The following is a 57,671-nucleotide window of genomic DNA, read 5'->3' as shown; positions in this document are numbered from 1 at the left end:
CTAACAGAAAGCGATGATTCGGAGATGGATATCAAAGAACTTCGAATCAGGGCTCTGCGCCAAACGATGGGCGACCTGACTCAAAAAGATTTCGCCAACAGCCATGGCTTGGACGCGTCTTATCTATCTCAATTGCTGAACGGTCACCGGGCTCTCGGAGAAAAAGCCGCAGCAAATCTTGAGCAAAAGATTGGACTCTCCCCAGGCAGCCTTGTGGCGCCTGCGGCAAACGTCTCACCAGAAACTGAAAGACCCGCAGCGAAGCCAGTCCTCGACAAAAAGCGCCTGATGGAAACACTCGGCTTCATTACCATTCCACACTTGAATGTGGCCGCCTCCATGGGTCCAGGGAATGTCCCCGAGCATCATGTGGAGGTCATCCGCGACATCACTGTGAATTTCGATTGGCTAAAGACACAAGGCCTCGCATTTTCCAACCTCGACAATTTAGCAATCATCACCGGAGACGGGGATAGCATGGAGGGTACCTTTCGAAATGGTGACTCCCTGTTGGTGGATCGAGGCATTACCGAAATCAAGACAGATGCAATTTATGTCTTCACCCTTGACGGTGAGCTGTTCATCAAGCGCCTGCAAAGGATGACCAAAGGCTCGTTACTGATGATCTCTGACAACAAAGCGTACGAATCCATAACGCTAGAAGGCGCCGACCTGGAAAAGGTTCACATCCAGGCACGAGTGCTTTTGGTATGGAATGCCAGAAAGCTGTAACCCCGTGAAACTGTCTCGAAGACCCGCCAAACATGCGGGTCTTTTTGTATCCGCTCCCTATGTCTACTGCAGAAACATCTTCGGATAGATCGTGCACATTTCCCGTAAAACTCTTGCCACAGCCCTGACTTGACAATACTGTATATACATACAGCAAACCAAGGAAGTGCATCATGGCTAAATCCAAAACCCAATCCTCTCCTGCCCCTACCTCAATCGATCACCTGGGTGCTCGTTTACAAAAGGTAATCAACTCCCCCTCAGCACAGAAAAATCGAGAGGCGGTTATCTATAAAGCGCCTGACGAGTTACAAGACGATTGGAATCAAATTATGGAGGCGATCATCGAGACAGAGGGTGTCCATGTGACTCCTCTCGATGACGGAGGGGTACGCGTACATTGGGACGTGCCCAGCACAAACTGAAAGAGAAAAATCAAATAATTTAGCAAATGCTATTGTGGATACATTTAGCTTTTGCTAATTTTGCATTGCACCCCTCACCAAGGTACTTGCAATGCAAACTCCAAAACGTTCCACAGGCTGCCAGGTGTACCTGCACCCGGCAGCAACCAACCCCCGCGCCATTGAAGCGATCCAGCGCACTACTGGCCTGATCGTCATCGTAAGCACCAAGCGCCGCGCCGCGTTGACTGTGCCCACCTCTCCATTCGGGGGTGACGCAGCATGAAACAGATCCTTATCGGCCTCACAGGCCACGCACGCACCGGCAAAACCACCTCTGCCGATCACCTGGCCAGCGAACATGGTTTCCAGACCTATGCCTTCGCCACTCCGCTCAAGGAAGGCATCGCCGCGATGTTCGGTCTGAACGTCGAAGATCTTGAAGGCGAAGACAAAGAGCAGCTGATCCCGTGGGTGGGCCGCTCACCACGCCAACTGATGCAACTGCTCGGTACCGAGTGGGGGCGCGACATGATCAGCGCGAGTATTTGGGTCGACATCGCCGAGCAGAATCTGGATGCGCTGGCCGAGCTGGAGCCCTATGCACCTGGCTTTGTGATCAGCGATGTTCGGTTCGAGAACGAAGCGGACTTCATTCGCAAGCGCGGTGGCCTGATCGTCCACATGACGCGCAACGACGCCCCTGACGTGAACGCTCACATCAGCGAGCTGGGTGTGGCCGTTCACCCACATGACTTGGTGATCAACAACGATGGCGAGCTGACCGACCTGTACGGCCAGCTCGATCAACTGGTCATTGCCCAGCACGCTGCCATCGCATCCAAAGCCGCTTGAGGTCCGCATGAACAGGAACCTCGACTCAACCGCAGCAGTCCTGGGCCTCGGCTCCAGGGCTCTGCGCCAACGGCTTCGTGAACTGGGCATCTTGACCCAGACCGGCGATCTGGCGAGCAAGCACGTCGGCCAGGGATACCTATTTGCCGACCCGCGCAGCCGCTGGAACCAGGCGATCCACACCTATACCCACTACTCCGTCGTGATGGTCACTGAACGCGGTGTGGCTTGGCTGGCAAAGCAACTGGGTATTTCGATCAGCACGCAGGGCAAGGACGGCACCGCATGAGCACAGCACAAAACGCAATCACCCAGGCCGTAGGGGCACTGAAGCTGATCCCTATGTACCTCAACCACCCGACGATCATCAGCCGAGCCACGCTCATCGGGGCCAGTGCAGAAGCACTGACCCTGCTCGACGCGCTTCCAGCGGCTGCTACGGAACTGGCAGAAGTGTTTCGCCGCGTCGATGCGGTCGTGCAACCAGGGCAAGTCGCGTACGTGACACCAACCAAATGCCCTGAAAAGCCCTTCGGCGCGGTCGTTGCGGACTCTCACGGGCGCTTGCTGGCGATAGCCGTTGGCAAATCCAAGGAGGAGCTCGCAGAGCTGATCCGCATGCAGCTGCAAGCTCTGCCCATCCCGGCGGGGTCCGGGGAGGATCGAGTGTGAGCCAAACGCTTGATCTGTTGCGCAAGGAGTTCGCGACTCCTTGCCCAACGTTAACCGCAGTTCGCAGCCGCTACTTCACGCACATATCCAGCGACCGCTACCTGCTCCGAAAAATTGCTGCAAAGCAGATCGTCCTGAAAGTCACTCGCTTGGGCGGCTCCAGCAAGGGCCAGCCAGTTGTGTATCTGCATGACTTAGCGGACTACCTCGACAGCATCGGCGCACAAGTCGCGTGACACCGCCCATGGCGGCGACCAACTACTGAGAGACACAGCACATGCAAACAGAACACATCATTGCTTTGGGCGGCCTGATCCTAGGCTTCGCCGCTCTGACCTACGCGTTCTTCCGCGCAATCACCACGGCTCATCGACGTGGCCGTGAGGCAGGAAGCAACGAGACAACTGCCAACCTTGAGCCACTGATAAAGTCCCAAAAGAATGCCATCGCCACAGCTTGGCAGCAGACAAGCCGATTGGATGAACAGCTGGCACTGGCTCAGACCGAGCTTGAACAGTTGCGCACGGCAAAGCGACTGGCCGTAGCCCTAACACCAGGCGACATCGGCCTACTGATTCAGGCGGCCAATACCATTGACCTTGCACAGCGGACCTGGGCACCCATCAAGGGTGCCGAACCGATGGCACGCAAGGCGGGCACGTTGCACGCAAAACTGGAGACCCTGAATAGCCGTCTCTCAGCAGCAGCCACCCAAGCAGCACGGGAGCAGGCCGCATGACAGCCATGGCCCCTCCTTTCAAGCGTGTCTTCGGGCACTTCCACTTCTGCTGCGGTCTGGGCGGCGGCGGGAAAGGCTTCAATAACGCCAAGCCCATCGTCGGGAATGTCCAGGCCGAATGGCGGTGCCTGGGTGGCATCGATGTCGACGCAGCCGGCCTGCGCGACTTCCAGCAACTCACTGGCGTTCCCGGCACATTGCTGGATCTATTCACCCGCGACCAGTACACCCGCTTCCACGGCGCCGAACCACCTGCAGGTTGGCAAGAAGCGACCCCTGAAGACATCCGCCGCGCGGCGCAGAACGAGCGGCCCGATGCGGTGTTCATCAGCAGCCCCTGCAAAGGCGCCTCAGGGTTGCTGTCCGAGACGATGAGTCTGACGCCCAAGTACCAGGCGCTGAACGAGCTGACGCTGCGCTGCGTCTGGCTGATGTGCGAGGCATGGAAAGACGATCCTGTTTCGCTGATCGTGTTCGAGAACGTGCCCCGTCTTGCAAGTCGTGGCCGGCATCTGCTCGACCAGATCAACCAGTTGCTTGGGTTCTATGGGTATGCCGTGGCCGAAACCACTCACGATTGCGGTCGGATCGGTGGGCTGGCCCAATCCCGCAAGCGCTTCCTGCTCGTGGCCCGCCACATTGCGAAAGTCCCGCCGTTCCTTTATGAGCCCGAACAGAAGACCCTGAAGTCTGTCGGCAGCATCCTCGGCCGCATGCCAATGCCTGGCGATATCGACGCTGCAGGACCGATGCACCGAATCCCTTCACTGCAGTGGAAGACTTGGGTGCGACTCGCCCTTGTCGAAGCCGGCAAGGACTGGCGGTGCCTGAATGATCTGGAAATTGAAGACGGTCACCTGCGCGACCTGGTCATCGTACCGGAGGCCTATGCCGGCTATCTGTGCGTCAACCAATGGGGAGACTCAATGGGCACCGTTGCCGGCCGAAGCAGCCCCACCAACGGTGCGTTCTCGGTGGCGGATCCTCGCGCCCGGGCCGGCGCCTTGCAGTACCAGCAGTACGGTGTTCGCCGCTGGGACGAAACCAGCGGGGCGGTTATTGGCGTCAAGTCTCCAGGACAAGGGACATTCAGCGTTGCCGACCCGAGACAACCGCAAGGCACGTTCGGCAAGTACCTGGTAACGCCTTGGGATCGGGCAAGTGGCACAGTAATCGCCGGCAGCACCACAGGACAAAGCGCTTTCGCCGTACAGGATCCACGCCCAGGCATGAAGCGCGTCAAAGGCGATGCCTATATGACCGGCGGACATTACGGGGTGATCGACTGGCAAGGCCAGGCCGGGGCCGTATCGGCGAGTGCCAGGCAGGACAACGGACGATGGTCGGTCGCCGATCCGCGCATGCCAGCACCCACCGACCGCCTCACCTGCGTGATCGAATCGCTCGACAGCACATGGCATCGACCATTTACGACGTTGGAGCTGGCCGCCCTGCAATCGCTGGTCGACCCGGAAGAGCAACTGATTCTGGACGGCCTGAGCGATCAGGCATGGCGCGAGCGCATCGGCAACGCGGTTCCACCAGCAGCTGCAGAAGCGATTGCCCATGTGATGGGCACCACGCTACTGCTGGCCGAGGCCGGCGAGACCTTCATGCTCAGCAGTATGCCCGTGTGGGTTCGCCCCGTAGCAGTGGGCCTGAGCGTGTCGCACCAGGAGGCCGCATGAAAGCACACGAAGAGCTTCACGCCGATTACATCCAGTCGACCTATCGCCGCGAGGTTGTTCGCGTCTTGATCAAGGACATCAGCCACTTCAAGGCCGAACTGAAGTATGTGGTCGTCTATCACGACGGCGGCGAGCTGCTGCTGAGCGCATCGACTCTCAAGCTGGAGCAGGCGTATAGCGAACAGTTCATTCGCGTTCACAAGAATTCTCTGGTCGCCCGCAACCGCCTGCTGAGCTTTCAAAGAGAGCACGGGCTCAGCAGGAATCCAGCGAGCGTACGCCTGCTGGGTGTGACAGAGCCGGTGGCAGTTGCTCGCGGTCGCATTAAGACAGTCCGCACTGCAGTAGCCAAAACCATCAATCAGCAGCACCAGGCCGGAGAGACAGCATGACCGACATTGAACAAAGCGAGGATCTACTGGCCACCTTGCGCGCCCTGGTAACCGAGCTGCGCGCTCCCAAGGTGTCTATCGAAGACGAGCTATGGACTACCGACGATATCGCCCAATACCTGAAGCTCGCCCAGTACACGGTAGAACGGCGCGTTGTCATGCAGCCAGGCTTCCCGGCCGCGTTTCAACCATGCGCCACCGGCACCAAAGCTGTTAAGCGCTGGTTTGCCGGCGAGGTGATCAAGTGGGCTCGGCAGAACCGGGCAAAGCTGCCGAGTCCGCGAACCCCACGCAAAGCCGCATGAGCTATCAATCAAGCCTTGCCGCCATCTCGGCGGCAGTGGCGTTGTAATAGACCATCAGAGAGCGCGGATCCTTGTGACCCGTGATCCGGGCCAAATCAAGCACATCCACCTTGCGCGCAAGCCGCGTAGTTGCCTCATGCCTTGTGTCATGGAAGTGCAGATCCACAATCTTCAACTCGTCCCTCACCCTCCTGAACATTGCATCCGCAGATCCAGACTCAAGCCTGAACACAGCACCCTCCCCTGTGCGGCCACGCAACAATACTTCCAGCAGATCACCTGCCCGCTTCGTCAACGGCACGTTACGGCTGTCGCCATTCTTTGTCTTGGCCAGGTGCACGTACCGATCCTTCAGGCGAACAGACTTTAACGTCAGCCCCAGAATTTCCCCCTGACGCATGCCAGTCTCCAAAGCCAACAAGAAGACATAAGCCAGCTCTTGCTGCAGCGTGATTGGTGCAGCGCCTTCAACGTACCCGAAGCGATCTATTAGGTCCTTCTCTTCAGCAACGGTGATTCGTCGATCACGCGGCCGGCCATTAGAAGGACGCTTCACCTCCCGTACCGGGTTAATGGTGCAACACTTCCACTCACGCCTGGCAATTTCAAACACTGAAGAAAGCAATGTCATCTCCCGCCGCACCGAGGGGCTCGCAACCTGCTTCAAGCGCAGGTCACGCCACTCAGCGATCTGGTCTGCTGATATGTCATTGATCAGCAATCCGACGAAACTTAACTCGTTGTCCATCTTGTCTAGGCGCAACTCTTCCCAGCGCTGCCCAGCTTTCGTAGGGGATACGTCTCGCTTGTAGCGCATCAAAGCATCTGATAGCGTCATTTGATTACTAACTTTCGCCTTGCCGCTACCGCCCAGGATCTCTGCTTCCCGATGCGTAGCCCAAGCAACTGCTGCCGCTTTTGTAGGAAAGGTTTGGGAATCCCTCACCCCCAGCTTAGCGACCTCAGCTCTCCAGCCACCACTCCGCTTCCTGTAAGACGCCACAGCCAAACCCCTATTGGCGTAAAAATGGCGTAAAGACTATCACGCCATTGCAACCGGGCGCCTTGAACTGTCGCACTCTTTAAGTCCGAAACCCTTGCAGAACAAGACTTTGCGACGAATAGCACCGATCTGAAACTATTAGTCAAAAGTATTAAGATTCCCCCTCGGGGCACCAGCACAATGAAGAAAGGCCTTGATTATCAAGGCCTTTTTTTCGTCTGGCGTAAAGTTTCAGTGGGCATCGGCCTGCAACCTTGACCCTGCCAACAAGCCGGTATGCTGAGCCCTCCCCACGGCCTCAAGCTTTGAAAACCCCTTCTACGAATTGCAAACCGCCTACCTGATGAGCGTCACAGAGCGCCTTTATCCGGGCCACGGCCAGCATGCTTGTAAAGTCTTCCTCAGCCCTGAACATATCGACACGCGTATCAACGTTTTCCTTTAATACAATTTCGGTATAGAGCGCAGGCCCTTCGGGCAAATAGCTCAAGAGCGGCTCACTCTTTGACTTGCTTTCATCGAATGCCTTTGACTTCGAGGTAAAATTCACCACCTTGTAACCATGGTATTCAGCTTCCCCCATATAGACGTCAGCGTCAAAAAACTGAAGGCCCTGCACGTCATGGTCCAGTAACAGCCGATGAAACCTGGGGCTTATGAAGTTAGGCCCATCACTGAACAGAAAGTCATAGTTCAACAGGCGCCCGGCATCAGGCTTCGAGCCGACCCTGAATTCAATCGACACCTCCTCTTCCAGCGGTATGCCTTGTTTAAAAACACCAGGATCCTGACCGCTCAACACCGTGCAGCGAAACCAATAGCGTTCCGGATAATCATCAGAAATTTTTATTAAAAACAGTTTAGTCATCTGCAGCCCCTTGTCCCGATGCCGACTTTAATTCTGTGATACCCGAACGCTGGGAGGACCTGAAAGCAGGGCGCCAAGTGCGTGAACAAAACTGCCTTACGGCCTCGCGCCGCCTCAGCCAACCTGCATTGCATCTTTATTGAGGACGCGCAGATCCACCAGCCGTAACCGGTCGCGACCGGCGCGCTTGGACTCGTAAAGCGCGGCATCGCCCTGTTCGATCAAGCCTGCCAAAGTGGCAGGCGCCTGGTCGAACAGGCTGGCGCCGATGCTCAGGGTCACAGGCTTGGGCGTGACAAAGGTCTCGGCCGCGACCTTGTGAAACTGCTCGCGCAGCATGCTGCCCAGGGCCCCGACCTGTTCGCATGAGGCATCGCTGAGCAGAATCACGAATTCGTCACCGCCCAGGCGGGCAGCCAGTGAGCCCCGGGGCAATTCGGCGCGTATCAGTTCGCTGAGGGTGATCAGCAAACGGTCGCCGGCAGTGTGGCCGTGCAGGTCGTTGATCAATTTGAAATTGTCGATATCGATCAGCAGCAAGGCCCCCGGCCGGGCGGTGCAGACGTCTTCAAGCAGACGGGCGGCTCGCACTTCGAAGGCGCGGCGGTTATACAGCGCGGTCAATGGATCGCGTGCGGCCAGCCGGGCAATGCGCCGCTCGCGGCGGTGGCGTTCGGTGCCGGTCATCGACAGCGCGATGAGCATTACGGCCATAACGCCCTCGACCAGGGAAATCTGGATGATCTGGCCGCGCAACGAGGCGAGGTCGATCAGGGTGCCCGGCACCACAGCCGTGGCGGCCTTGACCACGTAGAACAGCCCGTGCAGCAACAGCACATAGCGCAACTGCACCGCCCCGACGGTCAACGACTGGCCATGCGGGCGCAACAGGAAGCTGGCACGCAGGCTCAGCAGCGCCACCAGCAGCGAATTGACCAGCAGCATGACCTTGGACCACGACGGATCGGCGGGCAGTAACAGCAAGGCACACCAGACCACCGCAATCAGGTACCAGGCGCGCGACAGGCGCACTTCGGTAAAGCGCGCAACGCCCAGCAGAAACAGCCCGTGCGCCACCACCAACAAACCATTGGCAAACCAGATGCCGATCACCAGCAACCCGCTGCTGCGCATCACCGCCAGGATGCAGCCCACGCTGATCGAGGCAAAGCCGGCACTCCAGAACAGCAAGGATGACTCGCGCACGCTGCGCCACTCGATGGCCAGGTACAGCGCCGCAGAAGCGGCCAGGGCAACGGTGATAACCAGCAGGGTAAGGGGATCGAGCGCCATGAATGGACCGACCTGAATGAGTGCCGTAGAGAAGGTGGATTGTAGGCGGTTGAGCGATTTTAGCAGAACCTGCCAAGCCTTAATGTTTAACCGCCATGACGTCTTGCGAAACATGCTTTTGTACCCAGTTCACAGAACCACCACGTGCTCATCCAAAACGCCAACACGCTCGCAAACCTAGTCCACTTTCTGCGGTCTACTGCTGCCACAGACCAGCGCCCTGCTGGAAACACCCCCTTCTAAGCGCAGGCATTCCATGAACAGCAAACTTGACGACACCACCCGCGACGCCATCGACTTCATCAACACGCTGTGCGAAGACGGCCTGATCGACTGGCCTATCGATTTCGAGCCTGCAGCCTTCAGCGATGCGGAGCTGGCGGAAACCTTCGGCCACTGGTTTGGCGGCCAGCGCTGGTCCGAGGCGGGCGACACGTTTGTGCAGTTTGGCCAGGACGGCACCGGGTCGATGTTTCTGCTGTGGTATTACCCCGGCTTGAGCACACGGCCACCGGTGGTGTTCATGGGCTCGGAAGGCGCAACCAGCCTGGTGGCGAATGACATTGAGGACTTTATCCGCCAACTGGCCAGCGGCAAGCAGTTCTTTGACGGCGACTGGCTGGAGCCGGATGAAGACGAAGACCGCGAACTGGACTGGCAAGCGCTGGCACAGGCTGTCGATGCCCGTTATGGGATGGGTGATGAAACGCCTGAGCAGTTGTCGGACAAGGCCCGGCGCGAACATCCGGACTTCGATCAGTGGGTAGCCCTGAAAGTCGAATAATCCGCGTGGCCCGTTATCAGGCGGGCTCGACGCGGGTCCAGTAGCGGGTCAGGTAACGCACCTTGACCGGCAGGGTCTTGCCCAGGTTTTCCAGCACCGTGTCGATGTCATCGAGCGCAAAGGTGCCGGAAATCCTCAGGTGCCTGATTGACTCGTCGCAGCGCAGTACGCCTGGGCGATAGCGGCTCAGCTCATCGAGAAACGTCCCCAGGGGCCAGTCATTGACGCTCAGCAGCCCCTGCACCCAGGCGGTCGAGCCTTCGGGCAGGTGTTCAGGCGGACTGACCCGGTTGCAATCAAAGGTCACCTGCTGACCGGCGACCAGGCGGTCGGCATGATGGATGCTTTGCAACGGCCGCACTTGCACGGCGGCGTCCAGCACCCCGACGCGGGTTTTGCCGAGCAATTGGCGAACACTGAACCGTGTGCCCAGCGCCAGGATGCTGCCCTCCTCGCTCTGGACGATAAAAGGTCGTCGGGCGGCATCCTGAGCGGTCTGCACCAGGACCTCGCCCTGATGCAACTGGATCAGCCGCTGCAGGGCACTGAAGCGGATGTCCACGGCGGTGTCGGCATTGAGCACCAGGCGTGAACCATCCTGCAGCTCCAGCGTGCGCCGTTGGTTGCCACGGGTGTGCTGCTGGGCAAGCAGTGCGCGGTACGGCACATGCTCGACGGCCAGCCAGCCGGCACCGCCCATGGCCAGCAGGATCGACAGTACCTTGAGCACCTCACGCCTTGGCCTCTGTGCAGCGCTCAGTCTGGATGACGCCGTCTGCTGCGGCACACGCGCCCACTGCTGGTGCAGTCTCTCGACCCGCTCCCATGCTGCTGCGTGCTGCGGCGATGCCTGGAGCCATTGTTGCCAGGCCAGGATACGCGCTTCATCGATCTCCCCATCGTTAAGCTGCACATACCAGGCGGCAGCCGCTTCAAGGGTCTGGAAATCCGGCACGCGACTCATGCGTTGTCGACCAGCAGCGAACACGCCACGGCGCTCAGGTAGCCACGGGGCTGGCGGATCGGCCAGGCATTACGGGCGTCCATGACCTTGAGGAAAGTGTCCCGGGCAAGGTCCGCCGCATCGGCCGGATTGCCCGACCGTACCCGCAGCCAGCCTTTCAGCCAGCGGTGGTGCTCACTGTAAAGCGGGAAAATGGCTGAAATATCAAGGCTCGACATGAGAGGACCTTGCAAGCGCTAATAATAATTGCTCGCATTGTCAGCAGGCCGTCGATTTTATGCAAGTGCCGGCCCGCGCTCATGCAGTCGCCGATGCGATTTCACACCCTGTCCAACATCCGGGATCAAACCCGCTACCCTAGGCGCTTCCATTCTTCAGCAGCGAGTCGCGCCCCTATGAATGTTCAATCCAGCAGTCTGGCCGTTTTGGTACTCGGGTTCTGCAGTGCAGTTCACGCCCAGGAGCCGCTTTCGCACCTGGATAAAGTGCAGCAGGCCGGTCAACTGACTGTGTGCACCACAGGCGATTACAAGCCCTACACGTTTCTGCGTGAAGACGGCGAGTACGAAGGCATTGATATCAGCATGGCGCGTACGCTGGCCAAGAGCCTGAACGTGCCGGTCAAATGGGTGCCGACCACCTGGAAGACGCTGATGCCGGACCTGCAGGCGGGCAAGTGCGACATCGGCATGGGCGGTATTTCGGTCACTCTGGAGCGGCAGAAGAAGGCTTTTTTCAGCAACGTTCTGGACGTGGACGGCAAGATCCCGCTGGTGCGCTGTGAAGACCAGGCGCTGTACCAGAGCATCGAGCAGATCAACCAGCCTTCGGTACGCCTGATTGAACCGGCCGGCGGCACCAACGAAGCCTTCGCCCGCACCTTTCTGCCCAAGGCGCAGTTGGGCTTTCATGACAACAACACCATCTTCCAGCAACTGCTGAACAAGCAGGCCGATGTGATGATCACCGATGCCTCCGAAGCGCTTTACCAGCAAAAACGCTTGCCGGGGCTGTGTGCGGTCAACCCGACACACTTCATGCAATACGGTGAAAAAGCCTACCTGTTGCCCCGTGATGACATGACCTGGAAAAGCTATGTCGATCAATGGCTGCACTTGAGCAAGGCCACGGGCGCCTATCAGGCCATTCTCGGTGAGTGGCTGGCCGTGCCGGCCCAGTAAAAGCCTGGATCGGACACGTCTACGACCACAGCTGAAGCGACCACCGGTCGCGAAAAGACCTGCATGATTGGCGACGGCATTCGCGACCGTTGGTCGCCCCTACGGTCTGTTCATGTCGGTCATGCGCAGCGTCCGATAAAAGCCCTCCGCCTTGAGGCCGGCGGTCTCCCACTGCGACGTCAGACAACCTTTGAAAACCTTGAATAATTTGCGATCCAATAATTTTTTAAAGACAGCGCAATCTCGTCTATGGATGCGACGATAGAGCGCTTGACACTCGAAAGGAAATCATTCGTTACATATAGAAATGAGTCTGCTAACATCGTATGACCCGTGATGAGCAAGCGATCGACACGTATCGCACCTCTGTCAATGGACCGGATCGCGACCTGAGCCGGCCACCCGATGTAAACGAATCACAATGAGAGCAGCCCTCAAGGCCTGCCAGCCCCTGTTGCGAAAGCCTTCGCCTGCGATAACGACCCGCCTTGCACCGGCGTGGTTCCGTCTGCCCTGAAAAAGGTGGCAGGCAAAGGCCTTTTCAACCTGACGCCGACTACGCCTGCTCACAGGCTGCGGTGGCCGCCAACGTTTACGCAAAGGGTCAGGATCGTCGCTTGCGATGTGTAGCCATAGAGCGTTGTGCCGTCCGGGATTTTCTTGTGAGCCGTCATAGGTGGTCCCTGTATGTTGTTGAACAAGCCGACATCGCGAAGAAAATTCCTGCTTTCTTCCCTGATTGCCTTGCCTGCGCTGGGCGTGACCGTAAACGGGCTCAGCGCCGCCGTCGCTGCCGACATGGTGGCCCCCAACCTCGAGTCTTACTCGCCGACGTTTTTCAGCCCCGCCGAATGGGCGTTCATCATGGCGGCCTGCAATCAGTTGATTCCTGCCGGTGGCCGCGGTCCTGGCGCACTGGAAGCCAACGTGCCGGTGTTCATGGACCAGCAACTGGCCAGTGACCTGGGCGGTGAGATCTACCTCGAAGGCCCCTTCGACCTGAACGCCCCCAAGACGCTGGGCTATCAGATTCCGTACCGCCCGCAGGACATCTATCGCAAGGGCATCCAGGCGGTCGAAGCCTGGTGCAACGAGAACCACCACGGCAATTTTGCTGCGCTCAAGGCCGACACCCAGGTCGAGGTGCTCAAGAAGTTGCAGGCCGGTGACCTGAAGTTCAATGCCTTTGGCGAAGACATCCTCAAGTCGCCGATGTTCTTTTCCGAAGTCCTGACGCTGGCCCAGCAGGGTTACCTCTCCGACCCGATCTACGGCGGCAACAAGGGCATGAAGGCCTGGATTGCCATCGGCTTTCCCGGCGCCCGCGCCAGCTACCTGGAATGGGTCAAGCAACACAACGTTGCCTACCCGCTGGGCCCTGTAAGCATCAGTGGCGACCGCGGCTGACCCCTTTTTCGTCAAGCGTTAGAGCGAGCAAGATTTTTATGGCAACTATTACCAATGACGAAGTCGACGTTGTCGTCGTCGGCCTCGGCTGGACCGGCTCCCTGATGAGCATCGAACTGGCCCAGGCCGGTTTGAAGGTCCGCGCCCTGGAGCGCGGTGAAGACCGCAACAACGCGGACTTCATGTACCCCAAGCCGGCCGACCAGTACGCCTACGCCGTACGCAACAAGATCATGGTCACCCCCAAGGACGGCGCCCTGACCGTGCGTCATAACATGAGCAGCACCGCCCTGCCGACCCGCAAGTGGGGCGCCTTCGTGCCGGGTACTGGCGTCGGCGGCTCCGGCCTGCACTGGACCGGTGTACTGATCCGCCCGACACCCACTGACATCAAGCTCAAGACCTACGCCGACCAGGCCTACGCCAAAGGCATCCTGCAAGACGACATGCGCATTGGTGACTACCCGTTCACCTGGGACGAGATCGAGCCGTACCTGGACAAGTTCGACAAGATCTGCGGCCTGTCGGGCAATACCGGCAACCTCAACGGCAAGATCATCGAAGGTGGCGACCCGTTCGAGGGCCCGCGCTCCAGCCCCTTTCCGCTGCCGGCGCTGGAAGACACCCTGAACTGCTCGATGTTTGCCACCGCGGCGCGCAAGCTGGGCTACCACCCCTTCCCCAACCCGTCGGCCAACGTCTCGCGCGCCTGGACCAACCCTTACGGCAACCAGATCGCGCCGTGCAATTACTGCGGCTATTGCAGCAAGTACCCGTGCCTGAACTACTCCAAGGCGTCGCCGCAAACGGCGGTCATGGACGCACTCAAGCGCATGGACAACTTCGACTACAAGGTCAACGCCAACGTCCTGAAAGTCGAACTGCACCCGGACGGCAAGACCGCCCGCGGCGTGACCTACGCCGACGGCGACGGCAACCTGGTGTTCCAGCCGGCCAAGATCGTCGTGCTGGCCGGTTTCCAGTTCGTCAATGTGCGCCTGATGCTGTTGTCCGGCATCGGCAAACCGTATGACCCGGTGACCGAGACCGGCACCATCGGGCGTAACTACGCCTACCTGAGCGTGGGCGCCAGCACCCTGTTCTTCAAGGACAAGACTTTCAACCCGTTCGCCACCGCCGGCGCCACCGGGCAGATGTTCAACGATATCTCGCCGGGCAACTACGACGGTGCGGCGCTGGGGTTCATTGGCGGCGCCAAGATCCACAGCTCGCAGGCCACCGGCACTCCGATCGGCACGTCGCTGCCGGCCGGCACCCCGGAATGGGGCCAGGGCTGGAAAGACGGCATGGCCGACTGGTATGGCCATTCGATGAAGGTCAGCATCTCTACCGGCTGCATGTCCTATCGCGACCATTACCTGGACCTGGACCCGACCTACAAGGACCCATGGGGCCAGCCACTGCTGCGCATCACCTTCGACTGGAAACAGAACGAACTGAAACTGCAGCAGCACCTGCGCGGCATCGTGCAGAACATCACCAAAGAACTGGGACCGGACAGCTACTCGGAAAGCTTCCTGGGCCTCGATTCACACTGGGACATCACCAAGTATGTGTCGACCCACAACGTCGGTGGCGCGGTGATGGGCGAGTCGCCAGAGACCAGCGCGCTGAACCGCTACCTGCAGAGCTGGGACGTGCACAACGTATTCGTGCCGGGCGGTAACGCGTTTCCACAGAACTTCCAGGCCAACCCGACGGCCCTGATCGGCGCCCTGACGCTGTTCGCCGCCCAGGCCATCAAGGACCAGTACCTGAAAAACCCCGGCCCGCTGGTGCAGGCATGAGGAGCGCACACGTGAAATCCAGACCCCGTTCCCTGCTGATCGCCCTGGTCGTGATCGGCGTCGTGCTGGCGCTGCTGGGCTGGCTGCTCGCCGGCTGGCTCAACCGCGCCGGCGACACCGGTGCGCAACTGTCGCAACCGGTGACACCCGAGTTGATCGCCAAGGGTGAATACCTGGCGCGCGCCGGTGACTGCGTCGCCTGCCACACCGCCCATGGCGGCCAGCCGTTTGCCGGCGGGCGCGGCATCGAGTCACCCATCGGCACCATCTACGCCACCAACATCAGTCCGGACAAAGACACCGGCATCGGGGGCTGGAGCTACGGCGAGTTTGAGCGCGCCGTGCGTCGCGGCATCGGTCATGACGGCAGCGCGCTGTACCCGGCGATGCCTTTCCCGTCCTATGCCCGCACCACCGACCAGGACACCGAAGCGCTGTACGCCTACTTCATGAGCGGCGTCAAACCGGTGAATCAGGCCAACAAGGCCAATGACATCCCGTGGCCGCTGTCGATCCGCTGGCCGCTGGCCTACTGGCGCACGCTGTTCTCGCCGACGCCGGAGCAGGCCGCCGTGTCGCTCAAGGCCTCGACCGAGGGCAAAGCCGCTCAGGTCGCGCGCGGCGCCTACCTGGTGCAGGGCCTGGGCCACTGCGGCTCGTGCCACACGCCACGGGCGCTGACCATGCAGGAGAAAGGCCTGGACGAAAAAGACCCGGACTACCTGGCCGGTGCCGAACTCAATGGCTGGGCGGTCCCGCCGTTGCGCGGCATGCCGCACTGGTCGCATGAAGAAATCGTCGATTACCTGGGCACCGGCCGCAACGCCAAGGCCTCGGTCGGCGGCGAAATGACCGACGTGGTCGCCAACAGCACCTCGCACATGAGCGATGAAGACCTGGGCGCCGTGGCGGCCTACCTGAAATCGCTCGATGGCAAGAAAGCGCCGGCAGCGGCCAAATCGTCCGCCAGCGAAGCGACTACCGCCAAGCTGACCGCCGCCAAGGACCTGACCCTGGGCGAGCGTCTGTACGTGGACAATTGCGGTGCCTGCCACTTCGTCGGCGGCAATGGTGCCTCGCGCATCTTCCCGCAACTGGATGGCGCATCGATCATCAACGCCGACAACCCCAGCGCGCTGATCAGCGTGATCCTCGCCGGTGCCCAGACGCCGTCGACGGCACGAGCCCCCTCGGTGCTGCCAATGCCGGGCTTTGCCTGGCGCCTGGATGACAGCGAGACCGCAGCCCTGGCGACCTTCCTGCGCCAGGGCTGGTCGAACAGCGCCAGCGTGGTGTCGGCCGAGCAGGTCAAGGCGATCCGCAGCACGCTGGATGCCGGTCATGAAACGGCCAAAACCAGCGTCGAGCCGTCCAGCCCTCAGCATTGAGGGCTGGCAGCCCGTAGGAGCGACCAACGGTCGCGAATGCCGCCCTGAATCATGCGGATCTTTTCGCGACCGTTGGTCGCTCCTGCTGATCGGCAACGCCTGGACAGACTTATTGACCCTGGCCCCACCCGAAGCGTTTACGGATCGCCCGTCGATAGGGTGTGTCGATCTGCCGAGGGACTTGTTCGATGTAATGGCGGGCATGTTCAAGACGCTCGCCCGACAGTCCGTCGAGGTAGCCCAAGGCATCCTTCAGCGATGGCAAACGTCCTTCGATGGCATCCAGCCGGGGTGGCAAGGCGGTCCAGATAATCGCATCGACTTTGCGTACCGCTGCCCACTCGGCCAACGGCCCGACCTCGGTCTTGTCGGGGATGAACACTCCGATGCCATCCTGCCGGTCAGCAGCAATCTGTTCGCGCTCGCGCAGGCTGGCGCAGGCCTGCTCGACGCTGTCCACGGCCAGCAGCGCCCACAGCACCTGGCTGGACGGTGCGTTGCAGCACAAGGCCGTGGCCAGCTCGCCCTTATCGCCCACCCGACAGAACTCGACCGGCAGCTCAGGCCCGTCCTGATACCACTCGCCCGCCAGCGGCAATGCCTCCGGCTTCCAGATCAGCGATCCCCATCCCAGGCATGCGATATTCAATGGCTGTTCCTCGATCATGACTATGAGCACGTGCCCATCACTCTGATAGGAACAAGCGGTAAAAGATTCAGCCGGCCTGCATCACACAGGTTGCCCGCGACCGCTCACCGACTCTGCGCCCAGGCCACCAACAGGTTCGGCAGCATGGGCCGGGCCACGTAATACCCCTGGATCTGATCGCACCCCCAGGTCTTGAGCAGCTCATACAGCTCGGCGGTTTCCACCCCTTCGGCCACGACCTGATAGCCAATGGTCTGCGCCAGCTGAATGATCGAGGTCACCACCGCCCGGTCCTTCGTATCGCGGCAGGCATCGCGCATGAACGACTGGTCCAGCTTGACGGTTGTGGCCGGCAACATGCGCAGGTAAGTCCAATTGCTGTAGCCGGTGCCGAAGTCATCGATGGCCAGGCGAATACCGCAATCGCGGACTCGTTCCAGATTGACCCGGGTCAGTTCGGGATTGGTGATCAATGCACTTTCGGTGAGTTCCACTTCCAGCAGGTGGGGCTCGATCGTCTTCTCGCGCAGCAGGCCGATCAACTGGTCGACAAAGGTCGAGTCGGCCATGTCGGCCGCTGACACATTGATCGACACCTGCCACTCGAATCCCTGCGCCTTCCAGTCCGCCAACTGTTCCAGCGCCCGACGTGCCACCCAGGCGCTGATCTTGCGGATCAACGGAGTCTTTTCCGCCAGCGGAATAAACTCGCCCGGGCTGATCAGCCCCAGCTCCGGGTGCCGCCAGCGCAGCAAGGCCTCAACGCCGCACAGCCGGCCGCTCGCCGCCTCGACCTTGGGCTGGTATTCCAGATAGAACTGGTCATCGCGCTCCACCGCCTTGGACAGCGAGGTCAGCAGCGTAAATGCCCGCATCTGCGCCCGATCCAGCTCGGGTTCGAAATACACCCAGCCCTTGCCGGTGTTTCGTGCATGGTCGGCCGAACTGACCAGGCAACGCAGCCAGTCTTCGTGCCAGTCACCCGGCGTGAGCCGCAACATGCCAAGCCCCGCCCGCGGCTGCAGGGGAATGCCGGAGCACTCGATGGGCTGCTCGATCTCGGCAGACAACAGCCCGATCAGTTCCTCGATCTCGCCTACGCCTGGAATCATGAAGCCAAAGCGGGTCGGGCTGATCTTGTACAGGTCACGCTCGCCAATGATGCGTTTGAGCTTGTCCTTGAGCAGCAACATGACCTTGGCAGCAAAGGGATAGCCCAGGGACTTGACGATCTCGTTGAGGAAGGTCGGCGAGATCATGTCGGCGGCGATGACCGTCACCGGCTCGCCACGATGCCTGTAGGCCTCGACGTCTTTTTCAAACTTGATACGGTTGTACAGGCCGATGCTGCCATCGACATAGCTGCTTTCGCGCAGGTCGCGGATGCGCAGCATGACGATACGGGCCAGTTGCTTGAGGATGCTCTGTTGTTCAGTGGTGAGGCCGGGGCGGGGTTTTGTGTCGATGATGCAGAACATCCCCAGCGTCAGTCCTTCACTGGTGACCAGCGGGTAACCCGCGTAGAAGCGAATGCCAGGATTGCCCAGCACCAGTGGATTGTCACGAAAACGTGAATCGACAACCGCATCCGTGACTTGAAAGAAGCCATCGGCGGCCACGGCAGTGGCACAGAACGAGTCGATCAACGGCGTCTGAGTGCACTCCATCCCGGCCTGCGCCCAGAACCACTGGCGACGGCTTTCGAGAATCGAAATCAGCGCAATCGGCACAGCAAAATGCGCCGTAGCCATCCCGATCAACTCATTGAACACCTCATCCTTGATACCCTCGAAGCACGCTACGTTTGCCAGCATCTGCTGACGCAGCGGCGTGTCCGACAGGGGGTGTATTTCGTGCTGCACGTTCCAGATACCTCATGGCTTGTTGCTATCAAGCGTCTACTGTAAGGGATTGCGCCAGGCTTTAGATAACGCTTCCAGACACAATGCACCTTTCCTTTGCACGATGCCATACGCCATCCTGTTACCCAAAATGGCTTTTCCAGAGACAACAAATACTTAACTTCACTTTCACAGGTACGCGTATATAATCGCCGCTTCCGTTGGGGAGTAACCTGCTGGCGAGCAATCGCGAGCGTTCGTATCAACATTCTCGGCTTCAGTCAGCCGTGGTACGAACACCATTTTTGGTTGGTGAGACCAGCGACACAGCACATGCTCAAGCCGGGCGCGTGTCTTTGTCGTTGACTCATAGCCCGGCGGACGTACACCGTGAACCCGATTTCCCTCATCTTCATCGCGCTTGCGATGTCTACCGACGCCTTCGCAGCCGCCATCGGCAAAGGCTCGGCACTGCATAAACCCCGCCTCTCTGAAGCTTTGCGCACCGGCCTGATCTTTGGTGTGATCGAAGGCATTACGCCGCTTGTCGGCTGGGCGATCGGCCAGGCTGCCACCGCCTGGGTCGCCGACTGGGATCACTGGATCGCCTTCACACTGCTGATCGCCCTGGGCCTGCACATGATCTACAACGGCGTGAAAGACGAGGATGAACAAGAAGAGAAGACCCGCCAGCATTCGTTTCTGGTGCTGGCCGTCACGGCCTTTGCGACGAGTATCGATGCGCTGGCCGTGGGTGTGGGTCTTGCGTTTGTCGATGTGAATATTCTGGTAGCGGCAGCGGCTATTGGTTTGGCCACGATGATCATGGTGACGATCGGGGTGATGCTGGGCCGGGTGCTGGGGACGGTTGTTGGCAAGCGGGCGGAGATTGTCGGTGGGGTGGTGTTGATGATCGTGGGGGCGACGATTCTGTTTGAGCATTTGACCGCGTGAAGACCGGCAACATTGACAATGCGCCGGCCCCCTTGCAGACAAGGCTCATTACTGGATGATCGATCTGATCACATCACGATCCTGCTGTTGCCCTTGCGGCTGGCGTTGTTGTTGCTGCTGACGTTGAAACTGCTGCAACTGCTGCCCCTGACGAATAATGTCATCGGTACTGCTGCCTGAAGACGGTAAGTTGATACTCCCAGGACGGTTTAAAACATTCTGCGGCGCCACATAATTGCCTGACTCCTGGGATCTGCGTGGCTGCTGGGCCGGACGCTCCTGCGCACGTTGCTCACGAGCGCGTTGTTGCTGTTGCTGTTGCTGCTGCAACTGCGCACGCAGCTCCTGCTGGCGTTGCTCTTCGGCGCGCTGCTCGCGCAACTGCTGGGCCCGCAGATCCTGCTCCTCACTTCTACGACGCGCTTCGAGCTCCTGCTGTTCGGCACGGGCGCGCGCCTGATCCTGCCGGGCCTGCTCGGCTGCTGCCTTGCGTTGCGCCTCGGCCTGCAGACGGGCCTGCTTGTCATCTTCAGACTTCTGCAAGCGAGCCAGGCCAGCTTGAGCCTGTTGCTTGAGACTCAACGCCCTTGGCTCGGCGCTAATCTTTTGCAAGGCAAGGTCAGCATTGTCGATAGCACAGCGATAGTCCTTTTTCCCCAGGCAGGCCTTACCGGCTGCAAGGGCCTGCTCGACCTGCTGCTGATCATGCTTGCTGCCCAACTGCTGCAAGCCGTAGGCGCCCAATGCCAGTAAAACCACCAGCCCCAGACCTGCCTTGCTGATGCGCCGTTTCGGCCTGGCCGCTTCAGGCTCAGGACTCGGGGCCGGGCTCGATGCCGGTGTTACGACAGGTGCTGCCACCGCCGGCGCCGCAGGCGGCGATGCAGGCACAGGTTGGGAAACCGGTGCCTTGGCCGGAGCGCTGGCAGGTTCAGGTACTGGAGCCGGCGAGACGACCCGTAGCGTCGGCGCAGTACGCTGTACCGCCGCCCCACAGTACGGGCAGTGATTGACCGGCCCGCACAGTGGCTGGGCACAGCCACTGTTGGCGCAGGCAACAGGAAACTTGACGGCTTTTGCTGACTGGGACATGACAGGTCGTCCTTGCTTAGTGCGCAGGCGGCGGAGGGGGTGGCACGGCAGCCTGAGGTGCATTTGCAGGAGGCTGGAACAGATATGCAAGCTCTGCAATCTGTCCGGCGCTCTGCCAGGCGGCCATGCCTTCGCGCCACAACTGACTTTCCCGGTTCACCTGTCCGCTTTGCACGTACTGCTGCAGCTGGGCGGTGGTGTAGGGCCCATAAGTGCTGCCGGCGACGCTCAGGTGGTAGCTGTATTGGGGTGCCGCCACTGGCGGTGGAGGCGTAGAGCCACTGGCTGTCGGGGGCGGGGGCATGCCGCTGGCGGGTGCAGCCGGCGCAGCAGTGGCCGGCTGCATCAGGTTCTCGAGCCAACCCTCAGTGAAGAACTCATTGCGTACAGTGACCTTTTCGCCATGGTCGGGATGAACTTCATCCAGGTAGACATCAGCACGCGAGCCGGCAACAAACTGGATGTACTGCCCCAGTACAGCCTCGGCCTCGGCCAGCAAGCGATCCTCGCGTCCAAGTGCCTGCCGCTTGAGACGTGCCAGATATTCCTTTTTCAGCAACTCGGCAATCTTGTACGGGAAAGACTGGTACAGCTCTGAAGCGCCCTTCTCGTCTACGCGCTTTTGAGCGCGGTAGGCTGTGCGGCTCATGTCTTCAAACAGTACGGCCAGGCCTGCCACTTGTGCATCGCTCAGGCGCAGTGTCTTGCTACGCACCTGACTTTCAATATCGGTGCGCTGCACGGCCTTGAAGCCGCCCTGCCGAATCGAAAACTCATCACCGATGGTGAAGTCTTCCTTGTTGATAAAGAACTCGTAGAGGTTGTTATCAAGACGCTTGAGTACGCCCAGCGCAATGGCGTGCAGGTAGAGTTTGAAGTCTTCGGCAAACTGTCGGTACTGCTCTTGCGTGAACTGGATAGGCTGAACAAACTGGCTGGTACGCTTGTGGCAGTGCAGCGGGATCGCCGCACTTTCCTTGGTGTAGCTGGCCAGGTAGGTCGGCAGCGGAGTCAACGCCGGCAGCGGGAAACCGGACAGTTCGGTGAAGCAGATCAACTTGCCCGGCATGCCGGACTCTACAAACTGGATCTGCCCGGCATTCAGGCCGGTCCCCTGGGGCAGGCACTGGCCAAGCATTGCACCGTAGATACGCTTGAATTCGACGGCGTCCTGGACGCCTATCAGGCAGGTGTAGCGATCCTTGTTGATATTGAAACCGCCCGTCAGGTTCAGTGGCGTCCAGGGCATGGCTCGCTGCAGCAACTGGCGGAATTTCTCGCGCTGTTCGTCAGGCGTCAGCACTGCCAGGGCCGTCAGGAGCGGATCAGCACCGGATGCCTGCCGAGGCAACTGCTGCACGGATTTGTTACGCAGCTTCGAGAGCAGTTCTTCCTGGCCTTCCTCGGTCTGCAATTTACCGAACAGGACTTTGGAACCACCAAAATCCTTGAATGCATCTTTCGCCCATGCGCGTACATCAGGTGTCTCAGCGCTGGGCTCGTCACCATTCTGTACCAGCTTGAGAGGAATCAGGGTCGCGTGCTTTTCCTTGATACTGGCGTCGATCTTGGCGATATCGGTATCGATGCGCTTGAGCAATTGATTGACTGCGTTACGGCCATCCTGCAGACGACCGACAAAACCATTCCATATCGGCTGGCCATTGTGATCGACCGATTCCTTGCGACCCAGCCACTCAGAGACATCGCGCAGAAGTTGTGCGGCTTCACGTGCCGCAATGTAACGCACATAGAACAACAGGCTTTCGCGCAAGGTGTCCTTGATCTGGCCCAGCACGGTATCCGCTTGCTTGTCCTTGCCACTGAGACGGGCAAACAGGCCTTTATCCGTTGTTTCCTTCAAACGCTCGAATTCGCGCGCCAGCTCGGCCGACTCCAGCTTTTCAGACAACTCGCGAAAGCGCGCCGCATTCTTGTCAAGCGCCGGGATGATACCGCTGCCTTCGTTCTCCAGACGATCCTTGAGCATTTCCACCAAGGCAAGCGTGTAATCCAGGCCCCCACGTTCATCGTCATCAAGACGGCGGAAAAGCTTCTCCGGCAAGGCGTCTTCACGGGTCAGTTCGGCCAGGCGCTTGTGCCGGTTTTCACGGATACGCACTTCATGATTGCGCTCGGCGCTGTCGACAGAACTGCCTTTTGTATCGCGCTCCAGTTGCTGCTGGATTTCCCGTACCAGGACCAGCCATTGCTCCTTGTCCGCTCCACCACTTTGCAGACGCTCGAACAAGGCTTCGGCTTTTTGCTCGATCTGTCCGGTAATGCTGATATCGCCCTCGACGTGTAGCAAGTCGTCAGCAATCTTATAGTGCGTGAACTCACCCGTGGCCACGGTCAGTTCGACGCGCGACAGAAACTCCGGCAACTCTGTGAAGGTGCGGGGGGTGATATCAAGCTGTTCCCTCAAGAACTCGTCGCGTTCCTTGTCAGTCGGACGATTGCCGCCGACGGCGGCACTGGCAATACCGAAGAAGGCCTTGAGCATTTGTTGCACCTGACGACTGAGGCGCACGTTCTGGCGGGCATCAATCTGGGTATCAAGCACTGCCTGGCCAATCGACGAATAAGCGCACGGAAAACGCAACTCGGTGTTGTCACCATAATCCTGCGGCAGACGCACGGTGTATGAGCGGATCTTGTGCTGATTCTGGTTGACCGCAATGGAACGCTTTTTGTTGGCGAAATCCTGAGACGTGAAGTCTGTGAACAATACATCAGACAGCATCTCGTAGATGTCTTCCTGATCACTGGTCTTGGCTTGAGCAATGTTGGCATTGTCAATGATGTAGACGTCATCGTACGGTCGGCTGTCGATGAACAGGTTATCGCTGGCATCCCAGTACTTGAGCAGCGGATTACCGCGCATGCAGGTTTCCAGCTCCATCAAGGCGGCATAGCCGTTGGCCTGGACGCGCTCAGTGTTGTAGGCATGAAAGCCACCTGGCAGGACAAAGAACAGGTCGACCTTGCCGGCGATATTGCTTTCCTTGAGCAGGGCCTTGGCCAGGTAACCCATGTCCAGAAACGATCCGGAGCCGGTGCCGCCGGCGGCAGAACCGGTGATCACGATGCGGATCTTGCCAGGCTCGATTTCCAGCCCGAGCTTTTTCAACTTGTCTGCCTGGGCGCCGATGTTACTCAGCAGGCGACCGATCTTGTCGCGCAGTTTGTCGCGTATGGTCGGGTATTTGTCATAAAAATAAAGCCGCGACAGCGCGCGAATCTGGCCTGCACCCTTGGACGGGTCAATTCCCAGGTGCTTGATCTTTTCCGGCGTCAGCGGAAACCACTCGGCCACCTCCCGGTGACGGTTGAGTTCATCGATGGAGTGCGTGTATTTGCTCAGGTTGAGCTGCTCGATGATCTTTTCTTCAGAGGTGAAACTCACCTGCTCAGCCAGCACGTCGGTTTTCACCGACTTCCCGTCCTGGGTCACCTCACCAGAATCAAGGTCGAAATTGATGAACTGCACCACCGGAAAGTCGGCGACCTGCTGCACCTGGTTATTTGACCCCCAGATGGCGTTGAGGATGCGTCGACGCACGCGGATATTGACCTTCATGCCGGTTCCGCCCAAGGCGATGAACAACGTCGGGTGAATCTTCTCGACGATCGGAGTGACAGGTGCGCCAGTTGGCTGTGCATTATCGTTCATTGAAAAACTCCATGAGCCTTGGCGGGCTGGCCGAGCGTTCGGCATTGATCCTGATACAAATGGCGTGCAACGGTGGCCCGTACGACCTTGATTGCACGGGTTTCACGCTTGAAGCGGCAGGGTTCAGCGTTTGGCCGAGAAAGTCATCAGCCAGGCGATCAGCGAAATCAGGGCCACCGCGCCTATGGGTGCGAAATACAACGGGGCCAGGAACTGGCCCGAGTTGATGACTGCCAGCACAGCCATGACGGCAATCATCAACAGTCCCAGGAACAGGAACCAGCCCGAGGCATTGGCGCGACTTGGCGCCACACGCTCGCGCACACGCCAGTTGGCATAAGCGTTCTTGATCACGAAGAAGATGATCGCCAGCACCACCAGTACGGCAATCCCTACCAGCGCATCACGGCTGTCGACTTTTTTCGGCCCCAGGTCCAGTGGTGCAGGAATGCCCAGCGTACTGGTGGTGGTTGTCGGAGCCGCGGTCGCAGGGGTGCTTTCGATCGGGGCTGGCAATGCACTGGTCTGAGCCATCTGAAAAACGTCCTTGGATACTGGAAAAGGTTACTTGAGGCGTACGGCGACGTCAGGCGCCTTGTCTATCAGCTGCGCGCTGAACAGGCCACGTTTGAGCGTTGCGACCTTGTTCTGTCGGGCGTCGTATACGCCGACGCGACTGAATGGTTTGAGCGGGTAAGGCTGAGTCATGCCCTCGACTGCAACAATAAAGGTTTTCTTGCCGCCCAACAGCGCTGCCAGCACCAGCAGACCGAGCAACGCAATAACAAAGGCACCCAGTAGCAGCAGAACCGGACCCAACGGATAGCGGACCTGCAACACAATCGGCAGACGGGTTGCCGAGTTGTCAGCCTCGCTGGAGGGGACGAACACGTCTGGCAAGGCATCGCCAGGGAATAGCTCGTTCATGCGCTCGATAAATGCCTGGGAAATGCGCAATTGTTGTTCGCTCAAGCGGATTTCGATAACACCGGCACGCTGATAGCCACTGGAGAAGATCACTTCGCTGGACCACTGCGATGGCAAGGGTGGTAATTGCAGGCTGATGGCCAGGGGCGCCGAACGTGCGCCTGGTTCCAGATCTGTGATCCGGTCGACCGACAGGCTTGATTGCAAGGCTTCGCCAGGCATGTCCAGGCTCATATCGATCTTCGCATCATGAATCTGGTAAGGATTGAACTGGTTTTCAAGCTGTCCCAGTAGCACCGCTGTCTTGGGTGAACTGTCGACATTGATATTGAGCACGACCGTCTGCCGGTCCGGCGCCAGTTCGGCACTGACGTCATCGGTATCCTGTACGCCCGTCGGAATGAAACGCACAGCCGAGCGGGTCAAGGGCTTGAGGCGAACATGATTGTCGTTGAGCAAACTGGCCAGTGCCGGCTGGGACAGGATCTGTTCCAGCTCGGCACTGGCATTGTTACCGTAGGCCAGTGCATAGATCATCAATCCATTGGCCTGATAGTTGGGGCCCTTGACTGGCATTTTTTGTGCGAACGCCGCGATACGCGTGATGGACGCCTCGTTATGCAGCAGGTCATAGAACTCTCGGTTCTTGAGCTGGGTTTCATTGCTGTTATTGGGGCTGTTGCGGTTGTTGGTAATGATCCACACAATCCCTTCTCGGCCTTCCAAGCCAGTCGTGATGGCGGCCAGCAAGGCTTGCTTGAAGTCGGTATCGGCATAGGCACCACCGGTCTTGCGGGCCAGGGCCAACTGATTGACGCTTTCGGCAAGCCGGGCATGGGTACCAGGCCCCCGGTAGGTCCACTGAGGCGAGGGATGAGTGTTGTCAGCCTGATTGAAACCGCCGATCACCACCTCGCTGTCACCCGCCGCCGTAGCGGCCAGCCTGGTCACCAAGGGTTTGAACGGCGAGGCGGGATCGAGATAGAACGGTTCCATCCAGCCGGAATTCTGCACCAGGAACACCTGGCGTAAGGGTTGCGCCGAGGCCTGAGCACACGCCATGGCGAACAACAGCAAGGCCATACGTGCCAGCAGACGGTTCAAGCGTTCCATCGATAAAGCGCTCCGCATGAATCGATATAAAGCCACAGGGCGTCATCGAAAAAAAACCATTGGGCATTCCAGGGCTGACTGACCAGCGCATTGAGCCCGAAGCCAATACCGCCCACCTGATCCAGACGATACTGGGCATCGACTTTCTGATCGCTTCGAAAGAATTCTTCCAGCGTACGGGTCTGATCAGCGCGCATTGACAACAAAAGTCGTTCGCCGCTGAATTCGATGAACGGATACACCACTTCGCGAGTGGTTGGCTCCAGGTTTTCGTCGTGGGTGTCCCAGGGTCTTTCCAACCGAATGTTGTACTTGAAGCTGAGGTGCCCTGTGCTCAGGCGATAGCCCTTGATCGGCTTGGAGGGATCGGTAGCACCATCGTCCAGTTGTAGATAGCTCAGGCTGTCGTCGGTAGCTACCAGTTGCCACAGACCGCTGCCATCACGAAAGGGTGGTCCCTGCTCAGGACGAGCTGTCGCGCCTGCGGGCCATGACTGCCATTCGGCCTGCAAGACCGCGCCTTGGCGCAGACTCAGATAACCATGCTCGCCTATCCATAGCAGGCGCCGTGAAGACGGATCGCGCACCGGTGCCGACAGACGGGTCATGCGTTGCGGGTCGGCTCCAGTCACCGGATAGTGCTCCCACCCGGCCGCTGTCGGGCTGACCAGCCTTACGCTGCCATCACTCATGAGCAATGGAAGCCAGGCACGCGCTTCCAGATCACCAGGGCCGGCCAGGGCTCTGCCCTCCTTGCGCTGGGTACGATACTTCAGGGTCAAGGGATCAACCTTGACCAATACAGCCCCCTCTTCGCCCCCGACCAGTAATGTGTGACCACGCTCGGCCTGCTCCAGGCTGACCGACCAGGCCCAGTTCTCCAGACGGGTACGGCCGATGGGGGCTCCTTCAGGATGCAGCTCCAGCCATTTGCCGGAGCCACGCTGCCAAAGGAACAGACTGCCTTCTCGCCCCAGGGCAAACAATGCATCACGATGACCGCCCAGATCGGCGACAAAGAAGTTCAGGCCGTTCTTGCGCGGCAGTTCAATGATCTGCTTGCTGTCGTTCAGGTCACGTGTGCCGGTCTGCAGAAGTCGCTGGAATACTGCCGCTACGGTCTGCTGCGCGACATCCAGCTGACCGTCGGCGATCACCCGCGAACCACTGCCATCCCCGTAGGGTGGCAACCAGCGCCGTTGTGCCTGCCAGGCAGTGACAGGCAAAGGGGTACCGCTGTGGGGACAGAAGCTGAAAGTCGGGGGCAGGTAGTGACCGGATACATGCGGCACCAGGCGGGCACCGGAGAGATAATCAAGATCAACCAGAGAGGGCAGCGGCTTGACGCCAGCAATACTGAGAAGGGAGAAACGGCCTTCTGGGTCCTGTCCCCAGACCTGGTCGCCAAGCTGCCAAGCGTGTACACCTTCCTTTGGGACTCTCTCCATACCTTCCTACTGATCGCTTGCTGCAAGCCTGAGCCGTAAATGCGAAACCGGCCTGGTAAATGAATGCATTTTGCCATCTTATTTTGGCGCGGGAATAATGGCACATCAAGGAGGTTTTGGCATCCTTCCCTGCATCTCTGACGCTGGTCATTATCGGTAGTACTCTTCCAGACGCGCCAGTTCTTGCTCGACGGTCCCCATCATCACCTCCCACTGCGCCTGGGTTCGCTGCCTTGCAGCGCCGTTGGCAGGGTACAGAAAGTCGACGACGCCTGAGCTCACTCGATCCCTGTTGGCAACGCCAAAGACTTCGCTCGTCAAGGCACGTGCCAGCATCTCCAGTTCCGCAGCATGATTGATCCAGCGCCAGTCATGCTTGAGTACGACTTTATCAAGCAGGATGCACTGCTTTTTGAATGTACGCAGCGCTACACCAAGCGGGCTGGTACTCAGTTGAGCGTTGAGCCAGTCACTGTCAGCCCCGGCTTTTTGCTCGGCACCGGGACCGAAGAACCATTCGCCGAACTCCATTTCTATCTCGCGAAAAGCCACACTGGCGTCCCACAGAATGTTCAAAGCCTTGTGCTGAAGAACATCGTGTTTCCAGGTGCCGTACGCGGCAAAAATCACGCCCGCAATGCCGATGGCAGCCATTGCTTCGAGCAAGGCGGATGTCGAATGAATGATTTGCCAGGCTTGTACCGGACCGACCCTGACACTGAAAAAGGCAGCCAGTACAAACACTGCCAGAGCCAGGCAAGCGCTGTAGAAACCATAGGCGTAGGGATCTTTCATGACACGCCTGCTGCTTTATTCAACGGACTGGATTGATCAACAGCACGGATGATTGATCTGAGAGTAGCCAAGCCTGATTGGCTTTGCCTTTCCTATGCGACAACAGGGCAGGTTGAACCAAACGACCTGCATAACTGCCAAATTCAGCAACCCTTTTACATGACAAGGGGGATGCAGGCGGTGGACGACAGCACAACAGCCCCCTACCCTGACCAATTCTCACTTCGATCAACAAACAACAGGATGTGTTGAATGCTTATGAAAAAGACGCTCTGGCTCGGTCTGTTCACCGCGCTGTCCCTCAGTGCTCAAGCCGCATCGCTGGATGTACCGGTCAACCTGGTAAGCGCCGACGGCGCCCCGAAACCCATTGGCAGCGTGCATATCGAAGAAACCGACTACGGCCTGCTGTTCACGCCAAAGCTGACCGACCTGCCCGCCGGGGTGCATGGTTTTCATGTGCATGAGAACGGCAGTTGCGATGCGGGTATGAAAGACGGAGCCAAAGTCGCGGCCCTGGCTGCAGGCGGTCATTTCGATCCTGAAAAAACAGCCAAGCATCTGGGCCCGTATGACAAGAATGGTCATCTGGGCGACTTGCCAGCCCTTTATGTGACGGCTGACGGCAAGGCTGACTATCCGGTCCTGGCACCGCGCATCAAGGCTCTTTCGGAAATCAAGGGCCATGCGCTGATGGTACATGCCGGTGGCGATAACCACTCCGATCATCCCAAGCCGTTGGGCGGTGGCGGTGATCGTGCGGCCTGTGGCGTGATCTGACACCCTACAGGGCAGCGTATGCGCGCATACGCTGCCCTCGGCAGGACGGTGCCAGGCTGCCTATGCGGCAGTGAAGCTGGATTTCTGAGCGGCCTGGATGGCGGTGAATTTCTGAGCTGCCTATGCGGCAGGAAAGCGGGTACTTTGCCTGATCTTCTCTTGCTGTAAAAGTGCAAATAGCCGCCTTCAGCCAATTGACGCGGCTTCCTACGAAGTACATAGCGTATTGACTTACAAAGCCTACGCTCTTGCCAAAGGCAGGGCTTGCCTCGCTTATCATTCACCGATCAAGCTCACCGCCCTTTCCCCTGATGCATCATCTCTTGAAATCACTTGTCCCATATCGAGAACCAGTAAGCTGTCAACGCACACGGCATCAGGGATGTATCGTATGAAACCCACAAAGCCCATCACCCGCGCCTTTTGTGTCGAACTGCAGCAGGAGCTGTCGATTGTCGCTGCGCGGCGTGAATACTTCTCCCAGGAACCACCCCGCGCCCGCTTCGAGTTTCTGTGCTCAAGCGAGCCGTGCCGCGCGCAGGGCGTAAAGGTCACCGGGGTGCGTTACGACGTCAAACCCCAGGACAACCCGACATTTGTCTCGGCGCACTTCCGTGCCAATCCACATTATGACCACCACGCCGATTGCGAATGGGTCGATGACAGCGACCCTGAGACCGAACTGACATCCTCAAGCGATCCGCAGACCCGGCTACGCCAGCTCAAGCGCAAGCTCGACGATGCCATCGATGTCTTCGATCCGAACCCGAAGGAGCCGGTCAAGGAAGCCGCGACGCGCGAGCGGGTTGGCAAACCGTCAGAACAGCCTGCCCCCGCAGGCCTCGTGCTGCCGCCCAAGGAGCCGGCCACCCCGCGCTACAGCGAGACCCGCACCAATAACCTGGAGCGCCTGGTGGACTTCTACCGTCAGGCCAGGGCCGAGCTGTCGCCTGAGGATTTCAAGCACCTGACGCTACGGGTTGCAGGGCAAGGCGAGGTCACGCTGCGTTCGTACTTTCGGCACATCAAGTACGCACAGGCCGGTGACAAGGACCGGGTGATGTTCGGTGGCGGGCTGGTGGAGCGTTATGGCGTCGGCTTCAAGTTCGTGTTTTTCGATCGCATCGACGGCAAGCGGGTCAGCCTGTACATCTCGCCGGCGAGGATGCAGGCCTATCGCTCCAGCCGCTACATCAACGAACTGCTCAGCCACGCCGATGAAGTGAAGTTCTTCACTTTTTTTGCTCTGGGCAACCTGGTCATGAGCCCTTCGGGCAAGAGCCTTAGCCTGGAGGTCGATGACCTGCGGCATTTGGCGATTGTGCTCGGGCCGCCCAGGGAGGACGCGGCATCTGCCGAAGAGTGAAAGAAGGACGCCATTCTGCATTGTGGGAGGGGGCTCTGCTGCAGGCAGCGAGCCGACGATGAGGCCGGCAAGGCCGATATATCTGCTGCGTCTGCTCCATCGCCATCGCCGGCAAGCCGCCTCCCACAGTCCGGTGTCAGGCACAAGATTCCGGGCGACATCAATCCTGTGGGAGGCGGCTTGCTGCGGGCGGCGATCCGACGATGAGGCCAGCAAGGCCAACACACCGGCTGCGCCTGTCACACAGCTATCGCCAGCAGCTGCCTCCCACAAGTATGCATCGAGACTTAGCTGATCGACATCAAGCCATGCTTGCCTTTTCCATGCGTCGACAGCGGAGGGGTCAGACCTTGACGATCCAGCCTTGTGGCGCCTCGACATCACCTTTCTGCACGCCGGTCAGTTCCTTGTACAGCCGCTGGGTCACAGGACCGACTTCGGTCTCGCTGTAGAACACGTGCAGCTTGTCCTTGTAGGAAATGCCGCCGATCGGTGTGATCACCGCGGCGGTGCCACAAGCGCCGGCTTCCTTGAAGGTGTCGAGCTGGTCGATGAACACATCGCCCTCTTCGACCGTCAGACCCAGGCGGCTGGCGGCCAGTTCGATCAGCGACAGGCGGGTGATGCCTGGCAGGACCGACGGCGAGCGCGGGGTCAGGAACTTGTCGTCGTGGGTGATGGCGAAGAAGTTGGCCGAGCCGACTTCCTCGATCTTCGAGTGGGTCTGCGGGTCGAGGTAGATGCAGTCGGCGAAGCTGTTTTTCTTGGCTTCGGAGCCCGGCAGCAGGCTGGCAGCGTAGTTGCCGCCGACCTTGGCGGCACCGGTGCCGTTGGGGGCGGCGCGGTCGTAGCCGGAGATCACGAAGTTGTTCGGCTTCAGGCCGCCCTTGAAGTAGGCGCCGACCGGAATGCAGAAGATCGAGAAGATGAACTCGGGTGCGGTGCGTACGCCGATGTTGTCACCCACGCCGATCACGAACGGGCGCAGGTACAGCGCACCACCGGAACCGTACGGCGGGATGAAACGCTCGTTGGCCTTGACCACCTCTTTACAGGCCTCGATGAAGGCATCGGTCGGTACTTGCGGCATCAACAGGCGCGCGCAGCTGCGCTGCATGCGCTGGGCATTCTGGTCGGGACGGAACAGGTTGATCGAACCATCCTTGCAACGGTAGGCCTTGAGGCCTTCGAAGCACTGCTGGCCATAGTGCAGGGCCGTGGAGCCCTCACTGATGTGCAAGACGTTGTCTTCGGTCAACGAACCCTGTTCCCAGGCGCCGTTGCGCCAGTAGGACAGAAAGCGCTTGTCGGTCTTGATGTAGTCGAAACCCAGATTGTCCCAGTTGATGCTTTCTTGACTCATAACGCCCTCTTTCTTTTTAGCAGACTGCCTGGATGAGTCAGGCCAAGACCGTATTCTGCCAGATGATTAGCGTTCTGAGTCTGAAATCACGCAGCCTCAACCAACCGGAACGGCCTGGGCGGCCTGTCGCTGGCGCATGTAGGTCAGGAAGCTTTCAGGGTCGCGGGTACACAGGTCGCGGGCGATGGATTTGACCTCGTCCATCGGCCAGTCCCACCAGGCCGCCTGCAGCAGCTCTTCGCGCATGGCCTCGTCAAAGCGCCAGCGGATGAACTTGCAGGGATTGCCGCCGACCACCGAGTAAGGTGCCACGTCACGGGCAACCATGGCACCAGCCGCGACGATCGCGCCATGACCGATGGTCACCCCGGAGAGAATGGTCGCCCCGGCGCAGATCCAGCAGTCGCTGCCGATCACTACATCACCCTTGCTGGGGGCGTAATCCTTGATATCGTCGAGGTTGTCGACCATGGCCGGAAACGGGTAGGTGGTCAGCCAGTCGGTGCGATGCTCGCCGCCCAGCAGAATGCGCACTCCTTCGGCGATGGACGTATAGGAGCCAATGCGCAGGACCGTGTCATCGCCGAACTCCAGCACTTCGGGAATACCGTACGTCCCGACACCGACCGTATAGCGCGGATACCGCAACCTGATCTTTTCGGCCGAACGCTCCAGTTTGTCCATGCGCCGCAGATGCTTTCTTGTTTTTCGTTCTTTCAACAGCTCAAGGAATTTCATGGGACTCCGGATAGTGAACAAGAGGCTCAGCGATGCAGTACCAGGCGTTTGAAGCGACGCCAGGTGGTGGTGTTCATGTATTTGAAAGGAATGTCGCGCAAGAGTTTCCACGCGTAGGGCTTATCGCTGACCACCGCGTACTTGAGGGCCTTGTGCAGCGCACGGGCCTTGGCGCTGGGATAATCGGGATGATCGACATAGGGCGAGAGCGCCTGCAGGTCGGCATCGAGCAGTACCTTGTACTTGCGCGACAGGTTATTGGGATGGCGCCGGTAACGGGTAACCTTCACCGGCAGCACATCGATGCGATAACCCTTGGCGGCAATACGCAGCGTGATCTGGAAGTCCTGGACCTTGATGGCCGGATCATAGCCGCCGGCGTCGCGCAGCGCCTGCATGCGGTACAGCGCCACCGGCGCGCCGACCACCACGGCGTCGCGCACCACCTCATCGAAATACAGGCACTCGACCTCATCGCGATGCTGGCACTTGAGGTCCTTGCCATCGCAGTCCATGTAGGTGATCAGCGCGCCGACAATACCGACCTGCGGATGCTGGTCCAGATACTCGGCGCGAATGCGCACCGAAAACGGCAGCATGATGTCGTCCAGGTCCGGCGTGGCCACGTACTCGCCACGGGCATGGCGCAAGCCATGATTGAGCGCGGCACTGACGCCCTGATTGGGCTGGCGGTAGAGCTGGAAAGGATACCTGGCCTGAAGGGCCTGCAGCCTGGCGTAGCTGTCATCGGTAGAGCCATCATCGACGATGATGACTTCGAAGTGTGCATAGTCCTGGGCAAAAATGCTGTCGATGGCACAATCAAGGTATTTCCCGGCGTTGTAGCAGGGAGCAATGATGGAGACGAGCGGCGCTTGGGTGGCGGCCTGTTGTTGATTTGACATCATGGTAAGTCACACATCATCAAGGATAACTGCAGCCCGAAAAAAGTGAGTGCACGACGTTGAAGCACTCCCTGCAAAAAGCAAATCCTTGTCCACTCCCTGAGACTTCAACACAGCGCTTGTACATGTAAACACCTTGAAGCCGTAAGGTACGGATTCACGACGTGTGGCGTGCCGCGATTATCGGGCTGTAATGCACGGCTTTGAAAGCAATCTAACAAATCGTTACCAATAAAAAAGCCCTGTTCACAGAACAGGGCTTTTGGGTACCGCTCAGGCAGGCCTCAGAACGCGTAAGTCACCAGCAATTCCTCGGTCACCTTGAAGTCCACCGACATCATTACGCTCAGGGCGGTGATGGTGACGATGGAGAATACGAACAGCTTGCGCGCCCAGACAGTATCGTCGACGGCCTTGTAGCCTTTCCAGGCCATGTACAGCCAGTACATGCCCATGCCGGCAGCCACGGCGAGGTAGTTCAGACCGGCATAGCCGCCGAACGTCAGCATCAGGGTCGCCACCAGGAACGCCAGGATGTACAGCAGGATATGGCGTTTGGTGACCAGGATGCCACGCTCGACCGGCAGGACCGGAATCTTCGCCGCGCGATAGTCGTTGAAGCGGAAGATCGCAATGGCATACGAATGCGGCATCTGCCACAGGCTGAACATCACCAGCAGTGTCAGGGCGGCAAAGTCGAAGCTGTTGCTCACGGCGCAGTAGCCGACCACCGGAGGCATGGCCCCCGACAGGCTGCCGATCAGCGTGCCATGCACCGACTTGCGCTTGAAGTACAGGCTGTAGAGACCGACGTAGACCACGAAGCCGATCACTACCAGCAGCGCCGACAGCGGGTTGGCGTAGGTGTACAGCAACCCCACGCCCGCCACGCCGAGAATCGTTCCGTACAGCAGGGCCAGTTTCAATGAAACCAGGCCCTGGACCAGCACACGGTTGCGCGTACGCTCCATGCGCTGGTCGATGTCACGGTCGATGCAGTTGTTGAACACGCAACCGGAGGCTACGACCAGCGAGGTCCCGATGATCGCCGCCAGAAGCACGACCAGATCGATATCCCCCTTGGAGGCCAGGAAAAAGCCACCTGCCACCGAAAGCACATTACCGAAAATGATCCCCGGTTTGGTGATTTGGATAAAGTGCTTCAGCGACATCAGGATTTCCTCACTGCGCCATCATTTCACGGTGGATGCTGAAGATGATCCACAGCGACAGGCCGACCAGGAACACGATCACCAACGCGGTGAAGACAAATGCCGTCACGTTGTTGCGCTGCGTGTTGCTGAAGTCCAGGTGCAGGAAGTAATGCAGGTGCACCAGGATCTGGATGATCGCGAAGGCCATGATGATCATGATGGTAGTGTCTTTCGGCAGAACCGGAGACATCACCAGCGCGAACGGTATGGCCGTCAGGATGATCGACAGTACGAAGCCGATCATGTACGACTTCACCGAGCCGTGGCTGTGATCGTCGGCGTGGCCGTGATCACCGGCAGAGTTATGTGGATTAGCCATTTACAGCGCCCCCAGCAGATAAACGATGGTGAACACGCCAATCCAGACCACGTCCAGGAAGTGCCAGAACAGGCTCAGGCAGCTCAGGCGGGTCTTGTTGGTGTTGGTCAGGCCCTTTTTCTGGACCTGATACATCATGATGCCCATCCAGATCAGACCACTGGTCACGTGGACGCCGTGCAGGCCGACCAGCGAGAAGAAGGCTGACAGGAAGCCGCTCTTGCTTGGACCGTAGCCTTCGTGGATCAGGTGATGGAACTCGTAGACTTCCATGGCGATGAACGCCGCACCGCACACGAACGTCAGGGCCAGCCAGGCCAGGACCTGGCTCTTGTTGCCCTTGTACAGTGCCAGCATGGCAAAGCCGTAGGTGATCGAGCTGACCAGCAGGAACGCGGTTTCCACGGCCACGAATGGCAGCAGGAAAATGTCCTGGCCCGACGGGCCACCGGCGACGCTGTTTACCATCACGGCATAGACCGCGAAGAACGAGGCAAACAGCACGCAGTCGGTCATCAGGTACAGCCAGAAGCCGTAGACCGTCATGCCACCACTGTCGTGGTGATCGTCATGCCCGTGGTCATCGTGGTCGTGACCATGGGCTCCGGAGTGAATAGCGGTATTAGACATTGTTTAAACCTGTTCCAGCGGAGACTTGACAGGAGTGTAGGCACCGTTGGCCGCCAGGACCTTGTGATGCTCACCTTCGATACGTGCAACCTCTTCGGCCGGCACCATGTAGCCCTGGTCGTCACGCGCAGCGTGAGCAACGAAGACTGCGATGGTTGCCACCAGGCTTGCGCCCACCAGCCACCAGATGTGCCAGATGAATGCGAAACCGAAGACGGTCAGCAGCAGACCCATGTACATGCCGGTCGGCGTGTTGTTCGGCATGTGGATCGCCGAATACTTGGCCGGAACCTGGTACGCAGTACCTGCGCGCTTGGCATCGGTGAAGGCATCGATGTCCTTGGCCTCAGGCAGCACGGCGAAGTTGTAGAACGGCGGTGGCGACGAAGTGGACCACTCCAGGGTGTGGCCATTCCATGGGTCGCCGGTGACGTCCGGGTTCTTGTGGCGGTCGCGGATACTGACGAACAGCTGGATCAGTTGCGAAGCGATACCACAGGCAATCAGCACGGCACCGAACAGCGCGATGTCCAGGTAGACGTTCCACTCTGGCATGTCGGTCGCGTTCAGGCGACGGGTCATGCCCAGGAAGCCCAGGGCGTACAGCGGCATGAACGCAACGAAGAAGCCGACGATCCAGAACCAGAACGCGGACTTGCCCCAGCCTTCGTGCAGCTTGAAGCCGAACGCTTTCGGGAACCAGAACGCGAAACCTGCGATGTAACCGAAGACCGCACCGCCGATGATCACGTTGTGGAAGTGGGCAATCACGAACAGGCTGTTGTGCAGAACGAAGTCAGCACCCGGAATGGCCAGCAGAACGCCGGTCATGCCGCCGATCGAGAAGGTGACCATGAAGCCCAGGGTCCACATGACCGGCGCGGTGAAGCGCAGACGGCCCTGGTACATGGTGAACAGCCAGTTGAACAGCTTCACACCCGTCGGGATCGCGATGAGCATCGTCGCCAGGCCGAAGAAGGCGTTGACGTTGGCGCCGGCGCCCATGGTGAAGAAGTGGTGCAGCCAGACCACGAAGCCCAGTACGCAGATACCGCCGGACGCGAAGATCATCGACTTGTGGCCGAACAGGCGCTTGCCGGTGAACGTCGAGATGACCTCGGAGAACACACCGAACGCTGGCAGGACCAGGATGTACACCTCAGGGTGACCCCATGCCCAGAACAGGTTCACGTACATCATCGGGTTACCGCCCAACTCGTTCGTGAAGATGTGGAAGTCCAGGTAACGGTCGAGGGTCAGCAGGGCCAGACACGCGGTCAGGATCGGGAACGAAGCCACGATCAGGACGTTGGCGAAGGTGCAGGTCCAGGTGAAGATCGGCATGTCCATCAGTTTCATGCCAGGCGTACGCATCTTCAGGACGGTGACCAGGAAGTTCACACCCGTCAGTGTCGTACCCAGTCCGGATAGCTGTAGCGCCCAGATGTAGTAGTCAACCCCCACGCCAGGACTGTATTGCAGGCCCGACAGCGGTGGATAGGCGACCCAGCCCGTCTTGGCGAACTCACCGACACCCAGGGAGATGTTGATCAGCAGCATGCCGGCGACCAGCAGCCAGAAGCTCAGGGAGTTCAGGAACGGGAAGGCAACGTCACGCGCACCGATCTGCAGTGGCAGGACGATGTTCATCAGGCCGGTGAAGAAAGGCATCGCCATGAAGATGATCATGATCACACCGTGAGCGGTGAAGATCTGGTCATAGTGCTCAGGCGGCAGGAAGCCTTCGGCGCCGTTCTGCGCCATCGCCAGCTGGGTACGCATCATGATGGCGTCGGCAAAGCCGCGCAGCAGCATGACCATGGCCACGATGATGTACATCACGCCGATTTTCTTGTGGTCGACCGACGTCAGCCACTCGGTCCACAGGTAGTTCCACTTCTTGAAGTAGGTGATTGCACCGACCACGGCCAGACCGCCCAGAGCGATCATGGCAAGGGTCACCATGACTATCGGCTCGTGGAACGGTACTGATTCCAGACTTAATTTGCCTAACATTGTTTACTCCTCTGCCCCGGCAGCTGAACGTTCGCTCTTGACCGCACCATCGGTACCGGTGACCTGTTTCTGGTCACGGATGCTCTGCTTGCTTGGCCCGTGGTTCATCCCCTCATACTTGTCGATGATGATCTGGAACAGACCAGGCGTGACAGTGGAGTAGAGTTCGACAGGGTTGCGCTCGCTAGGTTTGAGCAATGCTGCGTATTCAGCCGAGTCAAGCTGTTTAGGTGAATTCTTGACTTCGTTGATCCAGGCCTCGTAATCAGCCTGGCTGGTTGCGATAGCCTTGAACTTCATGCCGGTGAAGCCCGCGCCACTGTAGTTGGCCGAGATACCGTTGAACTCGTGGTTTTCGTTGGCGATCAGGTGCAACTTGGTGTGCATGCCCGCCATCGCGTAGATCTGGCCGCCCAGACCCGGGATGAAGAACGAGTTCATCACGCTGTCGGAAGTGACCTGGAAATTGATCGGGGTATTGGCCGGGAAGACGATCTTGTTGACCGTGGCAATGCCCAGTTCCGGGTAGACGAACAGCCACTTCCAGTCCAGCGAGATGGCCTGGATGACCACCGGCTTGACGTCGGAATCCAGAGGACGGTACGGATCGAGCTTGTGCGTCGACACGTAGGTGAAATAGCCCAGGAAGATCAGCAGGATGATCGGCACGCCCCAGACAGCCACTTCGATCTTGGTGGAGTGCGACCAGTCAGGCGTGTACTTGGCAGCCTTGTTGGTGGCGCGGTATTTCCAGGCGAAGATGAAGGTCATGAAAATGACCGGGATGACCACGATCAGCATCAGCAACGTGGCGATAACGATCAGGTTGCGTTGCTCGATACCCACCTGCCCTTTCGGGTCGAGCAGCGGGAAGCCTTCACAACCACTGAGTAAAAGCATACTCAACAGGGCCAAGTAGCCAAAAAACCTGGGGTACCTATTTTTACTCATCTCACGACCTCTAAAAGCAGCTTGCGCGGTGCTGTTGGGTTTCGACCGCCAACACTTCACCCTGCCAGTGCCGGCATATTTTTTAAAATTGAACAAGGGCCTGCCAGAACGCGGTAGCGAAACGACAAATCCGGTTTTAGCTTGGAGTCTCTTATCCTGAATGGCTGAAGGCTGCCTGTGGTGCACGACAGTCTTCTTCAGCGCGGCCATTCGGTGCGCTCTGAGGCAAGCGTTGCGCGGCCTGTAGGGTACACAGCGGCGCTCCGGGCCTCAAAAACAGCTAATCGCCAAGCCGGGCCGGACGATAACTGCGGGCGATTGTAGATATGTAAGTTTTTATTGACTATGCCTTATTTTGTAACAGTTAATCTCAGGCACGGTAACAATTGCAACATATTGTTGTCTCCGAGCCTGGTAAAACGCCCCGTCAAACGGGGCATTCCTGACTAAAGTCCTTGTAAACCATAAGGCTTACGCCGGTTACGAATGATCCCCAAGGGAACCAGCACAGCCGTCAGAACGAATGCTACCAGAGCCCACTGCGCCAGGGACAGTCCCAGAACTGGCGGATAGGGTGTGGAGCAGAAGCCGCTGACCTGAAACCCCAACGGAAACATTGAAGCCAAGGGTAGACCATCCACGATCGGTTGCAGGGTGTCGATACCACAACTGACCGCCGGATTGGCCAGCACCCAGACATGCCGGCCAGCTGCCGCAATGCCGCCGATGGCACTGAGCACGACCAGCGTTTCGAGCAGCGTCAGGCTGCGCCGGCCGGGCATTGCCGCACCGATGAAGGCGAACAAAGCGATGCCCAGCAAGGCGTAGCGCTGCAGGATACACAGCGGGCAAGGCGCTTCGCCAAGCACCACCTGCATGTACAGGGCGCCGCCGATCAGCGACAGGCAGATGATTCCCAGCAGAACCAGAAAGCGTTTCTCGCGCCTCAGGTACAACATGTTGTCGCTCATTCACTTACCTTTCGAATTGGAGTGCGGTGTTGGCCGCGATGATCGGCGTCATCTGCCGACAACTCAAGGGGTTGGGCGCTCTGCGGGCGCTTTTTCCGGCTGGATGGCACCGCAGTTGGCGCCCTTTTGGGTGCGACCATCGGACGCAGATTTCTTCCTTATATATAGAAGGCTGCGGCCTTTTGTCGCACACCCCTTATAAAGGCCTTAATGCGCTGATTTGTCGCACACCCGCCCCCATAAACGATGCGGTGATTTGCCGCAGGCTTTGCACCCCGAACGGGGCGTGGTCATTTGTCGCAGGCCTGCCTTTATAAAGAAGCCTGCGATCTTTTGCCACACCGGGACGTTGATATCGGCACTGGATTTGACGTCAACAAAGCCAAACTGCCAGTATAGATCTACATTTTTGTCGACCTGAGCCACCGGCCTGTGCCAAAAGCGTGAACCGGCTCGCGGGCCAAATCATGCCAACCCGCTATTCTCAGTCCATGGTTCACGGTCAGCTGCACAGAGATGCATTTCCTGCCTGCAGCCGTTATCCCGTGGTCGACGCCACTCCATTCAGAAGGTTCTTATGTCCACCAGGAACGTGCGGGCAGACTCTCTCTCGTTGCTGCTGTTCACCTTGCGTAGCGGCAAGCTGATGGCAATCAACCTGCTCAAGGTCAGCGAAATCATTCCCTGCCCTCCCCTGACCCACCTGCCCGAGTCGCACCCTCACGTCAAAGGCATCGCCATTCTGCGCGGTGTCTCGCTGTCGGTGATCGACCTGAGCCGTGCCATTGGTGGCCAACCGCTGGCCGACCCGGATGCCGGCTGCCTGATCGTTACCGATGTGAGTCGCAGTAAACAAGGCCTGCATGTGCAGGCTGTAGTGCGCATTGTCCATTGCCTGAGCACTGACATCCGCCCCCCGCCCTATGGCTCCAGCAATCGATCCTTCATCACGGGTGTCACCCAGGTCGATGGCGTCCTCGTGCAGGTACTGGACATCGAGAAAGTGATCCATGGCATCTCGCCGGCGCAGATCATCGCCGAGCCGGACCAGTTGAGCAGCGAAGAAACCGAACTGCTGAACACGGCGCGCATCCTGGTGGTCGACGACAGCCAGGTCGCGCTGCAGCAATCGATCCTTACGCTGCGCACGTTGGGCATCGAATGCCACACCGCGCGCAGTGCCCGCGAGGCCATGGATGTATTGCTGGAACTGCAAGGCACACCCGGCCAGATCAACATTCTGGTTTCGGACATCGAAATGTCCGAGATGGACGGCTACGCGCTGACCCGCACCTTGCGTGAAACCCCGGACTTCCAGGACCTGTACATTCTGTTGCACACCTCACTCAACAGCGCCATGAACAGTGAAAAGGCCCGGGCGGCCGGTGCCGATGCGGTCCTGACCAAGTTTTCGTCACCGGAACTGACACGTTGCCTGGTCGAGGCCGCACGCGCCGTGCAGGCCGACGCATAACGGCTGCACTGCAGGACTGACGCCGAATCAGTCAAGCCAAATCTGGTCGAATGCTGAACGTGTGGGCGGGGCCGGCCGGCAATCCGACGATAAGGCCGGCAAGGCCAAATCATCTGCTGCGCCTGTCCCATCGCCATCGCCGGCAAGCCGCCTCCCACAGTCCGGTGTCAGGCCCGATATTCTGGGCTACATCAATCCGGTGAGAAGCGGCTCTGCTGCGGGCGGCGATCCACTTCAGCCGGAAGTCTTAACGCTACGGTTCCGGGCATTCGCCCCACCTACACCCACCGGGTTACCATCAGCCTCCATAGCCCCTTCATGGAGACTGCAATGAAAACCGTCTTTGTCGTATTGCTGACCGCCGCCTGCGCCATCGGCCAGGCCCACGCCTCCAGCGCACAAGCCTGGAAAGATCTCGATAAGGCCGTCCTGGCCGGCTGCGTGAAAGCCAGCCAGCTCAAGGACGTAAAGCCTGTCGGCAACAGTGCCCGCTTCGATGACCGCACAGGGTTCGATGCCGTGCTGTTGCAAGGACGTTACCCGCAAAAGCACATGAACAACCGTCAGGGCCGTGAGCTGTGCCTCTATGAGCGCAAGACCGGCACCGCCAGCGTCACCGAATGGGACAGCATCCAGCCGCGTTGAATCGACGCTGGCACATGTCTTGCCTCGATCTTGTTCCTGACCGACAAGGTCAAGAAACAGGCAATCTTGCGCTGACATGGATGAGCCCCCAAGACAATGAATACCCGGTTTAACTGCGTCGGTTGCGGCGCATGCTGCACCGACCATCACGTGCCCCTGACCCTCAGCGAAGCTGTCCAGTGGGCGGCCGATGGTGGCAGCATCATCGTGTTGACCGAAGCCTTTCTCGACACGGGCTATGGCGTTCCCCCCGAGCAGCTGCAACATGCCACCCGCCGCTCCATCCGGGTGGCCAGCGGCCAGGCCGTCGCCTGGGTGGCAATCACCTTTGCCGCCTATAACGTCGGCCCTTGCCGGAATCTTGACGCCGACAAGCTGTGCCGCATCTATGAGCGTCGACCGCTGGTCTGTCGTATCTACCCGATGGAAATCAATCCGCACATTCCGTTGCGTCCGCAGGCCAAGAACTGCCCGCCCGAGTCCTGGGACCAGGGCCCGCTGCTGATTGTCGGCAATGCCGTGGCCGATCCTGCGCTACGCGACCTGATCGAGCAGTCGCGCCAGGCTGACCGCGATGATATCGCGGCCAAAGAGTCCATCTGCCAGCAACTGGGCATCCATACCACCGCGCTCAAGGGCAATGGTTTTGTCGCCTACCTGCCCGACATGACCGCCTTCGGTGCCGCCCTGAGCGCACCGCCGACTCTGCCCTCCCCTGCCCAGTGGACCTTTCATGTCGCCGGTGAGCAGGTGCTCGACACCTTGCAGCAGGCCGGCGCACGCCTGGCCGGCAGCGAGGCACCGCCTTACCTGTTCATCCCGCTGCAACAAGCCTGATCATTTGTAATACAGGTCGATCATGACATCGGCGTCGAAAGGGCCAGGCACGGTGCGAGTAGTCTGCCACAGCAGCTCGGCACTGAACTCGGCCGTGGCCGTCGGCGTGTCGCCGGGCAGGTCGGCCAGGTGAAAGAGCTGGTTGTAGCGCACGATTTCGTTATTGGCCGTCCGCACGATACGAATACCCAGCGAAGGGTTGGCCGTGGGCACCAGCAATTCACGTTCCAGGCTGCCGGTCACGGGCCGAAAGCGTGCGTTCAGGCTGAAGGGCGAGTCGCAGGTGCGCCGGGTGGTCAATGTGAACGGCCGACGCTCGAACACCTTGCCAACCACCACTTGGCGAATCGGCAAGCCGCCAAATTCAAGGGTTTCAGGGCTGACCTGCAACTCGGCATCACACGCGATGAAACGCAGCCCGCGCAGGTTATTGATCACATAGCTCAAGCTGCGCCCGGGCAACGGACCGGGCGCGCTGCCGCCCAGCTGGAACATGCGGTAGTCCGGCAACTCGCCCGGCATCCCCGAAGGCGGTGTAGCGCCGAATTTCTGGATAAACACCGAAAAGCCCAGGGTGAAGCGCACCCTCGGACAGGCCTCAATGTTGCTGTCGCCTTCATGGCAGACCGGTAGCACCTGTCCGGTCGGGATCCGCCCGGCAAAATGATCGACGCCTTCCAGGGTCAGGCCAGCCCGGATACCCTGGCCGATACTGAGGTTGTCCGGATTGAGGTACACGAACACTTCCTGGGCAATGGCCTGTTGCCCTTCGCGCGCGCACTCGACCTGTACCGTGTGGCGCTCGGAGCGCCAGACCACCTCGCCGTTGGGCAAGGACGCTGGAATCGCCACCGTGCTGCCCAGGTCACCGCGCAGCACCTGTTCGGCGGAACCCTGCACCGAACAGACCAGGGCAAAGCCGGTGGCAGGCCCCGACAGCCATAAAAGCAACACGGCCGAGAGCCGTTTGAGCAGGAGCATGAAGTCGAACATCAGCAGGATTCCGCAATCGATAAAGTGTCCAGCAGGCGCGCCGAAAATGGCCCCTGCCCTGTGGCGGGCGCGCAATAAGCCCGCTGGCCGCCGTAATCGGTCAGCGCCTCGAATGACAAGCGCCGGGGCCGGTCGACGGTCACCGGCCATTCAAATCGCGCCCCCGGCGCCAGCAACAGGTGATCGCTCACAACCTGCTGGTCCAGGCGCAAGGCTTGCAACGCGACATGGAACGCAGTCGGGTTGCTGACCTGCAGACGCAGGCCCTCCAAAGGCACCTGGCGCAACGACCAGCGCAATGCAGCAGCGGCCCCGGCCGGATCGCCGGGCAACCCGGCGGGGCGATAGAACACGTTGATGCGCTGGCGCACCGCGATATTCAGTTGCTGCCCGGCCTCGCTGCGCGGCGGCACCTCCAGCACGTACAAGTGCACCAGCGACTCGTGCCCGGTCGGCATGCCGACGCCGTGATAGAGCACCCGCAGCACCTGCCGCCCTTGCGCCGGCAACCGCACCAGCGCCGGGGTGACCACAAACGGCAGCTCGACACGCGGTTGCGTGCTGGCCGGATCGTCGTCGTCCCCCGGCGTGCCCAGCCAGGCCTGGAGCAGCACCTCGCGTCCGCTGCGATTGCTGACTTCAATGGCCACCTCGCTGAAGGCACCGGGAAACACCAGGCGCGTGCCGCCCAGCGACACGGCGGCCTGGGCATAGGCCATGCCGACCATCGCCAGCATCCATACGGCCAATCGGTACAAACGCTTCATTGGCACACCACCCTGAGCCGCTCATAAGCGCGCGAGGGATCGCGGGGCGGCAACTGGAACGGCGCGGCGCAGCGTTGATCGGCCCAGCGCACATACAGCATGCCGCTGTCCTGTTCACTGAGCACCAGTGCCTGGCTGGTCGGGTCGACCGTGGCCAGCACCTTGCCCTGGGCATCCTCGACCGTCGCCCCCAGTGGCAGCCTGCCGGCATCGGGGCGCACCAGCGAAAACTGCACCCGACGCCCGACCGCCGCCTTGAAGCGCAACACCGGCATCGCTCCGCGCCGAGGCACCACCTGGCCGACGGCATTGTCCAGTTCGACATCGGCACCCAGTTGCCGGGTGTCCAGGCTGATCCAGTTGCTGCGGTAGGGCTGGGCAAACGGCAGCACGGCATAGCCGTTGCCGGCGGTCTCGACCTGGCGATACGTGGCCAGGCTTGCACCGCGCACCTCGGGCACCTGGACCAGGGCGAAGGTTTCGCCCAGCGGCTGGCCGAAGTTGACGCCGCCCGCATGTGCCACCAGCGATCCGGTGCCGCCCAGTTGCAGGCTGCGGTAATCGCGGCCCTGGCTGTAGCCGGCCTCGAAGCGCCCGTACGGCACCACGGTACTGAGCTTGCCGGCGCCAAAGCTGCCAGACTGGCTGTCGTGGCCGGCCTGCACCGAGTAGAAGCTGTCGCGCTGATCCAGGACCTGCCCATTGAGCCCGCTTTGCAGGTTGTAGCCACCCTGGCTGTCACGCACGGCATTGAAAAACAGCCGCGAGGCACTGGCCGTCTCGCCCAGCGGCAGGGTCAGGCTCAGGACTACGCGGTTGTCGGCACTGCTTTCACCAGAACGGCTATAGCTCTGGTTGCGCTCGATCGACAGGCTGTAGGTCAGCCGCCCCCACATCGAATTCCACGACAGGTAGGCCTGGCGGGTCTTGCCCGGCAGGTTCCAGTAGCGCTGCTCGGAGGCGGTCAGGCTCAGCGAGGCCGCCTGGTCGGCCAGGGTCTGGGTCACGTTGATTTCAACCCGGTCACGGGCGCGGCCAATGATCGACAGGCCCTCGCGCTCGCCGGACGCCTCGACATGCTGGCCCAGCGTGCGGTACTGCGCGGTGGAATAGCGATACCCTGCCACGGCCAGCGTGGTGCGGGTCAGGTCCAGGGTGTTGGCATAGCGCAGCCGCAGGCTTTGCCCCCCCTGCCGCTGGCCACGCAGCTCACTGCTCGAATGGGTCAGGTCGGCCGACAGCGCGCCAAGGCCGGTATTGATCCCCGCACCGAGGTTGACGGCCTGATAGTCCTTGGCCAACTGCACACCACCAAAGTCGGTGAGGTTTTCGCCGAACCCGTGGATCCAGGCGCCACTGAGAAAACGGGTCGTTCGGTAAGCCCCCTCGTTGTCATCCACCTGGCCACCGCTGAGGCTGTAGCGAAAGGCACCGGCTGGCAGCATGATCGGCAACGAGGCATACGCCTGGGTAAAGCTGCGACGCCGACCGTCGGCCTCGATGACGGTGACCAGCAGGTCGCCATTGGAGCCACTGGGGTAGATATCGGTGACCTCGAACGGGCCTGGCGAAACGTTACCGCTGTAAAGCAAAAAGCCGTTCTGGCGCACCTCCACGGTCGCGTTGGTTTCGGCGATGCCACGCACCACCGGTACATAGTTGCGCTCGCTGTCGGGCAGCATACCGTCGTCCGATATCAGGGCCGCGCCCTTGAAGCGCACGCTGTCGAAGATCTGCCCGTCGCTGAAGGTCTCGCCAAGGGTCAACTGACTCTTGAGCGTTGTGATATCACGCTGCACAAAGGTGCGGTTGCTGCGAAAGCGGTAGGGCTGGTCGTCGCCCTGCACCAGCGAAGACTCGTTGCGCAACCGCCACGCGCCCAGGTTCAAGCCGTTGCGCAACCCCAGATAGTGCTGTTCGTGGCGCTGGCCGCGCTGGGTGCGCAAGCCACTGTTGAAGCTGTAGTTGATGAAGCCTGCGGTCTCGCCCTGATCCCATAGTTGCGGCGACACATAACCCCGGGCACTGCGTGCCATCAGCGCCTGGGGCACGCTGATATTCAGGCGCAAGGCGCCGGGCTGGTACTCGACACGGGCAAATTCGACCTGTGCGGCCAGGTCGAAACAGCCAGGCAAGGGTTCGGTCTGTTGTGGCAGCTTCTGCAGATCCAGGCCCAGTTCGCGCAGCATGTCCAGGCTCAGGCACGGTTCAACCCGGCCGGTGTGCGTGTTGCGCACAAACTCGACATCGCGGCGCCCGCCCAGCGATCGATTGACATGAATGTCCACCCGATAGACGCCCGGCAGCACAGCGCTGGCGCGCAGGAACTCTTCCAGGTCCGGCGGCTGGTCGCTGCCCTGGATGAACGCGGTATTGAAACGTCCGGCCCCGGTCTCGTGATTGCCGGTCGCCTGCGCGCCCAGGGCACTGACCGACAGGCTCAACCCCAGGCCGACCCCCAACGGCAGCCGGTGCGATGAAAACGATCCTGCGGCAATAGACCCGGCCAGGCGTTTGCCCGGGCAGCGAGCGGCCCGGACCCTGAATCCCTTGTTGTTTTTTATAAGCCATTCCATTAGCTGTTTTTACTCTACGTGGTGTCTCTGACGCGTCGCGCATTCCTTTGCGCAACGCATGACGGCCGAGCCCTCGCACATACGAGGTTCAGCGAGTGGATGCCTGGGTACGGGCAACCGACGGCCAGGCTCTGTACGAAAAGTCGGTGAGCGAAGGTCAGGCCAGGCAAAAAGCGGCGAGCAAGCGCAGTTGACACGTGTCAATGAGCATTGCGAGTCGATTTTTAACGCAGCATGGCCGAGCGCAGCCACTTTACGTACAGCGCCTAGGGCGAATCGACCCGACTGGCCGACACCGCCTGCGTGCCCTTCAACGTGGCCCGGTACGTTTCCTGACCGCCAAAATCGTTGATGCTGGTAAAGCGCAGCTCCAACGGCGCACTGGGCGAAGGCGACTTGATGGGCAAGCGCCAGCGTTGCCCAGGGGCAACCATGCGACTGTCCTGGCTGGCCAGCTCCCTGGCGCCCTGGTGTGCGCCGATGCGCAGCATCGACACGTGAAACGGCCCTGGATTGAACACTTCAAGCTCGCCACCGGGCAGCCATTGCCATTGCAATTGCCGGGCGGCCAGGGCGGGATCGCCGCTCAGGCCGCCCGGCCTGAAAAACAGCTTGATACGCTGGCGCACGGCAATCTGCAGGGTGTTTTCCGCCGCGCTGCGGGGGATTTCCTGGACATTGAGCCACAGCACCGATTCTCGCTCGGACGGCATGCCGTGGCCGGCATGGATGATGCGCACCAGTTGCTTGCCATCACCTTGCAGGTGCGCCAGCGGTGGAGTGACCATGAACGGCAGGTCGCTGTCTTGCGGCTGCGCACTGACGCCGGTGGGGTCGTACGGTTCGAGCCAGGACTGCAGCAGAATCTCGCCGGCGCCACTGTTGTGCACGCCCAGGCTGACTTCCTTGTCCTTGCCCTGATAGATCACGCGCGTGGTATTGAGCACGATACCGGCCTGGGCGCTGAAGACAGACAGGCACCCGAGCGCGAGCAGCGTACTGCGAAAAAAAAGAACAAGCATGCTGGCATGGGCCTCGGCTGGAAACGGCAGGGCGAGCAGGCCCGCCCTGCCTGGGGTGTTACTCGTAGTCCATTACAAAAGGCATGAAGCCGTCAGCATTGCCCGGGTTGGTGGCCGTGCCGTTGAGCACATAGACCGCCGCAAAGTCGAGCTGCGCCGTGGCGCCGCCCACCCCGTCCTTGACCAGTGGCTTGTCGATGGTTTCGACGCCGGACAGATCCATGAGCCGGTTGGCTGCATTGATCAGGCCGATGCCCACACCATCGGCAGCCCCCGTAGTGCGCAGCAGGCTTTGATCGTTATTGTCCAGCCCGCTGCCGTTGCGGGCGGCAAAGCGCATCTTGACGGTGTTGTATTGATCGGCACCGGCGCTGCAATTGACCAGCAACTGAATCGGCGTGGCCGTTTGCAGTTTGCCTTCGCTCGACAGACCAATATCGGAAAACGATACATTGCCCAGATCGACATTGATCTCACCTGGATTGGTACCCGGGCTGACACCCGTACCCGGCGCCACATCACACGTCATGTTGGTCAGGGTGCCATTGAAGATCAGCTTGCCGTTGTTGGCGGCATTGGCAGCACCCGTCAAACCCAGTGCGCCCAAGACGGCCAGAGTAATAGACAGCTTTTTCATGTTAACAACGTTCCTTGTGTTATTTCGTGTGTGCCCGCTAGTGGACGGCGAGCACTATAGAGCCCGGACTCTATAACCGATGTCAGGCGCTTCCATTTGCCGTGACAGAATCAGCAATATAAATTGCAGGATATTTCTGTAAGAAGAAAATGCCAGACGCTTAACCTCTTGAATTGGTGAACTTTCCTAGAAAGACCGAGTAAAAAGTTCAAGTAAACCTTACACCGAGGTCGTGGCGGACCTGCACGTAAAGTGTCGACCTTCACGCTGCAAATTCAAGTCACGGCATGAAGGCGGTGGCGGTGACAGCCTTATTGATAGGTAATGGTGACCACCCCGGCCGGGCTGGTGGACAGCGTGCGCGGAGCGTCCTTGGCGTGGGGCAGTGCCTGGAAATGCGTGGTAAACGGCACCGCTTCACCGGTGCAGGCGTTGTCTTGCGTATTCACATCCAGGAATACACCCGGTTGCACCTGGACTTGAAACATCGTGCCGGACGCGCCTTGTCGCCTCGACTGTTTCATATCACAGGTTGAATTAACCACTTGCCCGCGAAAAACCAGTACACCTTCTTGTGCCATGGCCTGCATGGGCGTGATAGCGGTAACCCACAACACGATCAATTGCCCCGCAACCCGCTTTACCGAATGGCTGGCTCGTGTTTCCCACCTTGACGTATCGCTGCTCATCGCCTTGCTCCGTTACATCGGGATCACTCTGCAAAGTTAAGTCGAGCGTAGGAATATTCGCCAGAACTTGCCTACAACTTCTGTAGGACATTTCCTAGAAGTTTGCACTGATGCCTGCCAGCACACGCTATATTGCGTGCCTGCCGTCCAACGTCCGACCGTCAACGGGCTATCGCCGGGGTGGAGCGTTTCTTGATAGCGGCTCAAGGTTGAGTGTTGGAGTTGCCAACTGGCGCAAGCTTTGCTGACAATTTTGACAGCGAGACGTCATTCTGCTGACCCGGCCAACCAGCTATAAAGACGCCCACGATTGCTGTTCTTCCTTCCACGACCCTTCGGCGTTTCCATCGCATGCGTACATCGACTCGAATCGTTCTGGCCATTCTTTGCATGGTGCTGCTGGCCGCTGGCGCCCTCTGGCAGCTCAAACGCCCTGCAGCCAGGCCGGCGGCGACAGCGACCGCCATTCCGGTCAAGGTAGTGAGCATCCAGACCGCCGATGTGCCGCGCTTTGTCACCGGCATCGGCACCGTGCAGTCGCTGCAAAGCGTGGTCATTCGCGCGCAGGTCGACGGCATCCTCAACAAGGTGCATGTGGTCGAAGGCCAGCAGGTCAAGGCCGGAGATCTGCTCGCCACCCTCGACGACCGGGCGATCCGCGCGGCCATGGAACAGGCCCGTGCGCAACTGGCGCAAAGCCAGGCGCAACTGGACCTGGCCCGCCTGGACCTGGCGCGCTACAAGGAACTGACCCGCGACAACGGCATTTCCCGCCAGACCTACGATCAACAACAGGCGCAGGTCGTGCAACTGGGCGCTACCGTCCAGGGCAACAAGGCCACCCTTGAAGCGGCCCAGGTGCAACTGTCCTATACCCGCATCCAGTCGCCGGTGACCGGCCGGGTCGGCATTCGCAATGTCGATGAGGGCAATTTCCTGCGAGTCAACGATGCCGATGGGCTGTTCACGGTCACCCGCATCGATCCGGTGGCGGTCGAGTTCTCGTTGCCGCAACAGATGCTGCCCCTGTTACAGAAACTCACCGCGCAAACCGATCAGGCGGCCGTACAGGCCTGGCTGGGTGATGACGTCAATGGCACGCTGCTGGGCGAAGGCCGGCTGAGCCTGATCGACAATCAGGTGTCGCCGACCACCGGCACCATTCGCGCCAAGGCACGTTTCGACAACCCGGCGCATACCCTGTGGCCAGGCCAGCTGGTGACGGTGAAAATCCAGACCGGCCTTGAGCGCAACGCACTCAAAGTCCCGCCGCAAGTGGTGCAACGCGGCATGGACCAGCATTTCGTGTTTCGCATCCGCGACAACAAGGCCGAGGTGGTGCCGGTCAAGGTGCTGTACCAGGACAGTGACATGACCCTGATCAGCGGCCCGGCGCCCGGCGATGTGCTGGTCCAGGACGGCCAGTCGCGGCTCAAGGCCGGCAGCCGGGTCGAGATAACCCCGACGCCTGCGCAGACACCGGACATGGTCCAGGCGACGGTGCAACCATGAATGACGCTTCCCAGCCAAAGCCCCCCATGAACAGCCCGGCGCACAAGGGCAAGGGCTCGCTCTCGGCCTGGTGCATCGATCACCCGGTGGCCACCCTGCTGCTGACCTTTGCCCTGGTGCTGCTGGGGGTGATCGCCTTTACCCGCCTGCCGGTGGCGCCGCTGCCGGAAGCGGAATTCCCCACCATCCAGGTCAGCGCGCAGTTGCCCGGCGCCAGCCCCAAGACCATGGCCTCCTCGGTGGCCACGCCGCTGGAAGTGCAGTTCAGTGCCATCCCCGGCATGACCCAGATGACCTCCAGCAGCGCGCTGGGCTCGACCAACCTGACCCTGCAGTTCGCCCTGACCAAAAGCATCGACACCGCCGCACAAGAAGTGCAGGCGGCGATCAATACGGCCGCCGGCCGGCTGCCGGCCGACATGCCGAACCTGCCGACCTGGCGCAAGATTAATCCGGCCGACAGCCCGGTGCTGATCCTCAGCGTCAGCTCCGGGCTGATACCCGGCACCGAACTGAGCGACCTGACCGAAACCCTGGTGGCTCGCCAGCTCAGTCAGATCGAAGGGGTTGGCCAGGTTTTCCTGGTCGGCCAGCAGCGCCCGGCCATTCGCGTCCAGGCCGCGCCGGAAAAACTTGCAGCCCTGGGCCTTACCCTGGCTGATATCCGCCAGGCCGTGCAACAGACCAGCCTCAACCTGGCCAAGGGTGCGCTGTATGGCAAGGACAGCGTCTCGACCCTGTCGGCCAACGACCAGCTGTTCAAGCCACAGGACTACGCCAAACTGATCGTCAGCTACAAGGACGGCGCGCCGGTACACCTAAGCGATGTGGCGCGGGTCATCAATGGCGCAGAAAACGCTTACGTCCAGGCCTGGACCGGCCAGCAACAGGGCGTGAACCTGGTGGTGTTCCGCCAGCCGGGGGCCAATATCGTCGACACCGTCGACCGGGTACTCGGCCAGGTGCCGCGCCTGACCGCCATGCTGCCGGCCTCGGTGGAAGTCTCGGTGCTCAACGATCGCACGCGCACCATTCGCGCCTCGCTGCATGAGGTGGAACTGACCCTGGGCATTGCCGTGCTGCTGGTGGTCGCGGTGATGGCGCTGTTTTTGCGCCAATGGTCGGCGACCCTGATCGTCACGGCCGTACTGGGGGTGTCGCTGGTGGCTACCTTCGCGTTGATGTACCTGTTCGGCTTCAGCCTCAATAACCTGACCCTGGTGGCCATTGTCGTGGCGGTGGGCTTTGTGGTCGACGATGCCATTGTGGTGGTGGAAAACATCCACCGCCATCTGGAGGCCGGCCAGGGCATGCGCGAGGCGGCAATCAAGGGCGCCTCGGAAATCGGCTTTACCGTGGTCTCGATCAGCTTCTCGCTGGTGGCCGCCTTTATCCCGCTGCTGTTCATGGGCGGTGTGGTCGGCCGGCTGTTCAAGGAATTTGCCCTGACCGCCACGGCCACCATTCTGATTTCGGTGGTGGTCTCGCTGACGCTCGCCCCCACCCTGGCCGCGATGTTCATGCGTGCGCCCAACCATGGCAGCCACGGCAAGCCCGGTTTCGGCGAGCGCCTCCTCAACGTCTATGAACGCGGCCTGCGCAAGGCGCTGGCGCATCAGCGCCTGACCCTGGGCGTGTTCGGCCTGACCCTGGCCATGGCGGTGGCCGGCTACGTGCTGATTCCCAAGGGCTTCTTTCCGGTGCAGGACACCGGCATGGTGCTGGGCACCAGCGATGCGGCGGCCGACATTTCGTACCCGGACATGGTCGAGAAACACAAGGCACTGGCGAAGATCATCAATGCCGACCCGGCCGTGCAGGCGTTCTCGCACTCGGTGGGCGCCTCGGGCACCAACCAGACCCTGGCCAGCGGGCGCTTCTGGATTTCGCTCAAGCCACGCGCCGAGCGCGATGTGTCGGCCAGCGAATTCATCGACCGCCTGCGCCCGCAGGTCAGCACCCTTCCCGGCATCGCCCTGTACCTGCGTGCCGGGCAGGACATCAACCTCAGCCCCGGTCCCAGCCGCAGCCAGTACCAGTACGTGCTCAAGAGCAATGACGGCGACCTGCTCAATACCTGGACCCAGCGCCTGACCGACAAACTGCGCAGCAACCCTTCGTTTCGCGATTTGTCCAACGACCTGCAACTGGGCGGCAGCGTCACCCATATCGATATCGACCGACGCGCTGCGGCGCGCTTCGGGCTGACCACTGCCGATGTCGACCAGGCGTTGTACGACGCCTTCGGCCAGCGGCAGATCAGCGAGTACCAGACCGAGACCAACCAGTACAAAGTCATCCTCGAACTCGATGCCCGTCAGCGCGGGCGCGCCGAAAGCCTGGCGTACTTCTACCTGCGCTCGCCCCTGACCAACGAGATGGTGTCGCTGTCGGCCCTGGCCCGCGTCAGCGCGCCGACCATGGGCCCGCTGTCGATCAGCCATGACGGCATGTTCCCGGCCGCCAACCTGTCGTTCAACCTGGCCTCCGGCGTGGCACTGGGCGATGCGGTGCGCATGCTCGACCAGGCCAAGGAAGAGATCGGCATGCCGGCGGCCATCATCGGCAGCTTCCAGGGCGCCGCCCAGGCCTTCCAGAGCTCGCTGGCCAACCAGCCGTGGCTGATCCTCGCCGCGCTGGTGGCGGTGTACATCATCCTTGGCGTGCTCTACGAGAGCTTCGTCCATCCGCTGACGATTATCTCGACCCTGCCCTCGGCCGGCATCGGCGCCTTGTTGCTGCTGTGGCTGATGGGCCAGGACTTCTCGATCATGGCGTTGATCGGCGTGGTGCTGTTGATCGGCATCGTCAAGAAGAACGGTATCCTGCTGGTCGACTTCGCCCTGGAGGCCCAGCGCAGCCAGGGGCTGAGCCCCGACGAAGCCATCTACGAAGCCTGCCTGACGCGCTTTCGGCCGATCATGATGACCACCCTGGCAGCGCTGTTCGGGGCCTTGCCGCTGATGCTCGGCTACGGCGTCGGGGCCGAATTGCGCCAGCCGCTGGGCATCGCCGTGGTGGGCGGCCTGCTGGTCAGCCAGGTGCTGACCCTGTTCACCACGCCGGTGATCTACCTGCAACTGGAGCACCTGTTCCACCGCCGCCAGAAGGCGCCTGCCACTCGCCAGGCAATTCCCACATGAGGCCTTTCGCATGCGCGTGCTGATTATCGAAGACGAACAGAAAACCGCCGACTACCTGCACCGCGGCCTCAGCGAACAGGGCTACAGCGTGGACCTGGCCGCCGACGGTATCGAGGGCCTGCACCTGGGGCTGGAAAACGAGTACGCGGTGATCATCCTCGATGTGATGCTGCCGGGCCTCGATGGCTTCGGCGTGCTGCGGGCCTTGCGGGCACGCAAGCAGACCCCGGTGATCATGCTGACCGCCCGCGAGCAGGTCGACGACCGCATCCGCGGCCTGCGCGAAGGGGCCGATGACTACCTGGGCAAACCCTTCTCGTTTCTCGAGCTGGTTGCCCGCCTGCAGGCCCTGACCCGGCGCAGCGCCGCCCAGGAGCCGGTGCAGATCGGCATTGCCGACCTCTGGGTCGACCTGATCAGTCGCAAGGCCAGCCGTGCCGGCATACGCCTGGAGCTGACGGCCAAGGAGTTTTCACTGCTCAGCCTGCTGGCCCGCCGTCAGGGCGATATTCTGTCCAAGACCTCGATTGCCGAGCAGGTCTGGGACATCAATTTCGACAGCGACACCAATGTCGTGGAGGTGGCCATCAAGCGCCTGCGCGCCAAACTCGACGGTCCGCATGAACACAAGCTGCTGCACACCATCCGTGGCATGGGCTACGTGCTGGAAGACCGGCGTGCGCACTGATTCGATTGCCTGGCGCCTGGCCGGTCTGTTTGCGCTGGTGGCCTCCGGGGTGTTCCTGCTGATCGGCTGGGCGCTGTACCTGCAGGTCGACAAGCACCTGGACCTGCTGCCGGAAGCCGAAGTCGAGGCGCGCTACAGCGTGCTGGAATCGACCGTCAACCGCTTTGGCAATGCCGAGCACTGGGGCAAGATCAGGAACAAGCTGCACCTGCTCAGCGAGGAAGACAAACGCATTCGCTTCTGGGTGGTCAGTGCAGACCCCGCCTATGAATACGGCAACCCCGGCCCCGAGATACGCCGCTTTGCTCAGGGTGCGCCGGGCATGCGCGACCTGCTGTTGCCCGGCGAGCCGTTCCCGTACAAGGTGCTGATCAGTGAGTTTGTCGCCAGGGATCAGCGCCCTGCCCTGCGCTTTCTGATCGGCATCGACACCGAGACATTCAGGCAGACCCAGCATGCCTTGCTGGTCGCGCTGATCAGCCTGGCGATCATCGGCATCCTGCTGGCGTCGGTGCTGGGTTACTGGGTGGCGCGTATCGGCCTGCGGCCCCTGACCCAGCTGTCGCTGGAAGCACACAAGCTGTCGCCACCGCGCCTGTCCGGGCGCTTGCAGCTCTCGCCGTTGCCGCCGGAACTGGCGCAATTCGTGACCGCCTTCAACTCGACCCTGGGCCGGGTCGAACAGGCGTATTCGCGGCTGGAGTCGTTCAATGCCGACGTCGCCCACGAACTGCGCTCGCCACTGACCAACCTGATCGGCCAGACCCAGGTGGCGCTGACCCGCGGGCGTTCGGCCGAGCACTATTTCGAGGTGCTGCAATCGAACCTTGAAGAACTGGAACGCCTGCGCTCGATCATCAACGACATGCTGTTTCTGGCCAGCGCCGACCAGGGCAGCAAGGCCACGCCCCTGACCTGCGCTTCACTGGCCGAAGAAGTCGCCACCACCCTGGATTACCTGGATTTCATTCTCGAAGACGCCCAGGTCGAGGTGCAGGTGCACGGTGATGCCCATATGCCCATCGAGAAAGCCCAGTTGCGTCGTGCCCTGATCAACCTGCTGCACAACGCCGTGCAACACACCGCGCCTGGTCAGACGATCCAGGTGGCCATCGACAGCCTTGGGCAACAGGTGCGCATCGGCGTGAGCAACCCGGGCCCGCCCATCGCCGCCGAACACCTGCCCCAACTGTTCGAGCGCTTCTATCGGGTCGATGTCTCGCGCAGCAACAGCGGCGCCAACCATGGCCTGGGCCTGGCCATCGTCAAGGCCATTGCCCTGATGCACGGCGGTACGGTCTTCGTCGACAGCCGGGGCGGTTGCAATACGTTTGGCATCAACCTGCCACGCCCCTGAATGCATTCAGGACCGGCCAGGTTCGCAACGTTAGCCGCCGTGCGAAGGAAAACCTGTTATACCCTTGAGGACAAAACCAAACGCCGCAGGTCATAAAGGGTCTTTGTCATCGGCCCCAGAGTGCAGTCATGAACGCTCCCGCAGCCCAGTCTTCAACCTCATCTGGATGGACAAGCTCCGAACGCCTGCTGATCGGCGGCAGCCTGTTGTCGATGCTGGCGATCCTGTGCATTGTCGTGTACCTGCTGGCCCGTGAACGCAACGATGCCATGCAGTCGGCCTCGCGGGCGGCCACCAACACCATCAAGCTGATCGAGGCCGACATCCAGCGCAACGTCGAGCTGTATGACGCCTCGTTGACCGGCATGCTCAGCGCCTGGAACAGCCCGGACCTGCCTTTGCTGTCGCCGGCACTGCGCCAACGACTGCTGTTCGACCGCGCCAGTGCCGCACCCTACAAGGGCGATGTAGCCTTGCTGGACGCCCAGGGCAATGTACTGGCCGACCCGCTGCCCGGCCCGGCGCGCCAGGACAACTTCGCCGACCGCCGTTTTTTCATGCACCACCGCGACAGCCCCCTGCCCGGCCTGTACATCAGCGAGCCGTTCAAGGCACGCTGGGGCTTCAATGACTGGAACCTGGGTTTCAGCCGACGGCTGTCGGGCCCCAACGGCGAGTTTCGGGGGGTCGCCATCGCCGCCATGCGCCTGGCGTACTTCAGGCCCTTGTTCAGAAGCCAGTCGCTGGACCGCGACAGCAGCATCAGCCTGATCAATGCCAGCGGCATCCTGCTGGTGCGCGAACCGCAACTGAGCCCACTCGACCAGACCGGTGTCGATTTGAGCCAGTTGGCCAACTTCCAGCACATTCTCGAGTTGCCTGAAGGCAGCTTTGTCGGGCTGTCGATGAAGTTCGAGAGTGAGCGGCTCTATACCTTTTCCCGGGTCTCGGGTTTGCCGCTGATCGTGGTCATCGCCCAACCGGTGTCGGAGGTCTATGCCACCTGGCGGCGCAATGCCCTGCTGGTCGGCAGCGCCACCGGTGCTCTGTGCCTGGGCATCCTGTGGCTGACCTTTCTGCTGATTGGCGAGTTGCGCCGC

At 60.3% G+C, this 57,671-nt stretch carries 53 protein-coding genes and 1 pseudogene (1 of these 54 cut by a window edge); 26 read left to right on the top strand and 28 right to left on the bottom strand.

All coding sequences use genetic code 11. From position 1 onward, the window contains the following. The first annotated feature begins 24 nt into the window (after positions 1-24). From DGA31_RS11240 to DGA31_RS11195, 10 genes are all read left to right on the top strand, one after another. Positions 25-732, top strand: coding sequence for an XRE family transcriptional regulator (locus DGA31_RS11240; RefSeq protein WP_109512566.1), 708 nt, complete (start codon positions 25-27; stop codon positions 730-732). Positions 733-905: 173 nt separating this feature from the next. After that, positions 906-1,157, top strand: a complete 252-nt coding sequence (locus DGA31_RS11235) for a DUF1654 domain-containing protein (RefSeq protein ID WP_109512565.1) — start codon at positions 906-908, stop codon at positions 1,155-1,157. A 261-nt stretch (positions 1,158-1,418) separates the two neighbouring features. After that, positions 1,419-1,991 (top strand): deoxynucleotide monophosphate kinase family protein, encoded by a 573-nt coding sequence (locus DGA31_RS11230; protein ID WP_109512564.1) that lies wholly within the window; start codon positions 1,419-1,421, stop codon positions 1,989-1,991. 7 nt (positions 1,992-1,998) lie between these two features. After that, positions 1,999-2,280, top strand: a complete 282-nt coding sequence (locus DGA31_RS11225; protein WP_109512563.1) for a phage antirepressor KilAC domain-containing protein — start codon at positions 1,999-2,001, stop codon at positions 2,278-2,280. Then, positions 2,277-2,663 carry a hypothetical protein gene (locus tag DGA31_RS11220; RefSeq protein ID WP_109512562.1) on the top strand — a complete coding sequence of 129 codons (387 nt, stop codon included), beginning with the start codon at positions 2,277-2,279 and terminating at the stop codon, positions 2,661-2,663. The genes DGA31_RS11225 and DGA31_RS11220 overlap by 4 nt, the downstream gene beginning before the upstream one ends. Further along, complete coding sequence (locus tag DGA31_RS11215; RefSeq protein ID WP_109512561.1) at positions 2,660-2,899, top strand: pyocin activator PrtN family protein; 240 nt, start codon at positions 2,660-2,662, stop codon at positions 2,897-2,899. The genes DGA31_RS11220 and DGA31_RS11215 overlap by 4 nt, the downstream gene beginning before the upstream one ends. 41 nt (positions 2,900-2,940) lie before the next feature. Further along, entirely contained in the window at positions 2,941-3,402 is a 462-nt protein-coding gene (locus DGA31_RS11210; RefSeq protein WP_109512560.1) for a hypothetical protein, read from the top strand. A gap of 5 nt (positions 3,403-3,407) precedes the next feature. Then, the gene (locus DGA31_RS11205) at positions 3,408-5,090 is read left to right on the top strand and encodes a DNA cytosine methyltransferase (RefSeq protein ID WP_109512559.1); all 1,683 of its coding nucleotides are present in this window, start codon (positions 3,408-3,410) and stop codon (positions 5,088-5,090) included. Then, positions 5,087-5,482, top strand: coding sequence for a LytTR family DNA-binding domain-containing protein (locus tag DGA31_RS11200; RefSeq protein ID WP_109512558.1), 396 nt, complete (start codon positions 5,087-5,089; stop codon positions 5,480-5,482). The genes DGA31_RS11205 and DGA31_RS11200 overlap by 4 nt, the downstream gene beginning before the upstream one ends. Continuing rightward, a complete protein-coding gene (locus DGA31_RS11195; protein WP_109512557.1) occupies positions 5,479-5,787 on the top strand; it encodes a hypothetical protein in 309 nt (102 codons plus the stop codon). Before DGA31_RS11200 ends, DGA31_RS11195 begins: the two co-directional genes overlap by 4 nt. 4 nt (positions 5,788-5,791) lie before the next feature. Here the strand turns inward: DGA31_RS11195 and DGA31_RS11190 are convergent, their stop codons facing one another. From DGA31_RS11190 to DGA31_RS11180, 3 genes are all read right to left on the bottom strand, one after another. Continuing rightward, on the bottom strand, positions 5,792-6,625 hold the full coding sequence (locus tag DGA31_RS11190; RefSeq protein ID WP_241509568.1) for a tyrosine-type recombinase/integrase: 834 nt from the start codon (positions 6,623-6,625) through the stop codon (positions 5,792-5,794). 463 nt (positions 6,626-7,088) lie between these two features. Continuing rightward, positions 7,089-7,658: an imm11 family protein gene (locus DGA31_RS29975; RefSeq protein ID WP_109512556.1), complete on the bottom strand. Its 570-nt coding sequence runs from the start codon at positions 7,656-7,658 to the stop codon at positions 7,089-7,091. Between the two features lie 114 nt (positions 7,659-7,772). After that, entirely contained in the window at positions 7,773-8,951 is a 1,179-nt protein-coding gene (locus DGA31_RS11180) for a GGDEF domain-containing protein (protein WP_109512555.1), read from the bottom strand. A gap of 256 nt (positions 8,952-9,207) precedes the next feature. Here DGA31_RS11180 and DGA31_RS11175 point away from each other — a divergent pair, with 256 nt between their 5' ends. Further along, positions 9,208-9,735, top strand: a complete 528-nt coding sequence (locus tag DGA31_RS11175; protein WP_109512554.1) for a hypothetical protein — start codon at positions 9,208-9,210, stop codon at positions 9,733-9,735. A gap of 16 nt (positions 9,736-9,751) precedes the next feature. Here the strand turns inward: DGA31_RS11175 and DGA31_RS11170 are convergent, their stop codons facing one another. Together DGA31_RS11170 and DGA31_RS11165 are read right to left on the bottom strand one after the other, a co-directional pair. Then, on the bottom strand, positions 9,752-10,699 hold the full coding sequence (locus DGA31_RS11170; protein WP_109512553.1) for a FecR domain-containing protein: 948 nt from the start codon (positions 10,697-10,699) through the stop codon (positions 9,752-9,754). Continuing rightward, positions 10,699-10,917: pseudogene (locus tag DGA31_RS11165) on the bottom strand (sigma factor); the annotation flags it as partial. The pseudogene DGA31_RS11165 and the gene DGA31_RS11170, both read right to left, overlap by 1 nt. Positions 10,918-11,094: 177 nt before the next feature. Here DGA31_RS11165 and DGA31_RS11160 point away from each other — a divergent pair. The 4 genes from DGA31_RS11160 to DGA31_RS11145 all read left to right on the top strand — a co-directional run bounded on the left by DGA31_RS11160 (position 11,095) and on the right by DGA31_RS11145 (position 16,483). Beyond that, a complete protein-coding gene (locus tag DGA31_RS11160) occupies positions 11,095-11,880 on the top strand; it encodes a transporter substrate-binding domain-containing protein (protein ID WP_109512551.1) in 786 nt (261 codons plus the stop codon). A 687-nt stretch (positions 11,881-12,567) separates the two neighbouring features. Then, positions 12,568-13,287: a gluconate 2-dehydrogenase subunit 3 family protein gene (locus DGA31_RS11155; protein WP_056835388.1), complete on the top strand. Its 720-nt coding sequence runs from the start codon at positions 12,568-12,570 to the stop codon at positions 13,285-13,287. Between the two features lie 38 nt (positions 13,288-13,325). Next, a complete protein-coding gene (locus DGA31_RS11150; RefSeq protein ID WP_109512550.1) occupies positions 13,326-15,095 on the top strand; it encodes a GMC family oxidoreductase in 1,770 nt (589 codons plus the stop codon). An 11-nt stretch (positions 15,096-15,106) separates the two neighbouring features. Next, positions 15,107-16,483: a c-type cytochrome gene (locus DGA31_RS11145; RefSeq protein WP_241509567.1), complete on the top strand. Its 1,377-nt coding sequence runs from the start codon at positions 15,107-15,109 to the stop codon at positions 16,481-16,483. 109 nt (positions 16,484-16,592) lie between these two features. On the opposite strand, the gene DGA31_RS11140 is transcribed toward DGA31_RS11145, so the two are convergent. Further along, complete coding sequence (locus DGA31_RS11140; protein ID WP_109512626.1) at positions 16,593-17,132, bottom strand: hypothetical protein; 540 nt, start codon at positions 17,130-17,132, stop codon at positions 16,593-16,595. A gap of 104 nt (positions 17,133-17,236) precedes the next feature. Further along, complete coding sequence (locus tag DGA31_RS11135; protein ID WP_241509566.1) at positions 17,237-18,994, bottom strand: sensor domain-containing phosphodiesterase; 1,758 nt, start codon at positions 18,992-18,994, stop codon at positions 17,237-17,239. 369 nt (positions 18,995-19,363) lie between these two features. On the opposite strand from DGA31_RS11135, the gene mntP reads away from it, so the two are divergent. Next, on the top strand, positions 19,364-19,927 hold the full coding sequence (gene mntP / locus DGA31_RS11130; RefSeq protein ID WP_109512548.1) for a manganese efflux pump MntP: 564 nt from the start codon (positions 19,364-19,366) through the stop codon (positions 19,925-19,927). A 48-nt stretch (positions 19,928-19,975) separates the two neighbouring features. Here the strand turns inward: mntP and DGA31_RS29580 are convergent, their stop codons facing one another. The 6 genes from DGA31_RS29580 to DGA31_RS11090 form a co-directional block, all read right to left on the bottom strand. After that, positions 19,976-20,671 carry a hypothetical protein gene (locus tag DGA31_RS29580; RefSeq protein WP_152035018.1) on the bottom strand — a complete coding sequence of 232 codons (696 nt, stop codon included), beginning with the start codon at positions 20,669-20,671 and terminating at the stop codon, positions 19,976-19,978. A gap of 364 nt (positions 20,672-21,035) precedes the next feature. After that, entirely contained in the window at positions 21,036-24,695 is a 3,660-nt protein-coding gene (locus tag DGA31_RS11115; RefSeq protein WP_161959177.1) for a tubulin-like doman-containing protein, read from the bottom strand. Between the two features lie 123 nt (positions 24,696-24,818). Then, positions 24,819-25,229 carry a hypothetical protein gene (locus DGA31_RS11110; RefSeq protein ID WP_109512545.1) on the bottom strand — a complete coding sequence of 137 codons (411 nt, stop codon included), beginning with the start codon at positions 25,227-25,229 and terminating at the stop codon, positions 24,819-24,821. A gap of 30 nt (positions 25,230-25,259) precedes the next feature. Beyond that, positions 25,260-26,735, bottom strand: a complete 1,476-nt coding sequence (locus tag DGA31_RS11105; RefSeq protein WP_109512544.1) for a hypothetical protein — start codon at positions 26,733-26,735, stop codon at positions 25,260-25,262. Beyond that, complete coding sequence (locus DGA31_RS11100; protein WP_152035017.1) at positions 26,723-27,961, bottom strand: hypothetical protein; 1,239 nt, start codon at positions 27,959-27,961, stop codon at positions 26,723-26,725. The genes DGA31_RS11105 and DGA31_RS11100 overlap by 13 nt, the downstream gene beginning before the upstream one ends. A gap of 372 nt (positions 27,962-28,333) precedes the next feature. Continuing rightward, entirely contained in the window at positions 28,334-28,978 is a 645-nt protein-coding gene (locus tag DGA31_RS11090) for a hypothetical protein (RefSeq protein WP_109512541.1), read from the bottom strand. A gap of 258 nt (positions 28,979-29,236) precedes the next feature. On the opposite strand from DGA31_RS11090, the gene sodC reads away from it, so the two are divergent. Both sodC and DGA31_RS11080 read left to right on the top strand, forming a co-directional pair. Beyond that, on the top strand, positions 29,237-29,758 hold the full coding sequence (gene sodC / locus DGA31_RS11085) for a superoxide dismutase family protein (protein ID WP_109512624.1): 522 nt from the start codon (positions 29,237-29,239) through the stop codon (positions 29,756-29,758). Positions 29,759-30,149: 391 nt separating this feature from the next. Then, positions 30,150-31,124 carry an ATPase gene (locus DGA31_RS11080; RefSeq protein ID WP_109512540.1) on the top strand — a complete coding sequence of 325 codons (975 nt, stop codon included), beginning with the start codon at positions 30,150-30,152 and terminating at the stop codon, positions 31,122-31,124. 343 nt (positions 31,125-31,467) lie between these two features. Here DGA31_RS11080 and DGA31_RS11075 read toward each other — a convergent pair whose 3' ends face one another. From DGA31_RS11075 to DGA31_RS11035, 9 genes are all read right to left on the bottom strand, one after another. Continuing rightward, entirely contained in the window at positions 31,468-32,541 is a 1,074-nt protein-coding gene (locus DGA31_RS11075) for a branched-chain amino acid aminotransferase (RefSeq protein ID WP_269084957.1), read from the bottom strand. Between the two features lie 42 nt (positions 32,542-32,583). Beyond that, positions 32,584-33,225, bottom strand: coding sequence for a CatB-related O-acetyltransferase (locus tag DGA31_RS11070; RefSeq protein ID WP_056841536.1), 642 nt, complete (start codon positions 33,223-33,225; stop codon positions 32,584-32,586). Positions 33,226-33,251: 26 nt separating this feature from the next. Beyond that, a complete protein-coding gene (locus DGA31_RS11065) occupies positions 33,252-34,133 on the bottom strand; it encodes a glycosyltransferase family 2 protein (protein WP_109512539.1) in 882 nt (293 codons plus the stop codon). Between the two features lie 281 nt (positions 34,134-34,414). Then, entirely contained in the window at positions 34,415-35,302 is an 888-nt protein-coding gene (gene cyoE / locus DGA31_RS11060; RefSeq protein WP_109512538.1) for a heme o synthase, read from the bottom strand. A 10-nt stretch (positions 35,303-35,312) separates the two neighbouring features. Further along, positions 35,313-35,663 carry a cytochrome o ubiquinol oxidase subunit IV gene (cyoD, locus tag DGA31_RS11055; RefSeq protein ID WP_056841539.1) on the bottom strand — a complete coding sequence of 117 codons (351 nt, stop codon included), beginning with the start codon at positions 35,661-35,663 and terminating at the stop codon, positions 35,313-35,315. Beyond that, positions 35,664-36,293, bottom strand: a complete 630-nt coding sequence (gene cyoC / locus DGA31_RS11050) for a cytochrome o ubiquinol oxidase subunit III (RefSeq protein WP_056841540.1) — start codon at positions 36,291-36,293, stop codon at positions 35,664-35,666. Positions 36,294-36,296: 3 nt separating this feature from the next. After that, positions 36,297-38,309: a cytochrome o ubiquinol oxidase subunit I gene (gene cyoB / locus DGA31_RS11045; RefSeq protein WP_056841541.1), complete on the bottom strand. Its 2,013-nt coding sequence runs from the start codon at positions 38,307-38,309 to the stop codon at positions 36,297-36,299. Between the two features lie 3 nt (positions 38,310-38,312). Further along, complete coding sequence (gene cyoA / locus DGA31_RS11040) at positions 38,313-39,260, bottom strand: ubiquinol oxidase subunit II (RefSeq protein ID WP_056841542.1); 948 nt, start codon at positions 39,258-39,260, stop codon at positions 38,313-38,315. Positions 39,261-39,706: 446 nt separating this feature from the next. Continuing rightward, positions 39,707-40,231 carry a disulfide bond formation protein B gene (locus DGA31_RS11035; protein ID WP_056841543.1) on the bottom strand — a complete coding sequence of 175 codons (525 nt, stop codon included), beginning with the start codon at positions 40,229-40,231 and terminating at the stop codon, positions 39,707-39,709. A 577-nt stretch (positions 40,232-40,808) separates the two neighbouring features. Here DGA31_RS11035 and DGA31_RS11030 point away from each other — a divergent pair. From DGA31_RS11030 to DGA31_RS11020, 3 genes are all read left to right on the top strand, one after another. Beyond that, entirely contained in the window at positions 40,809-41,705 is an 897-nt protein-coding gene (locus DGA31_RS11030) for a chemotaxis protein CheV (protein WP_056841544.1), read from the top strand. 330 nt (positions 41,706-42,035) lie between these two features. After that, positions 42,036-42,350, top strand: a complete 315-nt coding sequence (locus DGA31_RS11025; RefSeq protein ID WP_109512537.1) for a hypothetical protein — start codon at positions 42,036-42,038, stop codon at positions 42,348-42,350. Between the two features lie 96 nt (positions 42,351-42,446). Continuing rightward, complete coding sequence (locus DGA31_RS11020) at positions 42,447-43,187, top strand: YkgJ family cysteine cluster protein (RefSeq protein ID WP_109512536.1); 741 nt, start codon at positions 42,447-42,449, stop codon at positions 43,185-43,187. On the opposite strand, the gene DGA31_RS11015 is transcribed toward DGA31_RS11020, so the two are convergent. The 6 genes from DGA31_RS11015 to DGA31_RS29575 all read right to left on the bottom strand — a co-directional run bounded on the left by DGA31_RS11015 (position 43,188) and on the right by DGA31_RS29575 (position 49,871). After that, positions 43,188-44,180, bottom strand: a complete 993-nt coding sequence (locus tag DGA31_RS11015) for a fimbrial protein (RefSeq protein ID WP_241509565.1) — start codon at positions 44,178-44,180, stop codon at positions 43,188-43,190. Further along, positions 44,180-44,947 (bottom strand): fimbrial biogenesis chaperone, encoded by a 768-nt coding sequence (locus tag DGA31_RS11010; RefSeq protein WP_109512535.1) that lies wholly within the window; start codon positions 44,945-44,947, stop codon positions 44,180-44,182. Before DGA31_RS11010 ends, DGA31_RS11015 begins: the two co-directional genes overlap by 1 nt. Next, positions 44,944-47,523 (bottom strand): fimbria/pilus outer membrane usher protein, encoded by a 2,580-nt coding sequence (locus DGA31_RS11005; protein ID WP_109512534.1) that lies wholly within the window; start codon positions 47,521-47,523, stop codon positions 44,944-44,946. Before DGA31_RS11005 ends, DGA31_RS11010 begins: the two co-directional genes overlap by 4 nt. 266 nt (positions 47,524-47,789) lie before the next feature. Continuing rightward, positions 47,790-48,545, bottom strand: a complete 756-nt coding sequence (locus tag DGA31_RS10995; RefSeq protein WP_109512532.1) for a fimbrial biogenesis chaperone — start codon at positions 48,543-48,545, stop codon at positions 47,790-47,792. 58 nt (positions 48,546-48,603) lie between these two features. After that, positions 48,604-49,182 carry a fimbrial protein gene (locus DGA31_RS10990; protein WP_056841549.1) on the bottom strand — a complete coding sequence of 193 codons (579 nt, stop codon included), beginning with the start codon at positions 49,180-49,182 and terminating at the stop codon, positions 48,604-48,606. A 311-nt stretch (positions 49,183-49,493) separates the two neighbouring features. Further along, positions 49,494-49,871 carry a hypothetical protein gene (locus DGA31_RS29575; protein WP_152035016.1) on the bottom strand — a complete coding sequence of 126 codons (378 nt, stop codon included), beginning with the start codon at positions 49,869-49,871 and terminating at the stop codon, positions 49,494-49,496. 351 nt (positions 49,872-50,222) lie between these two features. On the opposite strand from DGA31_RS29575, the gene DGA31_RS10985 reads away from it, so the two are divergent. From DGA31_RS10985 to DGA31_RS10965, 5 genes are all read left to right on the top strand, one after another. Beyond that, positions 50,223-51,383: an efflux RND transporter periplasmic adaptor subunit gene (locus DGA31_RS10985; RefSeq protein ID WP_109512531.1), complete on the top strand. Its 1,161-nt coding sequence runs from the start codon at positions 50,223-50,225 to the stop codon at positions 51,381-51,383. Positions 51,384-51,409: 26 nt separating this feature from the next. Next, entirely contained in the window at positions 51,410-54,526 is a 3,117-nt protein-coding gene (locus DGA31_RS10980; protein ID WP_109512530.1) for a multidrug efflux RND transporter permease subunit, read from the top strand. Positions 54,527-54,536: 10 nt separating this feature from the next. After that, entirely contained in the window at positions 54,537-55,214 is a 678-nt protein-coding gene (locus DGA31_RS10975; protein WP_056841552.1) for a heavy metal response regulator transcription factor, read from the top strand. Beyond that, positions 55,204-56,571, top strand: coding sequence for a heavy metal sensor histidine kinase (locus tag DGA31_RS10970; protein WP_109512529.1), 1,368 nt, complete (start codon positions 55,204-55,206; stop codon positions 56,569-56,571). Before DGA31_RS10975 ends, DGA31_RS10970 begins: the two co-directional genes overlap by 11 nt. A gap of 128 nt (positions 56,572-56,699) precedes the next feature. Then, positions 56,700-57,671, top strand: partial view of a GGDEF domain-containing protein gene (locus DGA31_RS10965; RefSeq protein ID WP_109512528.1) — the 5' portion only. 558 nt of this gene lie beyond the right edge of the window; the window shows 972 of its 1,530 coding nt (coding positions 1-972); its start codon is at positions 56,700-56,702; the stop codon falls past the right edge of the window.

This window comes from Pseudomonas ovata, assembly GCF_003131185.1.
GTDB classification, from domain to species: Bacteria; Pseudomonadota; Gammaproteobacteria; order Pseudomonadales; family Pseudomonadaceae; genus Aquipseudomonas; species Aquipseudomonas ovata.
This window is presented reverse-complemented; position numbering and strand designations above follow the sequence as displayed.

Coding starts and splice junctions, on each gene's coding strand:
- DGA31_RS11240 (WP_109512566.1), top strand. CDS start 25: ATGGATATCAAAGAACTTCGAATCAGGGCTCTGCGCCAAACGATGGGC.
- DGA31_RS11235 (WP_109512565.1), top strand. CDS start 906: ATGGCTAAATCCAAAACCCAATCCTCTCCTGCCCCTACCTCAATCGAT.
- DGA31_RS11230 (WP_109512564.1), top strand. CDS start 1,419: ATGAAACAGATCCTTATCGGCCTCACAGGCCACGCACGCACCGGCAAA.
- DGA31_RS11225 (WP_109512563.1), top strand. CDS start 1,999: ATGAACAGGAACCTCGACTCAACCGCAGCAGTCCTGGGCCTCGGCTCC.
- DGA31_RS11220 (WP_109512562.1), top strand. CDS start 2,277: ATGAGCACAGCACAAAACGCAATCACCCAGGCCGTAGGGGCACTGAAG.
- DGA31_RS11210 (WP_109512560.1), top strand. CDS start 2,941: ATGCAAACAGAACACATCATTGCTTTGGGCGGCCTGATCCTAGGCTTC.
- DGA31_RS11205 (WP_109512559.1), top strand. CDS start 3,408: ATGGCCCCTCCTTTCAAGCGTGTCTTCGGGCACTTCCACTTCTGCTGC.
- DGA31_RS11200 (WP_109512558.1), top strand. CDS start 5,087: ATGAAAGCACACGAAGAGCTTCACGCCGATTACATCCAGTCGACCTAT.
- DGA31_RS11195 (WP_109512557.1), top strand. CDS start 5,479: ATGACCGACATTGAACAAAGCGAGGATCTACTGGCCACCTTGCGCGCC.
- DGA31_RS11190 (WP_241509568.1), bottom strand. CDS start 6,625: ATGACGCTATCAGATGCTTTGATGCGCTACAAGCGAGACGTATCCCCT.
- DGA31_RS29975 (WP_109512556.1), bottom strand. CDS start 7,658: ATGACTAAACTGTTTTTAATAAAAATTTCTGATGATTATCCGGAACGC.
- DGA31_RS11180 (WP_109512555.1), bottom strand. CDS start 8,951: ATGGCGCTCGATCCCCTTACCCTGCTGGTTATCACCGTTGCCCTGGCC.
- DGA31_RS11175 (WP_109512554.1), top strand. CDS start 9,208: ATGAACAGCAAACTTGACGACACCACCCGCGACGCCATCGACTTCATC.
- DGA31_RS11170 (WP_109512553.1), bottom strand. CDS start 10,699: ATGAGTCGCGTGCCGGATTTCCAGACCCTTGAAGCGGCTGCCGCCTGG.
- DGA31_RS11160 (WP_109512551.1), top strand. CDS start 11,095: ATGAATGTTCAATCCAGCAGTCTGGCCGTTTTGGTACTCGGGTTCTGC.
- DGA31_RS11155 (WP_056835388.1), top strand. CDS start 12,568: ATGTTGTTGAACAAGCCGACATCGCGAAGAAAATTCCTGCTTTCTTCC.
- DGA31_RS11150 (WP_109512550.1), top strand. CDS start 13,326: ATGGCAACTATTACCAATGACGAAGTCGACGTTGTCGTCGTCGGCCTC.
- DGA31_RS11115 (WP_161959177.1), bottom strand. CDS start 24,695: ATGAACGATAATGCACAGCCAACTGGCGCACCTGTCACTCCGATCGTC.
- DGA31_RS11110 (WP_109512545.1), bottom strand. CDS start 25,229: ATGGCTCAGACCAGTGCATTGCCAGCCCCGATCGAAAGCACCCCTGCG.
- DGA31_RS11105 (WP_109512544.1), bottom strand. CDS start 26,735: ATGGAACGCTTGAACCGTCTGCTGGCACGTATGGCCTTGCTGTTGTTC.
- DGA31_RS11090 (WP_109512541.1), bottom strand. CDS start 28,978: ATGAAAGATCCCTACGCCTATGGTTTCTACAGCGCTTGCCTGGCTCTG.
- sodC (WP_109512624.1), top strand. CDS start 29,237: ATGAAAAAGACGCTCTGGCTCGGTCTGTTCACCGCGCTGTCCCTCAGT.
- DGA31_RS11080 (WP_109512540.1), top strand. CDS start 30,150: ATGAAACCCACAAAGCCCATCACCCGCGCCTTTTGTGTCGAACTGCAG.
- DGA31_RS11070 (WP_056841536.1), bottom strand. CDS start 33,225: ATGAAATTCCTTGAGCTGTTGAAAGAACGAAAAACAAGAAAGCATCTG.
- DGA31_RS11065 (WP_109512539.1), bottom strand. CDS start 34,133: ATGATGTCAAATCAACAACAGGCCGCCACCCAAGCGCCGCTCGTCTCC.
- cyoE (WP_109512538.1), bottom strand. CDS start 35,302: ATGTCGCTGAAGCACTTTATCCAAATCACCAAACCGGGGATCATTTTC.
- cyoD (WP_056841539.1), bottom strand. CDS start 35,663: ATGGCTAATCCACATAACTCTGCCGGTGATCACGGCCACGCCGACGAT.
- cyoC (WP_056841540.1), bottom strand. CDS start 36,293: ATGTCTAATACCGCTATTCACTCCGGAGCCCATGGTCACGACCACGAT.
- cyoB (WP_056841541.1), bottom strand. CDS start 38,309: ATGTTAGGCAAATTAAGTCTGGAATCAGTACCGTTCCACGAGCCGATA.
- cyoA (WP_056841542.1), bottom strand. CDS start 39,260: ATGAGTAAAAATAGGTACCCCAGGTTTTTTGGCTACTTGGCCCTGTTG.
- DGA31_RS11035 (WP_056841543.1), bottom strand. CDS start 40,231: ATGAGCGACAACATGTTGTACCTGAGGCGCGAGAAACGCTTTCTGGTT.
- DGA31_RS11030 (WP_056841544.1), top strand. CDS start 40,809: ATGTCCACCAGGAACGTGCGGGCAGACTCTCTCTCGTTGCTGCTGTTC.
- DGA31_RS11025 (WP_109512537.1), top strand. CDS start 42,036: ATGAAAACCGTCTTTGTCGTATTGCTGACCGCCGCCTGCGCCATCGGC.
- DGA31_RS11020 (WP_109512536.1), top strand. CDS start 42,447: ATGAATACCCGGTTTAACTGCGTCGGTTGCGGCGCATGCTGCACCGAC.
- DGA31_RS11015 (WP_241509565.1), bottom strand. CDS start 44,180: ATGTTCGACTTCATGCTCCTGCTCAAACGGCTCTCGGCCGTGTTGCTT.
- DGA31_RS11010 (WP_109512535.1), bottom strand. CDS start 44,947: ATGAAGCGTTTGTACCGATTGGCCGTATGGATGCTGGCGATGGTCGGC.
- DGA31_RS11005 (WP_109512534.1), bottom strand. CDS start 47,523: ATGGAATGGCTTATAAAAAACAACAAGGGATTCAGGGTCCGGGCCGCT.
- DGA31_RS10995 (WP_109512532.1), bottom strand. CDS start 48,545: ATGCTTGTTCTTTTTTTTCGCAGTACGCTGCTCGCGCTCGGGTGCCTG.
- DGA31_RS10990 (WP_056841549.1), bottom strand. CDS start 49,182: ATGAAAAAGCTGTCTATTACTCTGGCCGTCTTGGGCGCACTGGGTTTG.
- DGA31_RS29575 (WP_152035016.1), bottom strand. CDS start 49,871: ATGAGCAGCGATACGTCAAGGTGGGAAACACGAGCCAGCCATTCGGTA.
- DGA31_RS10985 (WP_109512531.1), top strand. CDS start 50,223: ATGCGTACATCGACTCGAATCGTTCTGGCCATTCTTTGCATGGTGCTG.
- DGA31_RS10980 (WP_109512530.1), top strand. CDS start 51,410: ATGAACAGCCCGGCGCACAAGGGCAAGGGCTCGCTCTCGGCCTGGTGC.
- DGA31_RS10975 (WP_056841552.1), top strand. CDS start 54,537: ATGCGCGTGCTGATTATCGAAGACGAACAGAAAACCGCCGACTACCTG.